The following is a 57,671-nucleotide window of genomic DNA, read 5'->3' as shown; positions in this document are numbered from 1 at the left end:
GCATCGAACACAGCGTCGGTGAACATCGGCGATGACGGCTGCGGCAGATTGCGCGGCACGTATAGAAGCCCTTGCGACGGATAGTCGAACGGGCTCGGCAAGCTCATCGAGCGCTTCGAGTTCAAGCCCATCTGCGCCGCGTAGTGCGTAAAGTCGCCCCGCACCGACAGCGTCGCCGATGTGAAGATCCACGCGCGCGGCACGCCGGCGCGCTGTTTCGCGAAAATCGGCGCGACCGACAACGGCGTTTCGTGCAACTGCACCGTGTGCGAGAACACCTCGATCCAGCGGACCTTTTCGTTCGGATTGGTGCGCTCGGCACCTGCGTCGCCTTCGCGTGTCGCACCCGCGTCGCGTTCCGCGCTCGTTGGCCGCGTGGTCCAGCCGCTCAGCACGTCCTGGAGCTCGCGCGCGCGACGCAGACACGCGCCCAGCGATTCGGCTCGCTCGGCCTGCCCCGCCAACGCCGAAGCTAAAGCGTCGAGCTCGGCTTCGAGCGTGTCGAGCGCGGGGAATAGCGGATGATCGTCGGGCAACTGGCCGATCGACAGACGCACCGTATCTTCCTTGAACGCAAGCCGCACGTCGCGCGCGGCGCGCTCGAGCGTCGCGCCGAGCTTGACCCAATCGACCGCATCGCGTGCGTGACCGAGACCCTCGGCCACCGAATCGCGCGCGAGCTCGAGAAACTGCGCGGTCGATAGCGTCTCGCCGAAAAACAGCGTGGCGGTTTCGGGCAGCTGATGCGCTTCGTCGAAGATGACGGTGTTCGCAGTCGGCAGCAACTCCGCCATGCCGGTATCGCGCAGCATGATGTCGGCGAAAAACAGATGGTGGTTGACTACCACGATATCGGCCTGCTGCGCTTCGCGGCGCGCCTGCATCACGAAGCAGTCCTTGTAGTGTGGACACTCCTGGCCGAGACAGTTGTCGCGCGTCGAGGTGACCATCGACCACACCTGCGCGGTCTCCGGCACACTCGCGAGTTCAGCCTTGTCGCCGGTGCGCGTGATCTTCGCGAAGCGCACGATGTCCTGCAGATACGAGGTCTCCTGGCGCGACGGCAAACGGCCGTTGTCCGCGGTGCGTTGCAGGTAGTAATGGCACAGATAGTTCGCGCGGCCCTTCAGCATCGCGACCGACACCGGCACCGCGAGCGCGTCGCGCACGGTCGGAATGTCGCGCTGGAACAGCTGGTCCTGCAGATGCTTGGTGCCGGTCGAGACGATCACCTTGCCGCCCCACAGCATGGCCGGCACGAGGTACGCATAGGTCTTGCCGGTGCCGGTCCCCGCTTCGACGATCAGCGTGTTCTCACCTGCTTCGACGCCTTCGGCTTCGGCGTTGCTGTCGGTCGCCTCAGTGGCGGCGTCAGCGCCAGTCTGCTGCAGGCGTCGCGCCGGGCGCTTCTGCGCCTCGAACATCACGGGCTCGGGCATTGCACGGCCCGACGCCTCCATCGCCGCGGCAACCGCGCGCGCCATCTCGATCTGCGACGCACGCGGCCGATAACCGTCGATCTGCCGCGCGAGCAGACCGTTGTCGGCGAAGATGTCGTCGAGCTCGCTCGCGCGGCGCCGACTCAACGACACGCCCGGCACCGGCGCTGCCGCGCGCGGCGCGGGCGTGCCCGAAGCAGATGCGTTGTCCGGCGCGGCCCGGGATGAAGTGTCATGCGATGAATTCAAGGCAAGCGTTCCTGCTAAGTCGGGCTCGCGCGCTGCGCGCCCGGCGCCTGCCAGGCCGCGAACTCAGGCGCGCGCGTCCGGTTCGAGCTGCAATTGCAGCAAGATGATGGTGTCCTTGACTTTGAGTTTGCGCTTTTTCAGGCGCTGCAACTCGAAGTCGTCGATGCCGGGTTCATCCGACATCCGGTCGATCAACCGGTCGAGTCCACTATGCTCCGATTCCAGTTGCAGAATGCGGTCGCGAAGTGTGTTTGCGTCGATGACGTGATGACGATCGCGCATGCTCGCCTCCTCGGGTCGGCGGCACCGACCGCGTGCGCGCGGTCCGATGCCTGAGGTTGCTGTCCGGCTCAAAACGCATTACGGCGACTACGGCGGCCGTGGCCACGACCGCCACGGCTCACTCTACGGCACTCCCACTACAGCACGCTTACTGTTGCTGTTGCTGCTGCTTTTGCTGCTCTTCGAGCTGTTGCTGCTTCAACTGGTCCTGACGCTTCTGCTCGGCCTTTTCGGCGGCCTGCTTTTGACGCGCTTCGACATCGAGCTTGTGCTGCGCGGCCTCGGCCTGCTTCCGCTCGAAATTCTCCTGTTTTTGCTGGCGCTCCGCAGCCTGTTGCGCGCCCTGCCTACGCGCCTCCTCGAGCTTGCGCTGGTAGTCGCTCTGCTTCTGGTCGTAGGCCTTCTGATTGGCCGCCGACTGCGCCGGCGTGACACCACGCTGCGCCTGGTCGAGCGCATGCTGGCGCTGCTTCTCCTCGTAGGCCTGCGCATTGGCCTGGTGCTGCGGTGCCGCGGCGTTGCGCTGCGCCTGCTCGAGCGCGTGCTGACGCTGCTTCTCCTCGTAGGCCTGTGCATTGGCTTCGCGCTGCGGCGCCTCGGCGTTGCGCTGCGCCTGATCGAGCGCGTGCTGACGCTGCTTTTCCTGATACGCCTGCTCGTTGCGCGCGTCTTCGGCGGCGCGTTGCGGCGCTTCCGCCTCGTTTTGCGCGCGCCGTAGCGCGGTGCGCTCGTCGCGCTCGCGGGCGCGCTGCGCACGCTGCTCGGCGTCGAGCGCGAGCTGCTCCTTGCGGATGTCCGCCTGCACGCTGCGCATCGCGTCGCGCGCACGATTCAAACAGTGATTGACGAAGAAGCGGCTGTAGCAGTTGTGTTGCGCGACAGCGAATTGATAGTTGTTGTCGTCGGTGCGCTGATTGAGCACCTGTTGCCGCTCGTCGAACGACTTGTCCAGCGGGGCTGCATCACTCGCGCTTTGAGGGCTGCCGCCCGTTGCGGCGGCTTGCAGGCCCGAGGCCGCGACCGGCGCCGTATCTTGCGCGGGCGTCGCGCTCTGTGCCGCGGCCGACACCGGCACGGCAAGCGCTGCGGCGATCACGCACGACGCGGCCGCCGTTACCACCGACGGACCGAACCAGCGCAACGAAACCAGCGGCAATTGAGACGAACCCCGAGACGAACCCGGCAGCGAACCTGACGCCAGCGAAGAGACCAGGCGGTTGAGGGACAAGGAGATTGGCAACGTCGTAGAGGGTCAACGGAACATGCCCGAAATTCTAACACCCCGCGGTTGAGGCCTTTGGCATTTATGGCAAAATGCCCCGCTCTAGCAACCTGGTCGCGGCGCACGCCCGGCCTGTCCCGAATTGCCGCCCGCGCGCGGCCCATCACTGAGTCCGCAGGAACACCAAGACCTTATGACGGAAACCGTAGCACTCAAGATCGTCCAGCGCATCGCCACCGAACTGTCCGTCCAGCCGCGCCAGGTCGCGGCCGCGGTGGAACTACTCGACGAAGGCGCGACCGTTCCGTTCATCGCCCGTTACCGCAAGGAAGTGACCGGCAATCTCGACGATACGCAACTGCGCAACCTCGAGGAACGCCTGCTCTATCTGCGCGAGCTGGAAGACCGGCGCGCGGCGATCATCGCGAGCATCGACGAACAGGGCAAGCTCACCGACGAGTTGCGCAGCGCGATCGAAGGCGCCGATAGCAAACAGGTGCTGGAAGACCTCTATCTACCGTACAAGCCGAAGCGCCGCACGCGCGCGCAGATCGCACGCGAAGCCGGTTTGCAGCCACTCGCCGACGCGCTGCTCGGCAATCCGCTGCTCGATCCGCAAACCGAAGCCGCCGCCTACGTGGACGCGGACAAAGGCGTCGCCGACGTGAAGGCCGCGCTCGACGGCGCGCGCGACATCCTCTCCGAACAGTTCGGCGAAACGGCCGAGCTGCTCGGCAAGCTGCGCGACTATCTGTTCAACCAGGGCGTGGTGTCGTCGAAGGTCGTCGAAGGCAAGGAAACTGCCGAAGAAGAGAAATTCCGCGACTATTACGACTACGCGGAAACGATCCGCACTGTGCCGTCGCATCGCGCGCTTGCCCTCTTCCGCGGCCGCAATGCCGGCGTGCTGATGATCAAGCTCGGTCTCGGCGAAGAGCTCGACGCGCAGGTGCCGCATCCGGGCGAAGCGCTGATCGCGCGGCACTTCGGCATTGCCAACCAGAACCGCCCCGCCGACAAGTGGCTCTCCGACGTCTGCCGCTGGTGCTGGCGCGTGAAGGTGCAGCCGCACCTCGAAAACGAGCTGCTGACCAATCTGCGCGACGAAGCCGAACACGAAGCGATCCGCGTGTTCGCACGCAACCTGAAAGACCTGCTGCTCGCGGCGCCCGCTGGTCCGAAGGCCGTGATCGGTCTCGATCCGGGCCTGCGCACCGGCGTGAAAGTGGCGGTGGTCGACCGCACCGGCAAGGTGCTCGCGACCGACACGATCTACCCGCACGAGCCGCGCCGCGACTGGGACGGCTCGCTCGCGAAGCTCGCGCGCCTTGCCGCGCAAACGCAGGCCGAGTTGATCAGCATCGGCAACGGCACCGCGTCGCGTGAGACCGACAAGCTCGCGAGCGAGCTGATCGCGCGTCACCCGGAGCTGAAGCTGCAGAAGATCGTCGTGTCGGAAGCGGGCGCATCGGTGTACTCGGCGTCCGAACTCGCCGCGAAGGAATTCCCCGACATGGACGTGTCGCTGCGCGGCGCTGTGTCGATCGCGCGGCGTCTGCAGGACCCGCTCGCCGAGCTCGTGAAGATCGAACCGAAGGCGATCGGCGTCGGACAGTATCAGCACGACGTGAACCAGCGCGAACTCGCGCGCTCGCTCGACGCGGTCGTCGAAGACTGCGTGAACGCGGTCGGCGTCGATGCGAATACCGCGTCGGTCGCGCTGCTCGCGCGGGTCTCGGGCTTGAACGCGACGCTCGCGCGCAACATCGTCGACTATCGCGATGCGAACGGGCCGTTCCCGTCGCGCGAGCATCTGCGTAAGGTGCCGCGTCTCGGCGAAAAGACCTTCGAGCAGGCTGCCGGCTTCCTGCGCATCAACAACGGCGAGAATCCGCTCGACCGCTCGTCGGTGCACCCGGAGGCGTATCCGGTCGTCCAGCGCATTCTCGCGAAGATCAGCAAGCAGGTCGGCGAAGTGCTCGGCAATCGCGACGCGTTGCGCGGACTGTCACCCACTGAATTCGTCGATGAACGCTTCGGTCTGCCAACCGTGCGCGACATCCTGGTCGAACTCGAAAAGCCGGGCCGCGATCCGCGTCCCGAATTCAAGACGGCGACGTTCCGCGAAGGTGTCGAGAAGGTCAGCGATCTGATCCCGGGCATGGTGCTCGAAGGCGTCGTGACGAACGTCGCGGCGTTCGGCGCATTCATCGACGTCGGCGTGCATCAGGACGGTCTCGTGCACGTGTCGGCGATGTCGACGAAGTTCGTGAAGGACCCGCATGAAGTCGTGAAAGCCGGACAGATCGTCAAGGTCAAGGTGCTGGAGGTCGACGTGAAACGCCAGCGTATCGCGCTGACGATGCGTCTCGATGACGAACCCGGCGCGGCGACCGCGCGCAGCGGCGGGGGTGCGCAGCAGGATCGCGCCGGCTCGGGCGGCTTCAACCGCGGCGGAGCGGGACGGGGCGCGCCGCAGCGCTCGCGCGAACCGGAGCCGGGCGGCGCGATGGCGGCCGCGTTTGCCAAGCTCAAGCAGAAGTGAGCGTATTGGACCGGTGTACGTCGTTGGACGTGCTCCGGTCCATTGCATGACTGCGTCGCGCGCACAACCGCTTACACGCACGCGCGCATAAAACAAAAAGCCCACGCATTGCGTGGGCTTTTTGTTTGCGCTCCCGCACGTCACACGCGGGCCGTCAAATCTCGATCTTGGTCCCCAACTCCACGACCCGGTTAGCCGGGATGCTGAAGAAGTCGGTCGGCTTCGCGGCGTTCTGATGCATCCACGCGAACACACGCTCACGCCACACCGACATCCCCGGCAGTTGCGTCGGCACCACCGTTTCGCGCGCGAGGAAGAACGACGTGTCCATCAATTCGAAGGTCATGTCGTGCGTGCGACCGACGTCGAGCAGCACCGCCTTCACGTCGGGCGTTTCGTTGAAGCCGTAGGCTGCCTTCACCAGCCACAGGCCACCGTTCATGTCCTTCACGGTCACGCGATCGGAGTCTTTCACATACGGAATGTCGCGCGTGACGAAGGTCAGGAAGATCGTGCGCTCGTGCAGCACCTTGTTGTGCTTCAAGTTGTGCAGCAGGCTCACTGGCACCAGCGAATCGCTGCCGGTCAGATAGATCGCAGTGCCCGACACGCGATGCGGCGGATGCGCGACCAGTCCTTGCAGGAACGGCATCAGCGGAATACCGTCCGCGGCCGTGCGCTCCTTCACGATCATCCTGCCCTTGAACCACGTCATCAACAGGAAGAACAGCAGGCCGCCGATGCACAGCGGCAACCAGCCGCCCTCTTCGACCTTCAACAGGTTCGCACCGAAAAAGCCGAGGTCGACCACCAGGAATACGCCGATGATGAGTCCGACGAGCAGTTTGTTCCAGTTCCACACCTTCACCATCACGACGCATGCGAGGATCGTCGTGATCACCATCGTTGCCGTCACCGCGATACCGTACGCGGCGGCCAGATTGTCGGAGCTCTTGAACGCGATCACGATGCAAAGGATGATGAACAGCAGCATCCAGTTCACGACCGGCACATAGATCTGCCCGATCGCGAGTTCGGACGTGTGCAGGACCTTCATGCGCGGCACGTAGCCGAGCTGGATCGCCTGGCTCGTCAGCGAGTACGCGCCCGAAATCACCGCCTGTGACGCGATCACCGTCGCGACCGTCGACAGCACGACGAGCGGCAACAGCGCCCAGTCCGGCGCGAGCAGGAAGAACGGATTTTCGATCGCCTTCGAGTCGTGCATCAGCAGCGCGCCCTGGCCGAAGTAGTTCAGCACCAGCGACGGCATCACGAGCACGTACCACGCCATGCGGATCGGCTTCGCGCCGAAGTGGCCCATGTCCGCATACAGCGCTTCGGCCCCGGTCAGCACCAGCACGACCGAGCCGAGCACCACGTAGGCCTGCAGCACGTGCGCGGCCATGAAGGTGTACGCGTAGTACGGATTGAGTGCGCGGATCACGTTCGGCGACTGCATGATGTGCCACAGGCCGAGCAAGGCAAGCACGAGGAACCACAGCATCATGATCGGGCCGAACAGACGGCCGACCGTGGCCGTGCCGTGCCGCTGGATCCAGAACAGCACGATCAGGATCACGATGGTCAGCGGAATCACCAGATGCGACAGATGCGGCGCGGCGATTTCCAGACCTTCGACCGCCGAAATCACCGAGATCGCAGGCGTGATCACCGCGTCGCCGTAAAACATGCAGGCGCCGAAGATGCCGAGCATCATCAGAAGGCCGGCCATTTTCGATTTCTGATCGACCGAGCGCAACGCCAGCGCCATCAGCGCGAGGACGCCGCCCTCGCCGTTGTTGTCGGCGCGCATCACGAACAGCACGTACTTCACGCCGACCACGATCATGATTGCCCAGAACAGCAGCGAGATCACGCCCAGGATCGACTGATCGGTCAACGGGATACCGTGCGACGGGCTGAAGGCTTCCTTCAGCGAGTACAACGGACTCGTACCGATGTCGCCGAACACCACTCCGATCGCGGCAATCGCAAGGGAAGGAAGCGGCTGTTTGTGTTCGTGGTTGTTATCTGTCATGGACGCGAGGAAATCCGTTCCCGGGCGGAAAAAACGACCGCTATTTTAAACTGCCCATCCGGTACCGCCCGGCTTGTTGTGGATACGCCACGTGGATGTCCGCGCAGTGTAGCACTGCGATATGGACCCGTCTGCCGCAGGGCGAGGGTTCCGCCGCGGCGCATGACGCATAAAAAAACGGAGCCTGACTGGGCTCCGTTTGTGACACCGCGATGACGCGCGCGGCCTCGCGTTAATTGCCCGACGCCTCCTCGGCCTGGGCAATGCCGCGCTTGATCCAGGCGCCGAGGTTATGCGGACGCACGGTGTCCCACTCCTCGAACGGCTGATGAATCCACGGGTTGGTCGGCAGGTACTGCACGTGATAATCGGGCTTCACCTTCGAGCAGCCCTTGTACCACAGCACCGCCGAGCGTACCGCGGTGATAGCCGGATAGCGTTCCTTCAGATGCTGCTGCACGCGCGCGAGCGTGACGCCCGAATCGACGAGGTCGTCGACGAGCAGCACGTTGCCGTGCAGTTCGCCGCGCGTCATCGTGATGTATTGCGCGATGTCGAGTTCGCCCTGCTGCGTGCCGGCCGCCTCGCGATACGAGCTCGTTGCGAGAATGGCCAGCGGCAGATCGTAGATGCGCGACAGCTGGTCGCCGACGCGCAGACCGCCGCGCGCGAGGCACAGGATCTTGTCGAACTTCCAGCCCGATTCGTGCACGGCAAGTGCGAGCACCTCGATCAGCCGGTGATATTCGTCCCAGCCGACCCACAGGTTCTTGTCGTCGTTACGCGGATCTTTCATCGCGATCATCGGTACACCTTGCATCACTTAAACCTTGAACGGATGACGCAACAGAATCGTTTCGTCGCGATCCGGACCGGTGGACACCATGTCGATCGGGATGCCCGCGACTTCCTGCACGCGCGTCAGGTACGCACGCGCATTGGCGGGCAGCTTGTCCCACTCCTTGATGCCGACCGTGCTTTCCTTCCAGCCCGCGAAAGTTTCGTAGACCGGTACGCAGCGTGCGACTTCGGTCGCGCCGCGCGGCAGCAGATCGACGTTCTGGCCGTCGACCGTGTAGCCGACGCACAGCTTCACTTCGTCGAGACCGTCGAGCACGTCGAGCTTGGTCATGCACAGACCCGTCACGCCGTTGATCTGGATCGAGCGGCGCAGCGCGGAGACGTCGAGCCAGCCGGTGCGGCGCGGACGGCCGGTGACCGAGCCGAATTCCTTGCCGACGGTGGCGAGTTCGAGACCGATCGGGTCCTGGCGCGAGGTATTGTCCGCATCGTACAGTTCGCTCGGGAACGGGCCCGAACCGACACGCGTGCAGTACGCCTTGGTGATACCGAGGATGTAGTTGAGCTTCTGCGGACCGACGCCCGCGCCCGCCGTCGCGGCACCCGCGACGCAGTTGCTCGACGTGACGAACGGATAGGTGCCGTGGTCGATGTCGAGCAGCGTGCCCTGCGCGCCTTCGAACAGTAGATTGCCGCCGTTCGCGTTGACGTCGTACAGGCGGCGCGACACGTCGGTGACCATCGGCTTCAGACGGTCGGCGTAGCTCAGCATCGTGTCGAGCGTTTGCTGGAAGTCGACCGCGGCGGCACCGAGGTACTGCGTGAGCACGAAGTTGTGATAGTCGAGATTTTCGCGCAGCCGCTCGGCGAAGGCCGGCGCGTCGAACAGGTCCTGCACGCGCAGGCCGCGGCGCGCGACCTTGTCTTCATAAGCCGGGCCGATGCCGCGGCCGGTCGTGCCGATCTTGCTCGCGCCGCGGCGCGCTTCGCGGCCCTGGTCGATCGCGATGTGATACGGCAGGATCAGCGTGGTAGCTTCGGAAATGAACAGGCGCTTCTGGACGTCGATGCCGGCGGCTTCGAGTTCGCCGATTTCCTTGAACAGCGCTTCCGGCGACAACACGACGCCATTGCCGATATAGCACGCGACGCCGGGATGCATGATGCCCGACGGAATCAGACGCAAGATGGTTTTCTTGCCGCCGATGATAAGCGTGTGACCGGCATTGTGACCGCCCTGGAAGCGAACGACGCCCTGAGCGTGGTCCGTCAGCCAGTCGACGATCTTGCCCTTGCCCTCATCACCCCATTGGGTACCCACGACGACGACGTTACGCCCGGGGTTCACATTCACTGCGCTGGCAGACATGTTGTTTCGTAAGCTGGTTAAAAACGTATTTTACCTAGGTTCGCGGAAGCTTCCGGAATTTTTCCGTTTCCGCTCAAAGGTATGCACGTTATGTTGAGTATTGCGAGGGATGCGCGGCCGCGAAAAGTCGCTCGACCGCGCCGGTTCGGGCGATGCTCGCACCGCCCTGTAGCGAGCGCCGCAAACGTGTTCCCGGCGGGGTTGACCGGAACGCGCGGCTCAAGCGCGCGGTTCGACCACCCATGCGCCATTGCGCTCGACCAGCACGCGGTCGAACGCGAATTCATCGAGATCGTGCTTGTGGCCGGGCAGCGCCTGGATCACCACTTCACCGCCATCGCGCAATGCCGCGACCGCCACGCGCAACGCTTCGTCGTGCCGCCACGGCGCGAGGATCGCGCTGCTGCGCGCTTCGATCGGCGAGATCCGCGCGACTTCACGCAGATCCAGCGAAAAGCCGGTTGCCGCGCGGGCTCGGCCATAGGCCTGGCCGACGTGGTCGTAACGGCCGCCGCGCGCCACCGCGTTCGGCACACCGTCCACGTATGCGGAGAACATCACGCCACTGTGGTACGCGTAGCCGCGCAGATCGGCGAGGTCGATCATCACTTCGGCGCCGTCGACCTGGCTCGCGAGGAACGCGAGGTCGTCGAGCGCGCGGGCGATCGCCGGCGAATTCGGCAGACGCGCGCGGGCCTCTTCGAGCACCGATGCGTCGCCGTACAAAGTGGGCAGAGCGCGTAGCGCGTCGCGAATCACCGGCGAGAATTGCGCGGTCATCTCGACGAGGCGCGGCACGTCCTTGCCGGCCAGTGCGTCGTAGAGCGCCTGGCCGAGTTCCTCGGCGGCCGGCTCGGCTTCGATCAGCGCCGCCAGCACGCCCGCGTGACACAGGTCCAGACGCACCTTCGCGAGGCCGGCGAGACGCAGTGCGTCGAGCATCAGCTGCTGGATTTCGAGGTCCGCTTCGAGGCCCGCGTGGCCGTAGATTTCCGCACCGATCTGGATCTGCTCACGCGTCGCATGCAGGCCGCGCGGCCGCGTATGCGCGACGTTGCCCGCGTAGCAAAGACGCGTGACACCCTGGCGGTTCAGCAGATGCGCGTCGATGCGCGCGACCTGCGGCGTGATGTCGGCGCGCAGACCGAGCGTGCGGCCCGACAACTGATCGACGAGCTTGAAGGTGCGCAGATTCAGATCGTGCCCGCCGCCCGTCAGCAACGACTCGAGGTATTCGAGCAGCGGCGGCATCACCATCTCGTAGCCGTACGAGCGGAAACGGTCCAGCAAGTGACGCCGCAATTCTTCGATCTTGCGGGCCTCCGACGGCAGCACGTCGGCGATATTCTCAGGAAGCAACCAGGTCGACATCGATACAGTCCTACGGCGTTGAACACGGCGTCTTGAAGCGCCGATGATGAATGTGAATGGCGTATAGCGGCTTGATTCTGGCGGCTGACACCGACGCGCGGGCGGCGTTAAGCGGCGTTAAGCGGCGTTAAGCGGCGCTCGCGCGCGCCGCGCGGCGGCCTGACCGGATAGTCGGTGTTTCGCTCGGCCGGTTGAAACACGCCACAGCACGCGGCGTTCGTCGGACAAGCAAGCCGGCTTCAGGTCGCGATGAACAGTAGAACCAGCCCGAGCAACATCACGATGAGCCCACCGACGCGAATCTGATGCGGCGGTCGTTCCGCTATTTTACGGAACGTGTCGCGCCAGGCGCTCGGAAAAACGAACGGAAACATCCCCTCGATAATCAGCATCAGCGCGATCGCGAGCAATAACGAGCCAGCTATGTCCATGCGAGTGAAGCGGCCGCGATGCGGATGCCGCGGCCTTCGGTAATCAGCGTTTGTGCGCAGCAGGCGCGGAAGCGTCCGGGGCGACGCCGCCGGTCGGGCTACGCATGAAGCGGAAGAACTCGCTACTGGAGTCGACCACGATCAGATCGCCCGGTTTGAAAGTCTTCCGGTACGCCTGCATGCTTAGATAAAACTGATAGAACTGCGGGTCCTTGCCGAACGCTTCGGCGGCGATCTCCGCGGCCTTCGCATCGCCTTCGCCACGAATGCCCTGCGCCTGCGCGAGGCCGTCGGCGAGCACCGCCTGCTGCTTCGCGAGCGCGTCCGCGCGGATCTGATTCGCTTCGGCGGCGCCCTTCGCGCGCTCGTCCGCTGCGACCTGCTGGCGCGCGGCGATCATGCGCTTGAACACCGAGTCGGCCACTGCCGCCGGGAAATCGACGCGCGTGAGTTGCACATCCACGACCGACACGCCGAGCGATGCCGCGCTCTTGTCCATCGCACCACGCGCCTCTTCGGCAACCGCCTGCTGTTTCGCGAGCGCGTCGGACAGTGTGAACTTGCCGAACGCGTCGCCGAGCGCGCCGCGCGACAGCAAGGCGAGCCGGTCTGGCAGGCTCTGCGGATCACCCTTCGTTTCGGCGATCAGCTTCAGCGGATCGGTCACACGGAACTTGACGACCGGGTTGACCAGCAGATCGGTTTTGTCGGACGTGACGTAATGATCTTCGTCGGGTGCGTCGAGCGACTGGATGCGATTGTCGACGAACGTCACCGTTTGCAACGGCGGCGGCAGCTTCACGTGCAGCCCCGGGCCGAGCAGCGTGGGCGCCGCGTCGCCGCGCGCGGACAGCACGGCCATATGCCGTTGATCGACGACGAACACCATCGACGATGCCGCGAACAGCACGATGACGACGGCGACGACGAGCGCAATGATTCGGTTCATATTCTCGTGCGCTCCTTATTGAACGTCTTCTTCGCGCATGCGATTGCGGAACGCTTCGCGCGAACGGAGCGACGCGGCGCTCGGCCGGCTCGCCGCCGCAGGCGCGGAAGCGGCGGGGCCAGATGCACCCTCGGGGGCGGAACCCGCCGCGGCACCGGTCTCAGCGGCCGACGCAGCCGACGGCGCAGCCGCGCTCGCCGCTTGCGGCGCGCCCGCGACAGCCGGACCGGAAGCAGCGGCGCCCGCCGCCGCGGCCTGACGTTCGCGGTTCTGTTCGACGAGCCTGTCGAGCGGCAGATACAGCACGTTGTTGCCGTTCTTCGCGTCTACGAACACCTTGGTCGCGTTCGCGTAAATCTGTTGCATGGTTTCCATGTACAGGCGGAAGCGCACGAGGGCCGGCGCCTTCGCGTATTGCGCGTAGACCTGCTTGAAGCGCTCGGCCTCGGCCTGCGCCTGCGCGACCGTGTTCTGGCTGTAGGTTTTGGCTTCCTGCACCTGACGATCGACGTCGGCCTGCGCGCGCGGCACAAGTTCGGCGGCATAAGCCTGCGCATCGCGTTTCGCGCGTTCATTTTCGTCGTGCACCTTCGCAGCATCGGCGAACGCGGGTTGCACCTGCTCGGGCACTTGCACGCTCTGAATCGTCACACCCGTGACCCCGAGACCGGACTGATACTGATCGAGCGATTGCTGGATCGACGCGATCAGCTGCTGGCGCAGTGTTTCGTGATCCTGATCGAGAATATCGCTGGTGCTGTGCGCTCCGACGATGCCGCGCACCGCCGCCTGTGCGGCATGCATCACGCTCTGATCGGGATCGACGCTGCGAAACAGAAAGTCGTTGGCTTTGCGCACCTGGTACTGCACGGCGAAGCGCACGTCGACGATGTCGCCGTCGTGCGTGAGCATCGATGCGTCCTTCACGTTCGCGAGACGCACCACATTGCTACGGCCGATCTCGACCTGGCGGATCTGGCCGACGTTGACGAACTCGTGGGACTCGAACGGATACGGCAGACGCCAATGGACGCCCTGCGCCGCGGTATAGCGATACTTGCCGAACTGCAGCACGACGGCCGCCTGGCCATCCTGTACGACGAACACACCGCTGCCGAGATAGATTGCGATCAGCACGCCGATTACGATGCCGACGCCGATGCGCGCGCCGCGGCCATTGTCCGGACGGCCGCCCCCGCCGACACCGCCGCCGCCCTTGCGTCCGAAAATCCGGGACATACGGCGATTGAAATCGCGCCACATTTCGTCGAGATCGGGCGGACCTTCACCGTCGCGCCCTGGCCGCTTCGGATCGTTCGGCCGTTGCCGGTCGCCGTTGCCGTCGCCCCGGCCCCAACGCGGATCGTTCAGTGAAAGCAAGGCGCGCATACGCAGCCAGATACTCCGCTCGTTGTAATCGTTCACCTGTGTTCGTTCACCAGAGTAGACAGCGGGTCAGTGCAATTGGAACGGGTCAGTGCCCGAGTTCTGGAATCTTGTGGTCTTCGCGCAGTTGCGCCGAGCGGTCGTCTTGCGACGCATCGAGCGGCATGTCGGCAAGCGGTTCGGCTGTAGCGATTTCAGCGATGGCAGCGCGCAACGCATCCAGCCCCTGCCCGGTGCGCGCGCTCAAAAAGACGCGCGAAATATTACCATACTCGTCCCGCTCGACCGCGTCCCCACGGGCTGCCAGTTCTGGCACCGCATCTATTTTGTTGAACACGAGCACCTGACGGATCGTGTCCGCGCCGATTGCGTGCAACACCTCGTTCACCTGATCGATCTGATCGAGCCGCACCGCGCTCGATGCGTCGACGACATGCAGCAGCAGATCCGCGTGAATCGTTTCCTCGAGCGTTGCGCGAAACGCCGCGACGAGCTGATGCGGCAGTTCGCGGATGAAACCGACGGTATCGGACACCACTACCTGCCCCGCTTCGTCGCCCAGGTACACGCGCCGCGAGGTGGTATCGAGCGTCGCGAACAACTGGTCGGCGGCGTACGCCTGCGCCTTGGTCAGCGCGTTGAAGAGTGTCGATTTCCCCGCGTTCGTATAGCCGACGAGCGACACCGACATCGTCTGGTTGCGATTACGCGCGCGACGCTGGGTGCCGTGCTGGCGGCGCAGCTTGTCGAGGCGGATCTTCAGCGCCTTGATGCGCTCGCCGATCAGCCGGCGGTCGGTTTCGAGCTGCGTTTCGCCCGGACCGCGCAAACCGATACCGCCCTTCTGACGTTCGAGGTGGGTCCACGCGCGAATCAGCCGAGTCGACAGATATTGCAGCTGGGCGAGCTCGACCTGCAGCTTGCCTTCGTGGCTGCGTGCGCGCTGCGCAAAAATGTCGAGGATCAAACTGGTGCGATCGACCACGCGCCGATTAAGCGCCCGCTCCAGATTGCGCTGCTGCGCAGGCGCCAGAGCATGGTTGAAGATCACGAGTTCGATGTCGTTCGCTTCACAGGCAAGGCGCAATTCTTCGGCCTTGCCGCTGCCGACGAACATCTTCGCGTCGGGACTGGAACGGCGTCCGGTGAGGGTGACTACGGGATTCGCGCCCGCGCTTTGCGCGAGCAGGCTGAGTTCTTCGAGACTGGCTTCGAAATCGATCTTGCCGAAGTCGATGCCAACGAGCGCTGCATTGATCAAATTGGAGGGTATCAAAATGACGCGGCCGGGAGTGATCGCCGACGGGCGACGCTGTGCCGGCCGCGGCGAGGGTTAGGACTGTTCGGAATCCGGGTGGAAATTCACCGGACGGGCCGGCACGACCGTGGAAATCGCGTGCTTGTAGACCATCTGGGTGACCGTATTCCGGAGCAACACGACGTACTGGTCGAACGATTCGATGTTCCCTTGAAGCTTGATGCCGTTGACCAGGTAGATCGACACCGGCACATGCTCTTTACGCAGTGCGTTCAAAAACGGGTCTTGTAACAATTGCCCTTTGTTGCTCATAGCAAACTCCGTATTTTTTTGCAGGTTGACTGAATTGACGGCGAAGAAAAAGAGATCCGCCGCCAACCGCTACACTATAGCTGATTTTCATTTCGACGCGCGGGCCCGGGACCCCCGGCCAAACCCAGCATACATGCGGGTTTCAGCCCAGGTTTAAGACCAGCTTCAGCCTGCTTCAGCCTTTGTCCGCGTAAGGGTTCGTCGACGATCTGAACTCTATTCGCAATGGAGTCCCCGTCAGCTTGAAAGTTTCCCGGAAGCGATTTTCGAGGTACCGCTTATACGTGTCGGTGATCGCGTCGAGCGCATTGCCGTGAATCACGATAATCGGCGGATTCTGCCCGCCCTGGTGTGCGTAACGCAGCTTCGGACGCACCGGACCGCGGCGCCGCGGCTGCTGGAATTCGACCGCCTCGATCAGCGCGCGCGTCAGCTTCGGCGTCGGCAGCTTCGACATCGCGGCCGTGTACGCGTCGTCGACCGAACGCATCAGCGGCCCAATTCCGGTTTTTTCCGCGGCGGAAATGAAATGGAATTTGGCGAAGTCCAGAAATTTTAGTTTGCGTTCGAGGTCGGCTTTGGTGCGCTCGCGCACATGCGGATCGAGACCGTCCCATTTGTTCACGCCAACCACCAGCGCGCGCCCCTGCTCGACGACGAAGCCGGCGATGTGCGCATCCTGATCCGAGATGTCCTGACGCGCGTCGAGCAGCAGAATCACGACATTCGCATCGGAAATCGACTGCAGCGTCTTCACGACCGAGAACTTTTCGATCGCCTCGAACACCTTGCCGCGGCGGCGCAGGCCGGCCGTGTCGATCAGCGTATACGGCTTGCCGTTACGCTCGAAATCGACGTAGATCGAGTCGCGCGTAGTGCCGGGCATGTCGAACGCGATCACGCGCTCTTCGCCGACCAGCGCATTGATCAGCGTCGACTTGCCGACGTTCGGCCGCCCGACGATCGCGATCTTCACGCCGCGCGCTTCCTTGTCTTCCTCGCTCTCTTCCGGCTGACCGGCATAAGCGACTTCGAGCGCCTCGTTGATCATGTCGGTGACACCGTCGCCGTGCGCGGCGGAGATCGCGCGCGGGTCGCCGAGGCCGAGTTCGTAAAAGTCGGCTGCGACGTTGGCGTACTTCATCCCCTCGGCCTTGTTGACGACGAGGAAGATCGGCCGGCCGACCTTGCGCAGATAGTCGGCGATCGACTTGTCCTGCGGCGCAAGCCCGTTGCGGCCATCGACGATGAACACGACGACGTCCGACTCCTCGACCGCCTGGCGGGTCTGGCGCGCCATCTCGTGCAGGATGCCGTCTTTCGCGACCGGCTCGAAGCCGCCAGTATCGACGACCAGATACGGCCGCTCGCCGGTGCGTCCTTCGCCGTAGTGGCGATCGCGCGTGAGACCGGGCAGGTCTGCAACCAGCGCGTCACGCGAACGCGTAAGGCGGTTGAAGAGCGTGGATTTCCCCACATTGGGGCGCCCAACGAGGGCAATAACGGGTTTCATCTGATGTTGTTCACGGTGAAACGCGGGATCGCGATCGATCGCGCGCTTAGCGACGCCAGGCAGCCGCCACGCGGCGGCGTTTTGACGAAATTATCACGAATTCAGCCTGCTCCGGATGCGCGATCGACACGCGCATCCAGGCGGACGGGAGTAGCTGCACAGACGCCACCGGGGGTCGCCTGCTTCAGACCGTGCTGGTCGGCGGCTGACGCTCGCGTGCGCAAGCGTTCCTGCGGTTCGCAAGGCCGCCGACCAAGCGCACGCACCGCCTCTGATACCGGCGGGCGCAGCTTCGATCCGACTTGCCGGACCAGCCCGTCCGGCGATTTTTCTATTGAGCCTGCCCGATCACGCCACGGACGGAGTGGCAACCCGAGGCAGGAGCTGTGCGCCAAGGCCCACGCAGACTTCAATTAAAAAGCGCGCGGCCGGCAAAGCCGGCCTGCGCGCCTGACATCACCTATAGCGATCAGCGCGGACGATAGCCGAACAGGCCGCCATCGCGCGTCTGGATCACCAGTGTGTCGCCGGCCAGCACCGGCGCTGCGGTAATCGCGCTGCCGTCGGTCTTGACCCGCGCGACGAGCGTGCCGTCGGCAGTCGACAGGAAATGCACGAAGCCCTGGTAGTCGCCGAACACGGCCGCGCGGCCGAGCAGCATCGGCACGCTCAGTTCGCGGTTCTTCAGCGCCTCGTTCTTCCACAGCACCGAACCGTTGTTCACGTCGAACGCGGACACGACCGACCAGTCGTCGGCGGCGACCACGCTGCGCTCATCCTGCGCGAGGCCGCTCGTGCTCGAGAACGGCTTGCCCCACAGCGCGCGGCCCGAGTTCGCGTCGAAACAGCCAATCTGGCCCTGAAACGTCACCGCGCAGGTCTCCGAGCCCACCAGCGTGGGCGGCCCGGTCACGTCGTTGATACGCTCGACCTCGGTCACGCCTTTCGGATACGACACCGGCGTCTGCCAGTAGGCGTCGCCAGTCTGCAGATTGATAGCGGCGAACGAACCGCCCGGGAAGCCGGCCAGCACGGCCGCGTCGCCCGCGAACGTCATGCCCGACGACACGCGCAGGTTCAACGGCACCGCGCGGTTGCGGAAGTTCCACTTCTGCTCGCCGGTTTGCGCGTTGAACGCGACGATCTGGCCGTCGATCGTGCGCACGACCACGAGACCATTGCCGACGAGCGGCGGGGAAATGATCTCGCCCGGCGCCTTAGCAGTCCACAGTTCCTTGCCGTCCGCGCCGAGCACGTATACGTCGCCCTTCAGGCCGCCGACCGCGGTGAGCGTGCCATCGCTGCCGACGCCCGCCGACAGATCGTCGTGCAGCTTGACGCGCCACACGTCCTTGCCGGTTTGCGCGTCGATCTTGGCAACCGTGCCGTTCGTGCCGGCAGCGTACACGGCATTGCCGACTGCAACCGGCGAGAACATATAGCGGCCCGCCTTGCCGACGCTCGCCGACCAGGACTGCTGCACGTCGAGCACGGGTTTGAACTCGGTGAGCGGCGTCGGCACACGGCGCTCGTCTTTCGTGGATGAGCAAGCCGCCAGCGTGAGAACGGTCATCGCACAGATAACGGGCACGGCGTAACGTTTCAGCAGATTCATCGGTGGACGAAGCATTCAGGAAATGGATTAAAGGAGACCGTCTTGCGGTCGTGGCTCGCGGCGCGCCGCGCGGGACGCTCAGCCGCCAAGCGCATCCAGCTTGAACTGGATCAGCTGGCGCGCCGAACTGTCGCTCTTCGACAGCGAGTCGAGCGCGAGCTTGTAGGCCGCGCGCGCGTCGTCGCGCTTGCCTTGGGCGGCGAGGAGGTCGCCGCGGCGGTCAGCCACGACGCCCTTGAAAGCATCGGATTGCGGCTCGGCCAGGAGCGCGAGGCCCTGGTCGTAAGCCTTGTCGTCGAGCAGCAGCGATGCCATGCGCAGCTTCGCGATCTGCTTGAACTCGTCGTCCTTAGCGTGATCGATCGCCCATTGCAGCTGCGCCTTAGCGCTGGCTTCGTCGCCAGCGGTGTAAAGCGCCTTGGCGGCGCCGAGCGCGGTCATCTGAGCGTAAGCGGTGTGGCCGAATTTGTCTTCCATGTCGGCGGCCACGCGCGCGATCTGCGCCTTGTCGCCCGATGCCGTGGCTTGTTGAACCTGGTCATACAGCACCGCCGCTTCCGCGGCCTGGCGACGCTGCCAGAAATTCCAGCCATTCCAGCTCGCGCCTGCCAGCAACACCACCAGCACGATCCACGTGGTCGCATTGCCCCACTGCTTCCACCATGCCTTCAGACTTTCGATCGATTCTTGTTCGTCGTGGTAACTCATTGCCCGGCGATTTCCTCATTCTTGCTATGTGTGCGTGTCGAGCCAGCCGGCTCGACGACATCGCGATCAGTCGTCGCCGTCTTCGGCGGATGCAACCATCGCATTGATTAGATATTCGGTCAAGTCTTCGGCGGGCACGTTCTGTTGCTCGTTCTTACCTCCATGAGCTTGGGAATCGCGCAGCGGTTTCACGCCGACCGTGCCATTGGCGATTTCGTCCTCGCCGAGCACGACCGCAAACGCGGCGCCGCTCGCATCGGCACGCTTCATCTGCGACTTGAAGCTTGCCGACTGACCGTCCGCGCTGCAATGCAGGACCACGTCGAGACCGGTATCGCGCAGACGCTCGGCGATGATGAACGCCTGCTCCCGCGCGGCGTCGCCCTGATGGACCACGTACACGTCGCAACCTTCGTCTTCCGGCACGAGCTGCTCTTCCTTCAGCAACTCGAGAATCCGCTCGATGCCCATCGCCCAGCCGCACGCAGCGGTGGGCTTGCCACCGAGCTGCTCGATCAGGGGATCGTAGCGGCCGCCCGCCGCGACCGTGCCTTGCGCGCCGAGCTTGTCGGTCACCCACTCGAACACGGTCAGATTGTAGTAATCGAGACCGCGCACGAGACGCGGATTGATCGTAAACGGAAGGTTGTTTGCCTTCAGAAGACGTTGCAGACCTTCGAAGTGCGCGCGCGATTCTTCGCCGAGAAAGTCGATCAGCTTGGGCGCGTTTTGCGCGACTTCCTGCAGCGCGGGATTCTTCGTATCGAGCACGCGCAGCGGGTTCGTATAGAGACGGCGCCTCGCGTCTTCGTCGAGCACGTCCATGTGCTTTTCGAGGTACGCGATCAACTCGACGCGATGCGCGGCTCGCTCTTCAGCGAGGCCCAACGAATTGATTTCGAGCTTGATGCCGGTCAGGCCGAGGTCGTCCCACAGACGCTGGCACATCATGATGATTTCCGCATCCGCATCCGGCCCCGCGAAACCGAGCGCCTCGACACCGACCTGGTGGAACTGGCGATAACGGCCGCGCTGCGGACGCTCGTGACGGAACATCGGCCCGATGTACCACAGGCGCTTCGGGCCGTCGTACAGCATGTTGTGCTCGATCGACGCGCGCACCACCGCCGCCGTGTTTTCCGGGCGCATCGTCAGGTTTTCGCCGTTCAATGCATCGGTGAAGCTGTACATCTCTTTTTCGACGATGTCGGTCACTTCGCCGATACCGCGCGTGAACAGCTGCGTATGCTCGACGATCGGCGTGCGGATATTCTGGTATCCGTATGAACGCAGCATCGACTTGACGGTGGTTTCGAAAAATTCCCAGAGCCCGGCTTCCTGCGGAAGGATGTCGTTCATGCCCTTCACGCCGGAAAGCTTCTCGAGCTTTTTCTTCTGTTCAGTCATCTGTGTTTCGATTGCCGGTATTTAGTTGAGCGCTTCGGCGCGGCCATAACGGCGCTCGACGTAGTCGCTCACGATTTGCTGGAATTCTTGCGCGATGTTCTCGCCGCGCAGCGTCTTCACCTTCTCGCCGTCGATGAACACCGGCGCGGCCGGGTTCTCGCCCGAGCCCGGGAGGCTGATGCCGATATTCGCCTGCTTCGACTCGCCCGGACCATTGACGATGCAGCCCATCACCGCGACGTGCATCTGCTCGACACCGGGGTACTGGTCACGCCACACCGGCATCTGCTGACGCAGATAGGTCTGGATCTGCGACGCGAGCTCCTGGAACAGCGTGCTCGTGGTGCGGCCGCAGCCCGGGCACGCGATCACCATCGGCGTGAACGAGCGCAGGCCCATGGTTTGCAGGATTTCCTGGCCGACGATCACTTCGCCGGTGCGCGACGCGCCCGGTTCCGGCGTCAGGGAGATACGGATCGTGTCGCCGATGCCCTGCTGCAGCAGAACCGACAGCGCCGCGGTCGACGCGACGATGCCCTTCGAGCCCATGCCTGCTTCAGTCAGGCCGAGATGCAGCGCGAAATCGCAACGGCGCGCGAGTTCGCGGTACACCGCGATCAGATCCTGCACGCCGCTGACCTTGCACGACAGAATGATCTGGTCGCGCCCGAGGCCAAGTTCGACCGCGCGTTCCGCCGAGCCGATCGCCGACTGGATCAGCGCTTCGTACATCACGCTTTGCGCTTCCCACGGAGTAGCGCGCGAGCCGTTTTCATCCATCATTTTGGCGAGCAGGTCCTGGTCGAGACTGCCCCAGTTCACGCCGATGCGCACCGGCTTGTCGTATTTGACCGCTGCCTCGATCATCTGCGCGAACTGTGTGTCGCGCTTCGCGCCGTGCCCGACGTTGCCAGGATTGATCCGGTACTTCGACAACGATTCCGCACAGCCCGGATAGTCGCGCAGCAGCAGATGGCCGTTGTAATGGAAATCGCCGACGAGCGGCACCATCACGCCCATGCGGTCGAGTTGCTCGCGGATCGCCGGCACGGCAGCCGCCGCTTCCGGCGTATTCACGGTGATACGCACCAGTTCGGAACCGGCTTGCGCCAGTTCCTTGATCTGGATAGCAGTGCCGATCGCGTCGGCAGTGTCGGTGTTGGTCATCGACTGCACGCGCACCGGCGCATCGCCGCCGATGGTCACGAGCTGGCCGCCCCAACGGACGTTGACCGCATGCGATTTGCGCCGCATCGCGGGGCCGCCGAACACCGGCTCTTCTGAAACGATCTTGCTACAGGATTGGGATTGAGCTTCGGTTTGCATCGAAAAACCCATTTACGCCGCACGCGCTATGCAAAAACGCAGCGCCTCAATTGAAAAAGCGCCGCGGGCCGGTTGGCCGCGGCGCGTACCGTATCTGTCAAGGCAGCGCAAAGCGCGCCACATTGCCCTTGGCTGCCGCATATTTCGACGGATCGACCGGCTGGCCGTCGAGCGTCACCGACTCGAGACCCGCCTTGTTGCCGACCGTCACCTTGAACGGACCGGCGCCCGTCACTTCCTTCGGATCGCCAGCATGCACGAGGCCGGAGAACAGTTCCTTGCCGTTCTTGTCACGCACGCTGAACCAGCTGTCCTGCGTCACGCGCAGCGCGACGACCGACTTACCGGGCGCTGGCGTAACCGCCGGTGCCGACGCGTTCGCCACGACCACCGGTGCACTTGCGCTCTCCATGGCGGCCTGTGCCTGAGCCTGCGAGCCGGCTTTCGCTGCCGTTGCCGCGGTATTCGCGGTCGGGGCCGAGCCCGGCGCGGTGCCGGTGGCAAGCGGTGCGGGCATCGGCGTTGCCGACGCAGACGCAGACGCAGACGCAGACGCCGCATTATCCGCGCTCCCGGCGTTGTCCGCCGTGACCGCCGCATCCGGCGCCGATGCGCCCTCCGCCGTCGCCGGACCCTGCGCGACCGCGCCCGACGCCGCCGTGTCGCTGCTCGTCGAACTATTCGCGCTGGACTTCAGGCGCGCGAGCCACGCGGATGAATCGCCGCCGTTGGTGCGCCACATGCCGAGCGCAATGACCGCGACGACGATCGCCGCAATACCCCATAGCCACGAACGACTCTTGTGTCCGCTGTCACCGAGCGACAGCGAAACCTTGCCGCGCGGCAGGTCCTTACCGGATGACGCGGGCATCGACAGATTCGGCGCCGGCACTCCTCTCTCGCGACGCAGCGCCGCCGTAAAAGGCGCCGGATCGGCGCCGAGCATTTTCGCGTAGCTGCGCACGACGCCGAGTGCGAACGTCGTGTCCGGCAGATGGCTGATGTCGCCCGCCTCGAGCGCGCTCAGCTTGACGACCGATACCTTCAGCCGCGCCGACACGTCCTCGATCGCCCAGCCCTTCGACTCGCGCAACTGGCTCAAGCGCGCGCCAACCGCTGCCAACGAATCGAGGGCCGGCTGCACGACCGGCTGGACCACCGCCCTTGCAACGGGTGCCGGATGGCCATCGTTCGTGTCTGTCTCATGCGGCTGCGGGTGCTGCGGCTCACTCATCCCAAATCCTTTCGCGTCGATTCTTTTAATCGTGCGACCGGACGGGCTCGAGCCTCACGTCCAAATCGCAGACCGTTTATAACAAAATGCGCGGCTTTGTGTGCCGCTCCCGATCGATTCTGCAAACTTTCTTTTCAACCGCCAGGTGGTATCGGAGCATTTTTGCGCTCGCACTGCTTTGCGCCGAACGCCGACGCCCTGCTGCACCTGGCGATTACACGGCGCGAACCTCGATCACCTTCGCCGCCTTCCCGGTGCGCTCAGCAAGTCGCGTGCGGTCTTTCACCGCGCCGGCCAGCTGACCGCAGGCAGCATCGATATCGTCGCCGCGGGTTTTGCGCACGGTGGTGACGACGCCAGCGTCCATCAACACCTGTGCAAACCGCTTGATCTGTTCCGTCTTCGAGCGGACGAGGCCCGATTCGGGGAACGGATTGAACGGAATCAGATTGAACTTGCACGGCACGTTGCGCGTAACGGCAAGCAGCTCGCGTGCGTGCGCCTCGCTGTCGTTCACGCCATCGAGCATGCAATATTCGAACGTAATGAAATCGCGCGGCGCCACTTTCAGGTAGCGCTCGCACGCCGCCATCAGCTCGCGCAGCGGATACTTTTTGTTGAGCGGCACCAGCACGTCGCGCAGCGCGTCGTTCGACGCATGCAGCGACACCGCGAGCGCCACGGGCAAGTCCGCGCCGAGCCGGTCCATCATCGGCACGACGCCCGAAGTGGACAACGTGACTCGCCGGCGCGACAGACCGTACGCATTGTCGTCGAGCATCAGACGCATGGCCGGCACGACCGCGTCGTAATTGAGCAGCGGCTCGCCCATCCCCATCATCACGACGTTCGTAACGACGCGCTCGCCCTTGCCGTCGCCGCCCATCGCGCGGCCGCCGGCATCGCCACGCGACGCGCGCAGCGCAAACTCGGCCATGCGCAACTGGCCGATGATTTCGCCGGTGGTGAGATTGCGGGAGAACCCCTGCTTGCCGGTCGAGCAGAATCGGCAGTTGACCGCGCACCCCGCCTGCGACGACACACATAGCGTGCCGCGCGTTTCTTCAGGGATGTACACGGTTTCAACGGCGTTGCCATTACCGACGTCGATCAGCCACTTACGCGTGCCGTCCGACGAAATATGATCGCTGACAACGCCCGGCATTGTGATCGTGGCGCGCCCTTTGAGCTTTTCGCGCAAGGACTTCGCGAGATCGGTCATGCCGTCGAAGTCGGCGGCGTTGTATTGGTGAATCCAGCGCTGCAATTGCTTGGCGCGAAACGGTTTCTCGCCCAGGCTATCGCAATAGGCGACGAGCCCTTGGGCGTCGAGGTCGAGAAGGTTGACGGAGGGACTGCTCGTCATATCGAATCCTGCCATTTCAGTGCGAGACTACGTTCATGCAACAAGCTGCATGAACGCCATGCCGTTCGCGCCCATTCCTGCTGCTTTTACCTTACTACTTTTGCCGTGCACCGCGCGCGATTCATGCGATAAAACGATTCGACCGCACGAAACGCGCCACGCGAGAGACGGCTCGCGATACGCGGCTGAGGTCACTGCCCGACCTCAGCGCGAGGCGCTCAACGCGAGTAGACGTTGACTTGGGGGAAGAAGAATGCGATTTCAACCGCAGCCGTTTCCGGACCGTCCGAACCGTGCACGGCGTTGGCGTCGATGCTGTCGGCGAAGTCAGCACGGATCGTGCCCTTTTCGGCCTTCTTCGGGTCCGTCGCACCCATCAGGTCACGGTGCTTCAAGATCGCGTTTTCGCCTTCCAGCGCCTGCACAACCACCGGACCCGAGATCATGAATTCGACGAGGTCCTTGAAGAACGGACGTGCTGCGTGCACAGCGTAGAACTTCTCGGCGTCAGCACGCGACAGATGAACCATGCGCGATGCCACGATCTTCAGACCAGCGTTTTCGAAACGGGTGTAGATCTGGCCGATCACGTTCTTGGCCACTGCGTCCGGCTTGATAATCGACAGGGTGCGCTCGATCGCCATAAAAACTCCAAAAAATTAAGAGGTTACAGATTTAAATGAATCCGCTATTGTAGCATGTTCTCGTGTATCATTGCGATTGAACCCTTACAGCATTGAAAGGATCAAGGCAAGGGGTGCAAAATACTGGTAGCGTAGGCCATGGGGGCGACTGGAGGGTATTGAAACTCCGTGCCGCCGCGCTAATCTTACGGATGAACGTTGCGCCCGCCGGCGCTTCGCAAATTCCGTATCACCATCACGAAACACGCTTCCGAGGTAAGGAGAGACCATGAACGAACATCCGTATATGTTTGGCCGCAACGGCGCGGTCAGCACGGTCGAAACACGCAACCGCGTGCTACGGAATACCTACTGGCTGCTCGCGCTGTCCATGATTCCGACCGTGCTCGGCGCGTGGGTCGGCCTTGCCACCGGATTCTCGCTGTTCGCCGCCACCAGCCCCGCCATGAGCATGCTGGCGTTCTTCGCGATCGCCTTCGGCTTCATGTTCGCGATCCAGCGCACCAAAGACAGTGCCGTCGGCGTATTCGTACTGCTTGGCTTCACGTTCTTCATGGGGCTGATGCTGTCGCGCATCCTCGCTTTCGTGCTCGGCTTCTCGAACGGCCCGTCGCTGATCATGCTCGCGTTTGGTGGCACTGGTGTGATCTTCGCGGCCATGGCGACCATTGCCACGGTCAGCAAACGCGACTTCTCGGGCCTCGGCAAGTGGCTCTTCATGGGCGTGATCGTGATCCTGCTGGCTTCGGTCGCGAACGTGTTCCTGCAACTGCCGGCACTGATGCTGACGGTCTCGGTCATGGCAATCGTGATCTTTTCCGCCTACATCATGTTCGACGTGCAGCGCGTCGTGAACGGCGGTGAGACGAACTACATCACCGCGACGCTAGCGATCTACCTGGATCTGTATAACGTGTTCGTCAACCTGCTTGCGCTGCTCGGCATTTTCGGCGGCAACCGCAATTAAGCTTGGCCGGTCGCGCGGCGTGCCCTGCGCCGCCTCGACGCTCAAGGCAAAAGCCCATAACGATTGCTCGTTATGGGCTTTTTTCATTACCTGACTACGTGACGCATACTGCGCGGCACGACCGGAAGCCAACTCCGCACCGCAGTCACAGAGTCAACCACGCGAAACCTTCACTCTGCGACGCAACCACCACCTCGGTGGGAGCCGCGCCAAGCACGCCCGCGAGCGCCGCCTGCGCGAGTTCCGGCAGATTGTTCTGTTGGCTCAGATGCGCGGCGACCAGATGCCGCAATCGCGAGCGGTCGAGCGACGCGAGGATTTCAGCCGCCGCATCATTGTTCAGATGCCCGTGATTGCCGCCGATACGCGCCTTAAGCGACGGCGGATAACGACTGCCCGCGAGCATCTGCACGTCGTGATTGCATTCGAGCACGAGTGCGTCACAACCACTCAGCACCGCGCTGATATGCGGGGTGGACGTGCCCACGTCGGTGAGCACGCCGAGCCGGCTTGCGCCGTTCGAGAACACGTATTGCAGCGGTTCGCGGGCGTCGTGCGGAACGGTATAAGGGAGAACGCTGAGCTCGCCGATTGCTACCGCCTCGTCGCCCCACAGCACCTGCAGGTCGACATCGGCTTCGTCGGCGCCGGCCGCGCGCGCGGTGCCCCAGCTCATGTACAGCGGAATCGACCACTTGCGCGCCAGCGTCAATGCGCTGCCGATGTGATCGCTATGTTCATGCGTAATCAGAATCGCGTCGAGATGCTCGGCGCTCGCGCCGAGCCGCGCGAGACGCCGCTCGACTTCGCGCGCGGAAAACCCGCAGTCGAGCAGCACGCGCGTCGTGCTCGCGCCGCTGTGCGCTTCCACCAGCAGCGCGTTGCCTTCACTGCCGCTGCCGAGACTTGCGAAGCGCACAACCCACCTAGTTCAGTTGCGCGTGCAGCAGCGACACGATGCGCTGCGCGTCCGACGACGTATCGATCTGTCCGTTCGCGTCGACGACCGCAACCTGCGTCACCGCGTCGCCCTTCGCGCGCACGTTGACGAGGAATTCCTGGCCCGGCTTGCGCGTCGAATTGCCGCTGTAGAAGAGTTTGCCGAACAGGCCTTCCTTCTTCAGTTCCTGCATCGAATCCGCATAGCGGACGTAGTAGATGCCCTTCTCGCGATCGCGGTTGTCGACCGTGAAGTTGGTGCGATCGAGCGCGAGGCCCACACGCAGCCAGGCGCGGTCGAACGACTCCTGCAGATCGAGCGTCGACGCGCCCGCGTTCTGCTCGATGGTGGTCGGCGCGCTGGCCGGGCGCGCGTCGGTCAGCAGCTGCTTCGACTGCGCTTCGGTCAGGCCGAACTTCTGCATCAGCTTGGCGAGGAACAGCGCCTCGAGCGCCGGGTCACGCGGACGCTCTTCCCAGCGCGAAGACGTCTTGTCCTGCCCGGTCATCACCTCTTCCATCGCGCTATGCGTGATCGAGATATCCGTCGCGCTGTCCGAACCGCGCGATACCAGCGTGCGGAAACTGTCGCGGGTGCCCGACGAATAGGCGAAGTCGATCACCTTGCCGATCGTGCGGCGGAACCAGTCGTCCGGAATGTTCGCGCGATTTTCGGCCCAGTCGGTTGTCATGATGCCGGTGGCCGGCGCGTCGGTCTTCAGCACGAAGCCGTTCTCCTGCCAGAACTCCTGCAGCTGCGGCCACAGCTGTTCCGGTGAACGGCCGTCTACCACCAGCCAGCGACGGTCGCCGTCGCGCTCGATATGCATGCCGAGCGGATCCTGCGCGTTCGGCTGACCTTCGGTCGCGTTGCCAGCGGCCGTGACAGCGCGCGTCGGCGAGCCACCGAGCGCCAGATTCGCGGGCGGCGCCACATAACGCTGGTCGTTCGGCGACGTGCTCAGGTCGCTCGGCACGGCGAGCGGCGGCGCGCTCGAGGTCGCCTTGTAGTTGACGCGGTCGGAAGCGAACCAGTCGTTCAGCGTGTCACAGCCGGCGAGCGTCGACAGGGCAAGCGCCAGCGCCGCCATGCGGGTTGCGTGGAGGGAAAGTGCGGAACGTTTCATGAGGGCCTTCGTGATGCTGGAACGCGATGCCTCGTTCGATCTGCCGGGAACGTGGGCTGAAGCGACGTCGGTTAATGAAATGCCGGTGGCGGTCTGGCGTGGGCGGCTGGACGGGCGGGCCGTTCAGCCGAGCAGGCCCGCTTCGCGCAGCGCGCCGCGCACCACTTCGTGGTATTGCGCGTCGAGCGGCGTGAGCGGCAGGCGGATGCCGCCCTGCACACGCCCCAGTTGCTGCAGCGCCCACTTCGCCGGAATCGGATTCGCTTCGGCAAACAGGTACTTGTGCAGCGACAGGAGTTTCAGATGAATCTCGCGCGCGGTCTTCGCGTCCGCGGCGAGCGCGGCCTTGCACAGCTCGCTCATGGCGCGCGGCGCGACGTTCGCGGTCACCGAAATATTGCCGTGACCGCCGAGCAGCATCAGCGCGATCGCAGTGGGATCGTCGCCGCTATAGATGCTGAAGTTTGCCGGCGCCGACTTGATCAGATGCGCGGCGCGGTCGATGTTGCCCGTGGCCTCCTTCACGCCGATGATCCCCGGCACCTGCGCGCAGCGCAGGATGGTCTCGTTGCTCATGTCGGCGACGGTGCGGCCCGGCACGTTGTACAGGATCACCGGCAGATCGACGCTTTCGGCGATCTTCGCGAAATGGCGGTAGATGCCTTCCTGGGTCGGCTTGTTGTAGTACGGCACGACCTGCAGCGTGGCATCCGCGCCGACGTCTTTCGCGTGCTGCGTGAGTTCGATCGCCTCAGCGGTGGAGTTGGCGCCCGCGCCCGCGATGACAGGAATGCGTCCAGCGGTGTGGTCGACCGCGGTCTTGACCATCAGCACGTGTTCTTCGACCGACAGCGTGGCCGACTCGCCGCTCGTGCCGACCACGACTAGCGCATTCGTGCCTTCCTCGATGTGCCAGTCGATCAGTTTGCGAAACGCCGGCAGATCGAGGCTGCCGTCTTCGAGCATCGGAGTGATGATGGCAGGAATGCTGCCGCGGATCTGAACGCCGTCCTGGTGACCGCTGTGGTTGCCGTTAGTCATGAAACGCCATGAATATGATCAGGTAAACCGCGATTGTAGCGGATTAGCCAGCCAACTCGTAACAAGGTGGAACTGTTGCTCGTGCGGGATCATTCGCACGTGCCGCTTCCCGAACCGCGCAGATGCGCTGAACGTAGGCCGGACGCGGCTCGGCGAGAAATCCGTCCTGAAACGCGATCACCCGCAGTTGGCCCCGCACGATCTCGAGCAGCTCGCCGGGCGCGAGTAAAAACGCCGGATTGGAGGGTTTGCCGACGCTTTCGTTTCCTTGCGCAAAGGTCTCGTAAACCAGTACGCCGCCGGGCGAGAGCGCGCGCAGCAACTGCGGAAAAAGCGGCCGGTGCAGGTAATTGGTGACCACGACGGCGGCGAACGCCGCATCGCCCGGCAATGGCCACGGCGCGCCTTCGAGATCGGCCACGACAGGCGTGACGAGCGGCGCGTCACGCAGCAGGTCGAGGGCGACGGCATCGCGATCGATTGCGGTGACCGGATGGCCGAGCGACGCGAAAAAGCGCGCGTGCCGCCCAGCCCCCGATGCCACGTCGAGCACCGCCCCGCCCGCCGCGATCAGGTGCGCCCAGTGACGCACCCAGCGCGACGGTTCACCGAGGCCATGCAAGCCAGCGGAAACGGGCGTGCTCATCGCTGCGGCGCGGCGCCTCGAGTGCGCATCAGTTGTACGACAGCCCCATCGCCTCGCGAACGTCGCGCATCGTTTCGGTCGCGAAGCGGCGCGCCTTGTCGCAGCCGTCAGCGACGATCGCGCGCAACAGCGACGGGTCGTCCATGTACTTCTGCGCGCGCTCGAGCATCGGCTGCTGCTCGCGCAGAATCCCTTCGACGACCGGCTGCTTGCAATCGAGGCAACCGATGCCCGCCGAGCGGCAGCCCTTCTGCACCCACTCGTGGGTCGCTTCGTCGGTATAGACCTGATGCAGCTGCCACACCGGGCACTTGTCCGGATCGCCCGGATCGGTGCGGCGCACGCGCGCGGGGTCGGTCGGCATCGTGCGAACCTTCTTAGTGATCGTTTCCGCGTCTTCGCGCAGACCGATGGTGTTGCCGTACGACTTCGACATCTTCTGGCCGTCGAGGCCCGGCATGCGCGACGCCTCGGTCAGCATCGCCTGCGGCTCGACGAGGATGATTTTGCGCGAACCTTCGAGATAGCCGAACAGGCGCTCGCGATCGCTCATCGACAGGCTTTGCGATTCCTGCAGCATCGCCCGCGCGCGTTCGAGCGCTTCGTCGTCGCCTTCCTGCTGATACGCGTTGCGCAACTCGTGGTAAAGCTTCGAGCGCTTGCCCCCGAGCTTCTTCGCGGCTTCGTTCGCTTTTTCTTCGAAGCCCGGCTCGCGGCCGTACAGGTAGTTGAAACGACGAGCGATTTCGCGCGTCATCTCGACGTGCGGCACCTGGTCTTCACCGACCGGTACGAGCGAGCCGCGATACAGCAGAATGTCCGCCGCCATCAGCACCGGATAGCCGAGGAAGCCGTAAGTGGACAAATCCTTGTCCTTCAGCTTTTCCATCTGCTCCTTGTAGGTCGGCACGCGCTCGAGCCAGCCGAGCGGCGTGCTCATGCCGAGCAGCAGCGCGAGCTCGGCATGCTCGGGCACCCTGCTCTGGATGAACAGCGTCGCCTGCGCCGGATCGATGCCGGAAGCGAGCCAGTCGATCAGCACGTCCCACACGTTATTTTCGATCACTTCGGGCGTTTCGTAGTGCGTCGTCAGCGCGTGCCAGTCGACCACGCAGAAAAAGCACGGGTACTCGGACTGCAGCCGCACCCAGTTTTTCAGCACGCCGTGATAGTGGCCGAGGTGCAGCGACCCGGTGGGCCGCATGCCGGAGAAGATACGGTCTGGGAACATGGTTATTTAGAAAAGCGAGACAAGAGGAGTCAGAATTGCGGCGATCGCGCTATAGCCGAGCGTAACGAGTGGCCTCAACCAGAAACGCGTGAGCGTGCCCGTCATCACGAGCGCCATCACGATGAAAAAGCCGTACGGCTCGAGCCGCGACAACGCGATCGATTGCTTCGGCGGCAACAGGGCCATCACCACACGACCGCCATCGAGCGGCGGCAGCGGAAACAGGTTCAGCACGCCGAGCACGAGATTGACGCCGACGCCCGCGCCCGCCATACGTGTAAAAAACGGTTCGTTGACATTGAGCACCGCCAGCACGATGCCGAATACGCCCCAGAGCAGAGCCTGGACAAAGTTGCATACCGGCCCGGCCGCCGCCACCCACAGGCTGCCCCAGCGCGGGTTGCGCAGATTGCCGAACGCGACCGGCACCGGCTTCGCATAACCGAACATGAACGCGCCGCTCGTCGCGAAGTACAGCAGCAACGGAATCGCGATCGTGCCGAGCGGATCGATATGCCGCATCGGGTTGAGCGACACGCGGCCGAGCACGTACGCGGTGTTGTCGCCGAGCCAGCGCGCGACGTAGCCGTGCGCGGCCTCGTGCAGCGTGATCGCGAAGATCACCGGCAGCGCGTACACCGCAATTGTCTGTATCAGGGAAGAATCCATAACTCGCTATTGTAACAATGCGCTCGCGCGTGTCTGTCCGCTTTCACTCGGGCCGCTCGGGCCGCTCACGCCGTTTCCTCGAGGCCGAACGGCTCGAGCGGGCCGCGCCCTGCCCGCACCAGGACCGGCTCGGAGCCGGTCAGATCGATCACGGTGGACGGCTCGCACACGCACGCGCCGCCGTCGATCACCAGATCGAGCTGCTTTTCGAGCCGCGCGCGAATTTCCTCGGGGTCGTTCAGCGGCTCCGTTTCGCCGGGCATGATCAGCGTCGTGCCGAGCAGTGGCTGGCCGAGCTCCTCGAGAATCGCGAGCGTAATCGCGTGATCCGGCACGCGCAGACCGATCGTCTTGCGCGACGGGTGCGACACGCGTCGCGGCACTTCCTTGGTGGCCTGCAGCACGAACACGTACGGACCCGGCGTCACCGATTTCAGCAGCCGATACTGCCAGTTGTCCACCATCGCAAAATTGGCGAGCTCCGACAGATCGCGCACGAGCAGCGACAGCAGCTGCTTTTCGTCCAGTCCACGAATACGCCTCAGGCGTTCGACCGCATCCTTGTCGTCGAGACGGCAGGCGAGCGCGTAGGTCGAATCGGTCGGCAAGGCGACCAGGCCGCCGTCGTTGATGATCTGCGCGGCCTGCTTGACGAGGCGCGGCTGCGGATTGTCGGGATGAAGCCGAAAGTATTGCGACATGGAGACTCACGATGGCGGCAGACGAACTGCGGCGGATGGGCTGCGGCGAGCAGAGCGCGTGCCGCATCCAGCCGGCCCGCGCGCGAGACGTGCCGTTCCGGCACAGCGCGCGGTCACAGCCAGCGTTCCCAGACGGGCTTCAGATCGGCGGGTAGCGGCGGCAGTGTGCCGAGTTCGATGCGGCCTTCGCCTGGCGCATGGAAGTCGGAACCGCGCGAGGCCTCGAAACCATAGCGACGCGCGACGTCCGCATATTCGCGGTATTGGTCGGGCGTGTGGCTGCCGGTCACGACCTCGATCGCCTTGCCGCCGAGGTCGATGAATTCGCCAAAGAATGCGTCGAATTCGAGTTGCGAATAGGCATAGCGACCCGGATGCGCGACGATCGCGACGCCGCCGGCGGCCTCGATCCAGCTGAGCGCGTCGGCGAGCTTGGCCCAGCGGTGCGCAACGTAGCCCGGCTTGCCGTCGCCGAGATAGCGGTCGAACACTTCCTGGGTGTTTGTGCAGTGGCCGTGCTCGACCATGAAGCGCGCGAAATGCGTGCGCGACATCATGTCGGGATTCGACACGTAATGGAGCGCGCCTTCGTACGCGTCTGGAATGCCGAGCGTGGCCAGTTGCTCGCCGATTGCCTCGGCGCGCGCGGCGCGGCCGTCGCGGGTGCGGGCCAGACCGTCGATCAGGACCTGGTTGGTCGGATCGATGCCGAGTCCGACGATGTGCACAGTGCGCCCCGCCCACGTTACCGAAATCTCGACGCCGCTCAGGTAGTTCATGCCGAGCGCCTCGGCCGCGGTGCGCGCCTCTTGCTGGCCGCCCACTTCGTCGTGATCGGTGAGCGCCCACAGCGTCACGCCGTTCGCGTGCGCGCGGCGCGCGACGTCGGTCGGCGCGAACTGGCCGTCGGAAACGGTGGAATGGCAGTGAAGATCGGCGTTCATCGTGGTCCTGGAAGGGTTCTGCGGTCATTTTACTGCAATGCAGTAAGGGTCCGCAGGGGTATCTAGCGACGCCGGCTGCGCTTGTCCGTGTGCCGCAAGGTCAGGACCGGGCGGTGCCGAGACCAACGTCCGGGCGACCCGCTAGCGCCCTTTCAACCGTAGCCTCAGGCACGACGTCAGGCACAGAAACCCTCGATCAACGCGGCGACCTGCTCCGGCTGGTCGTGATGCACCATGTGCCCCGCACCATCGATGATCTTCTCGCGCCAATCGGCAAACGCGTGGAAACGCGTCTTGAATTCGTCGAGCGGCACGTCGCCGGCGATTCGCGCGAGCGTCGGCGAGCCGGCGGCCTCGACGTGCAGCACCTTCGCGCTGACCTTGCGCCATACCGCCATCACCTCGTCGAGACGATACAAGGTCGGGCCGCGGACCTTGTGGGCCGGGTCGGCGAGCAGCATGAAGCGCCCCTCGCCATCCGGCTTCGACCAGTGTTGCGCGAGAAACTGCGCGCGCCGCGGATCGAGGCGCGGATTGGTTTTGATCAGGCGCGCGGCGACCTCGTCGAGCGACGCGTAGCGCTTCAGCTGCGGTGGATCGCGCAATTCGTCGAGCCAGTTCAGCAGGCGCTTCGGTGCCTGCGCCGGATGCGAATGCGCGAGCCCGAAGCCTTCCAGATCGACCACGCGCCGCACCCGCTGCGGCCGCACGCCCGCGTACAGGCACACGACGTTCGCACCCAGACTGTGACCGACGAGGTTCACCTCGCCGTCGGGCGCGTAGTGGTCGATCAACGCGTCGAGATCGCCGAGATAGTCCTGCACCCAGTAGCTGCCGCCGCCACGCTCGGCCACCGGCCAGTCGGACAGACCGAAGCCGCGCTGGTCCGGCGCGATCACCTGCCAGTCGCCGCCGAGCGCATCGACGACGAACTGGAACGACGCGCCGACGTCCATCCAGCCGTGCAGCATGAACAGTATCGGCGCGTCGGGACGGCCCCAGCGCCGCACGTGCAGCCGGACGCCATGCGCGGTAACGAACTCAGAGCGGGATGTATTCATCGGCGGCGCACTCGAAAAAAAGAATGGTCGTTCGATTATAGGGCGGGCGCCGCAACAGGTGGTAACGGATTATTAGGGTGACGCCCGGTCGTCCGTAGCCTGTGGGCCTTGCCGCGCATCCTGGCGTGCGAGCGCGGCGAGCTCGGCGTCGTCGAAACCAGCGTCGCGGCGTGCTTCGAAATTGAACGGGCCACGCAGTTTCGGCGCGTGATACCGGTCGGCCAGACGCAGATACGTTTGGTGCGGATCGAGGCCGTCCGCGCAGCACAGGTGCCGGAACCAGCGGTTGCCGATCAGCACGTGGCCGATTTCATCGCGCAGGATCACGTCGAGAATCGCCGCCGACGCGTGATCGCCGGCCTGCTGCAGACGCGCGCGGATCGGCGGCGACGCGTCGAGGCCACGCGCTTCGAGCGTCCGCGGCACGAGCGCCATGCGCGCGAGCACGTCGCCCCGAGTGCGCTCGCACATGTCCCACAGGCCGGCGTGCGCCGGGAAATCGCCGTATGCGTGGCCGTATTCGGCGAGACGCGCGGCGAGCAGCGAGTAGTGGTATGCCTCTTCGGCGGCGACCTTGAGCCAGTCGATATAGAACTCACCGGGCATGCCGGAGAAGCGCCAGACGGCGTCGAGCGCCAGATTGATCGCGTTGAACTCGATGTGCGCGAGCGCGTGGAGCAGCACCGCGCGCCCCTGCGGCGACTGCATGCTGCGTCGGCCGAGCTGGCGCGGCTCGACCAGTTCCGGCCGTTCGGGGCGGCCCGGCAGGCCGGCGGGCTCGGCGAGATCGAGGCCGGCGTCACAGAGCGCGCGGCCATCGAGTACAGCAGCGTGCAGTTCGCGGGCCGCCGCGGCCTTTGCGGCCGGTTCCCGCTCGCACAACGCAGCGAGCGCGGCGCGGCGCGCGCACAGCGGCTCGTCGTGAGAAATCGATGCGGAAGAAGCGACGGAAATGGGCGAAGGGACGGACGTCATGACAAACGGATAGGCGATGGAAGCGGTGAAGCCCACGGAGAGACGGCGCCCGGCCCGCACGCGAGCGGCTCAAGCACACAACCGTTTACAATACCCGATTCGACCACCCGGCGCGCTTTAGGGCACGCCCGTCAGTTGGCGACGCAGAACCGCCAAACTCCTCGCACCGCGCCGGGCGCACGCCGCCCCGCCCATGCGAGGCAATCGATCAGACACCCATCGTGCACGGCATCGGAGCCGCCCCAAGGCCCGGCTCCGACCGACAAGGAGACATTGTGACGATTTACAAGCTGGGCGAAGCCGCCCCGATCATTCATGAAAGCGTGTTCGTCGCGGATTCGGCGAACATCATCGGCAACGTGACGCTCGAGGAGAACGCGAGCGTGTGGTTCGGTGCGACGCTGCGCGGCGACAATGAGCCGATCACGATCGGCGCCGGCAGCAACGTGCAGGAAAACGCGGTGCTGCACACCGACCCCGGCTATCCGCTGACGGTCGAGTCGAACGTGACGATCGGCCATCAGGCGATGCTGCACGGCTGCACGATCAAGGAAGGCGCGTTGATCGGAATTCAGGCGGTGGTCTTGAATGGCGCGGTGATCGGCCGCAACTGTCTGGTCGGAGCGGGTGCCATCGTCACCGAGGGCAAGGTGTTTCCCGACAATACGCTGATCCTCGGCGCGCCCGCGAAGGCGGTGCGCGAACTGACGGAAGCGGATATCGCCAACCTGCAGCGCGCCGCGGCAAGCTATGCCGGCCGGCGCGAGTATTTCAAGGCGCAGCTCGTACGCATCGGCTAGACGGCCGGCGCGCGGCGCGCAAAGGCGCGGCATCACGCCGCGTCATTCCAGCGAGGAAAAGTTGTGAGCGACCAGTTGCAAAAATTCATGTTCAGCGCGGCGCCGGTGCGCGGCGAGATCGTTTCCCTGCGCAATACCTGGCAGGACGTGCTGACGCGCCGCGATTATCCGGCGCCCGTGCGAACGATTCTCGGCGAAATGATGGCCGCGTGCGCGCTGCTGTCGGCGAACCTGAAGTTCGACGGCACCCTCGTCATGCAGATTTTCGGCGACGGCCCGATCAAGATGCTGGTCGTGCAGTGCAGCTCGAACCTGACGATGCGCGCCACCGCGAAGCTGTCCGGCGAAGCCGCCCATACGATCGACGACTCGACCTCGCTGATCGACCTGGTGAACGCGAGCGGCCACGGCCGCTGCGTGATCACGCTCGACCCGACCGACAAGCAGCCCGGCCAGCAGCCGTACCAGAGTATCGTGCCGCTTTCGGGCGCGAATGGACCGCTGAAGTCGATCGCCGAAGTGCTCGAGCACTACATGCACCACTCCGAACAGCTCGACACGCGCATGTGGCTCGCGGCAAACACCGAGCGCGCGGTCGGCATGCTGCTTCAAAAGCTGCCGGGCGATGGCGGCATCGTCCCGCATCCGGGCGAGCTCGACGCGGATACGTGGGAGCGCGTGTGCACGCTCGGCGGCACACTGTCACAGGACGAATTGCTGAAGGAAGAACCGGAGACGGTGTTCCGGCGCCTGTTCTGGCAGGAAAACGTCCAGCATTTCGAGCCGGTCACCGCGCGATTCGAATGCACGTGCTCGCGCGAAAAAGTCGCCGCGATGCTGAAGATGCTCGGCCGCGATGAAGTCGACGGCGTGATCGAAGAACGCGGCCACGTCGAGATTCACTGCGAGTTTTGCAATCAGCGCTACGAGTTCGACCCAGTCGACGTCGCGCAACTTTTCGTCGCCGGCGGACTCTCACAAGGCGTGACGCCGGCGGCCGCGCAGCGGCACTAAACCCGCGCTTTCGGTGAAGCGGAGTGCGTGCCCACGAAGTGATCGCGCATTACGACGGAAGTCCTGACCGCGCCGCCCCATGCCTCGTCACGGCTCGGGCGGCGCGTTGCATTTGAGCGCCGCGTTGATACATTGGAAGGATGCGTCACCGCGTGTTGGAAGACGCCTGCTCGAGCCTCGGACCTCGGACCGATGGAGATTCGACCATGAAGCACACGCTTTCGTTGATCCTGGCCGTCCTCACGGGCTGCGCGGCGCTGACCGCCTGCTCGATCGATCCGCCGGGCCCTGCGCCGATTCTGAGCCGACTGCCGCCCGACCAGGCGGAGGCCATCAGCCACACACAGACGCTGACACCGGAGGAACGCGCGCGCTACGACGCGATCGAGCAACAGGTCATGTTCGAACAGAATCAGGCGATCGCCACGGACGCCGCCGCGCAAGCCTGGTCCCGCTATTACTCGCGCTCGCCGCCCGTAAGGTTTTCCTTGGGCTTCTCGAGCGGCGGCTGGGGACGTGGCTGGGGGACTGGGGTCGGGGTCGGGTTCGGGCCGTATTGGGGCTGGTAGCAGCGAATCCTGCAGCCCAATAAACAAAAAGCGCGGTTCATGATGAACCGCGCTTTTTTTGCGCCTTCGTGCAAGGTGGATTCGAGATATCGAACCTCAGTGCGCCGGCTTCTTCTCCTTTGCAGCCGCCGCCTTCCCGCCATGCTTGCGATCCGGCTTCGCACGCGACTCCGGATTCGGCACCACGTGTAGCGGCGCGGCCGACACCTCGCCGCGGGTCGACGTATCCACCGACGGCGTGTTCGCCAACGGCAGCGGCTGGTTCGGCGACACGAACTGCACGAACACTTCGCCGTCCTTGACCATGCCCATTTCGTAGCGCGCGCGCTCTTCGACCGCGGCGGTGCCGTTCTGCAGATCCTGCACTTCGCCCTGGATGCGCTCGTTGCGCAGCTTCGCGTCGGCATTCTTCTGCAATTGCTGCGCGAGTTGGCCCTGCAACTCATGCACGCGCAGCCAGCCGCCGTGCCCCCACCAGAGCGGGTACTGGATTAACGCCAGCAGAACGATCAGGACAGCAGTGACAAGCCGCATGAAGTAAGCACAATAAATACGCGCCGCCCTGCGCTATACGCAGGGCGGCGAGGTCAATCAGAAACGAAGGATAACCGGCTCATCGATCGGCGGGAACAATCTGGCGAAAACGCTTAGCGCAGATTGTAGAACGCCGACTTGCCCGGGTAGCTCGCGATATCGCCGAGATCTTCCTCGATACGCAGCAGCTGGTTGTACTTCGAGATGCGATCCGAACGCGACAGCGAGCCGGTCTTGATCTGGCCGGCGTTCAGACCGACGGCGATGTCCGCGATCGTCGAGTCTTCGGTTTCGCCCGAGCGGTGCGAAATCACGGCCGTGTAGCCGGCGCGCTTGGCCATTTCGATCGCTGCGAAGGTTTCCGTCAGCGTGCCGATCTGGTTGATCTTGATCAGGATCGAGTTAGCGATGCCCTTCTCGATGCCTTCCTTCAGGATGCGCGTGTTCGTGACGAACAGGTCGTCGCCGACCAGCTGGACCTTGTCGCCGAGCTTGTCGGTCAGGATTTTCCAGCCTTCCCAGTCGCCTTCGTGCATGCCGTCTTCGATCGACACGATCGGGAACTTGTCGGCGAGGTTCGCGAGGTAATCCGCGAATTCCGTCGACGACAGCTGCAGGCCTTCGCCCGCGAGCTGGTACTTGCCGTCGTGGTAGAACTCGCTGGCCGCGCAGTCGAGTGCGAGCAGCACGTCTTCACCGGCGCGATAGCCTGCTTTCTCGATGGCTTGCAAAATGGTGGACAGGCATTCCTCGTTGCTGCCGAAGTTCGGCGCGAAGCCGCCTTCGTCGCCGACTGCCGTGCTCATGCCGCGATCCGACAGGATCTTCTTCAGCGCGTGGAACACTTCGGCGCCGCAGCGCAGCGCCTCGCGGAAGCTCGGTTGGCTGACCGGAACGATCATGAATTCCTGGATGTCCAGGCTGTTGTTCGCGTGCGCGCCGCCGTTGACGATGTTCATCATCGGCACCGGCAGTTGCATCGCGCCCGAACCGCCGAAGTAGCGATACAGCGGCAGGCCGGCTTCTTCAGCGGCGGCTTTCGCGACGGCCATCGACACGGCCAGCATCGCGTTCGCGCCGAGGCGCGACTTGTTGTCGGTGCCGTCGAGCTCGAGCAGAGTCTTGTCGAGGAACGCCTGCTCGGAAGCGTCGAGACCCATGATCGCTTCGGAGATTTCCGTGTTGATGTGCTCGACGGCCTTCAGCACGCCCTTGCCGCCGTAGCGGCCGGCTTCGCCGTCGCGCAGTTCGATCGCTTCGCGCGAGCCGGTCGACGCGCCCGACGGCACGGCTGCGCGGCCCATCGTGCCCGACTCGAGCAGCACGTCGCATTCGACGGTGGGGTTGCCTCGCGAATCGAGAATCTCTCGACCGATGATGTCTACGATAGCACTCATGGTTTCCTCAAAGGATGACGTTGAATTCTTTACTCTGACACTGTATCGCGCTGCCGATCCGGAGTTGGTGCTTTAGCGCCTACTCCGGTCCCATGCAAGGCAACTGCCGGCCTCCCCGACAGACAACTCGCGCGCCGATACGTTCGACGACCATTATGCGAAAACGCCGCGGGTCATTATCGAGAGCAATCGTGACACGCGGCGCACACCTGAATCAGTTGAAGTCGCTTTCGAGGAACGGGCCGCGCTTGACGGCCTGGTCGAGTGTGACGAGCGTCTCGAGCAGGTCGGCCATGCGATTGAGCGGCACCGCATTGGGCCCGTCCGACTTCGCTTGCGCCGGATTCGGGTGCGTTTCCATGAACAGGCCCGCGACGCCGACCGCCACCGCGGCACGCGCGAGCACCGGCACGAATTCGCGCTGACCGCCCGAGCTCGTGCCCTGACCGCCCGGCAACTGCACCGAGTGCGTCGCGTCGAACACGACCGGCGCGTTGGTCTCGCGCATGATCGCGAGCGAACGCATGTCCGACACGAGGTTGTTATAGCCGAACGATACGCCGCGCTCGCACGCCATGAAGCGGTCTTCCGACAGACCCGCTTCACGCGCGGCGTCGCGCGCCTTGTCGATCACGTTCTTCATGTCGTGCGGCGCGAGAAACTGCCCCTTCTTGATGTTGACCGGCTTGCCCGAGCGCGCGCACGCGTGGATGAAGTCGGTCTGACGGCACAGGAACGCGGGCGTTTGCAGCACGTCGACGACCGACGCGACCTGCTCGATCTCGTGCTCGGCGTGCACGTCGGTCAGCACCGGCAGGCCGAGCTGGCGCTTCACTTCCGACAGGATGCGCAGACCTTCGTCCATGCCCAGACCGCGAAACGACTTGCCGCTGCTGCGATTGGCCTTGTCGTACGACGATTTGTAGATGAACGGAATGTTCAGCTTCGCGCAGATTTCCTTCAGGCGGCCGGCCGTGTCGATCGTCATCTGTTCGGATTCGACGACACAGGTACCGGCGATCAGGAAAAACGGCTTGTCGAGCCCGATTTCGAAATCGCCCAGTTTCATGCTTTCTCCTCGACCCTCGACTGCTGATGCGCGAGCGCCGCTTCGACGAACGACTTGAACAGCGGATGACCGTCACGCGGCGTGGACGTGAATTCCGGGTGGAATTGCACGCCGACGAACCACGGGTGCATGCTGCGCGGCAGCTCCATCATTTCCGGCAGATCCTCGCTCGGGGTACGGGCGCTAATGATGAGGCCACCGCCTTCGAGCTGGGGCACGAAACGGTTATTCACCTCATAACGGTGACGATGACGCTCGTTCACATCCGTGCCGTAGATCTCTTCGGCGAGCGTGCCGGGCTTGATCGGGCAACGCTGCGAACCCAGACGCATCGTGCCGCCGAGGTCCGACTCTTCGGTGCGCTTCTCGACGCGGCCTTCGCGGTCGTACCACTCGGTGATCAGCGCGACCACGCGGTTCTTCGTTTCCTGATCGAACTCGGTGCTGTTCGCGTCCTTCAGGCCGACCACGTCACGCGCGAATTCGATCACCGCGAGCTGCATGCCGAGGCAGATGCCGAGATACGGCACCTTCGCTTCGCGTGCGTAGCGGATCGCAGCGATCTTGCCTTCGGTGCCGCGACGGCCGAAGCCGCCCGGCACGAGCACCGCGTCGAGATGCTTGAGGCTTTCGACGCCTTGCGTTTCTATCTCTTCGGAGTCGATGTACTCGATATTCACACGCGTCGACGTATGCATCGACGCATGGCGCAGCGCTTCGATCAGCGACTTGTACGACTCGGTCAGATCGACGTACTTGCCGACCATGCCGATCGTCACTTCGTGCTTCGGGTTCTGCAGCTTGTCGACGAGGTCCGACCACATGGAGAGATCGGCCGCCTTCGGCGTGAGCTTCAGCTCTTCGCAGATGATCGCGTCGAGACCCTGGTCGTGCAGCATCTGCGGAATCTTGTAGATGCTGTCCGCGTCCCACACGGAAATCACCGCGTCTTCGGGCACGTTCGAGAACAGCGAGATTTTCGCGCGCTCGTCGTCCGGAATGCGGCGGTCGGCGCGGCACAGCAGCACGTGCGGCGAGATGCCGATTTCGCGCAGCTTCTGCACGCTGTGCTGGGTAGGCTTGGTTTTGAGCTCGCCGGCCGTGGCCACCCAGGGCACCAGCGTGAGGTGCACGAAGCACGCGCTGTTGCGGCCGAGGCGCAGGCTCATCTGACGCGCCGCTTCGAGGAACGGCAGCGATTCGATGTCACCCACCGTGCCACCCACTTCGACGATCGCGACATCCGGCTCGCCGCACGTCGCAGAAGCTGCGCCGCGTTCGACGAATGCCTGGATTTCGTTGGTGATGTGCGGAATGACCTGCACGGTCTTGCCGAGATAATCGCCGCGGCGTTCCTTGCGGATAACCGATTCGTAAATCTGGCCCGTGGTGAAGTTGTTGGCCTTGCGCATCTTCGTGCTGATGAAGCGCTCGTAGTGGCCGAGGTCGAGGTCGGTTTCCGCTCCGTCTTCCGTCACGAACACTTCGCCGTGCTGAAACGGGCTCATCGTGCCGGGGTCGACGTTGATGTAGGGATCGAGTTTGAGGAGGGTGACTTTAAGACCGCGCGATTCGAGGATCGCGGCGAGGGAAGCGGCGGCAATACCCTTGCCGAGGGAAGATACTACGCCGCCGGTGACGAAAACATATTTGGTCATCGCTGGATGCTCGCGGGAAAAACGGATTATACCGTAAAGGATGGTCCCGACCCAGCAAAAAACGACCGCCCCGCCGCGTGCCGATGCCGCGTCGGGCGGCAGCCGGCGCAGCAGTTTGGGGCCCGCTTCGTGAGCGCAGTGCGTCAGGCGGTTCGCTCCAGCTCGCGCAACATGCGTTGCACCGCGCGCGCGGTTTCGATCGGCTTTTCCATCGGATACAGATGGCTGCCCTCGATCCACTCGACGTGGCCGCCGGTCGCGCGCCGCGTCGCGTCGAGACCGACCTGGCGGATTTCCTTCGAGTGCGTTCCGGCAATGAGCCCGACCGGCACCGCCGCGCCGCGCGCGAGCCGCGCGCCGAGCGTATGCGGCAAAGTTCGGTAGATCTGGTATTCGGTGCGCCGATCGAACGCGAGCACGCGGGTGCCGTCGGGCGAACTCTGCGGAATGCCGAAGTCGATGTAGTCGGACAGCATGCGCTCGTCCCAGCGCGCGAACGCGGGTTTCGAATGGAAGTGCCGCCAGGCTTCGTCGCGGCTCGCCCATTGCGTGCGGCGCTTGCGCGTCGCGGCGGCGGGCGACAGCCGCTCGTCGAGCCCGGTCCATTGCGACACGCGCAGCATGCTGCTGCGCCAGCCGGCGATCACCGGCGAGTCGAGCATCACGACGCCCCTCACCCACTGCGGCTTTTTCAGCGCCGCCATCACCGACAGATAACCGCCGAGCGAATGCCCGACGAGCCACACCGGCTGCTCGTACCTGCGCGCGATATCGTCGAGCAGTTGCTCGACCAGATGGGGCCAGTCCTGCGTGACCGGAAAGCGCGGATCATGACCGATCCGCTCGATCGAGCGCACCTCGTAGTCGTCGGAGAGTTCGGCGAAGATGGTCCGGTAAGTCGAGGCCGGAAAGCCGTTCGCGTGCGAGAAATGGATGATGTTTTTCAACTGCGGCAATCTCCGTGGTGTTTTTTACGCGTGGGCGGGTGCTTCGCCTGTGCCGCTGCTTATACCGCTGCTTGCGCCGGTTGTCTGCGCCGTTGCGCTCATTGAGCGGCGACGCGCTCAGGGCTCCATCCAGTAGCGCCGCTGCGTGTCGCGATAGCGCTCGAGCGTGAGCGCGGCGCCCTCCTCGCCGCGCGCGCGCGGATCGACGTCGACCCTGACGGCGCCATCGCGATCGCTGCGCGCGAGCTCGATATGACGCGCTACATAGCGCGCGAACACGCCCGCGTTCGGATGATGAAAACGATTCTCGTAGCCTACCTGAAATAACGCGATGGACGGATCGATAGAGTCGAGGAACGGTTCGGTCGACGAGGTTTTGCTGCCATGATGCGGCACTACCAATACTTGCGCGCGTAACATCTCGCGATCGCGTGCGAGCAGCGCGCGCTCGGTTGGCGCTTCGATGTCGGCGGTCAGGAGGGTCGCGAAACGCGGCGCGTTCGCACTGGCCGACGCCGCCTGACCTGCGTTGGTGGCGGGCAACGTGCTGACCCTCAACACGCAGCAATGCTCGTTCGCCTTGCCGGTGAGCGCCCCGGCGTCCGGCCACAATACCGCGAATTCGACACCGTCCCACTGCCAGCGCTGCCCCGCCACACACGGCAGCGTCTGCGTGCCATGCTGTTTTGCCTTCGGCCACAGCGGATTGTCCGGCCTCAGTCCGGCCACCAGCTGACGCACCTCGATCGCGTCGAGCACTGCCGGCGCGCCACCCGAATGATCCGAATCGTCGTGGCTGATCATCAGCGTATCGAGCATCGTCACACCTTGCGCCTGCAGGAACGGCACCACCACTCGCTCGCCAGCATGCGTCGATTCCGGGCCGGGGCCGGCATCGAACAGCAACGCGTGATGCGCGGTCTGCACGAGCACCGACGTGCCCTGCCCGACATCGAGCGCAGTCAGACGGAACGCACCCGATGGCTCGGCGAGCGCGCCGTTTGCGCCAGGCATCAGCAGCGGCAGCCACGTCAGCGGCGCCGCCCAGCGCAGCGGCCAGCCACGCGGCGCGAGACACCACAGCACACCGAGCGCCGCCGCGGCGAGCGCCCACGCATGCGGCTGCGGCAACCACCACAGCGTCCAGCGCGGTCCCGACACCAGTTGCAGGCCGGCCGCGAGGCCATCGAGCAGCGCGTGCGCGGCGCGCCACGCGAACGCGTCGAGCGGCGCGGGCAATGCGACGCCCGCGAGCACCGCCGGCGTGACGAGCGCGCTCACCCACGGAATCGCGAACGCGTTCGCGAGCGGACCGACGAGCGGAATCTGCGCGAACCAGTAGGCGGTCAGCGGCGCAAGCGCGACCGTCACCGCGAATTGCACGTGCGCGGCGCTGCGCAAGCGTTCGGCGAGAGCGCGCAGATGCCGGATCAATTCCGGACGCAGCGCCAGCCACCTGGCTTGCGCCGCGCCGCCCTCCCCGTCTTCATGCTGACGTGACGCCTGCGGACCCCGCACGCGCGGCCGCCCCGACAACGCGAACAGGATCGCGCCGACCGCGCCGAACGACAGCCAGAATCCCGCCGACACGACCGCCCACGGATCGATCAGCAACACGAGCCCGAGCGCCCACGCGAGCACCGTTGAGCGCGCCAGCTGCCGGCCGCCGACGAACGCCAGCGCGACGAGCGCGGCCATCCACAGCGCGCGTTGCGCCGGCACGTTGAAGCCCGCGAGCGCGGCATGCAGCGCAGCGAAGAGCGCCCCGGCCGTCACGCCGACGAGCTGCGCGGGCAAGCGCAGCGGCCAGTTGCGGCCGAGCCAGCCCGAGCGTCGCCAGATTGCTGCCGCGAGCCAGCCGGTCAGCCCCGCGACCAAGCCGATATGCAAGCCCGAAATCGCAACCAGATGACTCGTGCCGGTTTCGCGTATCAATTGCCAGTCGGCGCGGCTCAGCTGGTCCTGCGCGCCGATCGCGAGCGCGACGACGATGCCGCGATGCGGCGCATCGGCGAGCACCGTGTCGATACGCGCGCGCAACGCGGCGCGCCAGCGGTCGACCAGCACGGCGAGCCCGCGCGCGCGACCGGCGAGGCGCCGCGCATGATCCGGCACGCTCACGTAACCAGTCGCGCGGACGTTGCGCGCGAGCAGATTCGCCTCGGCATCGCGCACGCCAAAATTCGCGTTGCCGTGCGGGCGCTTCAGGCGCACGGTCAGACGCCAGCGCTCGCCCGGTTCAAGCTGCGGCGCCGGGGCGTCGCGCGCGATCCAGGCGAGTTGAATCACGCGCGGGAAGGCGGCGAGCCGTGCATCGTTGGTCTCGACGTCGAACAGGAAGCGCGCGCCCTTGTCGTCGCGCGTCGGCAATCCCTTGATAGTGCCGACGACCTCGATATCGCGCCCTTGCCACTCATGCGGCAGGCTCACCGCGAGCCGCGTTTGAGCGCGCAGAGCCGCATAGCCGAAGCCGACGCAGATCGCCGCGCACCAGACTGCGCCCCAACCGGCCACCCGCCGCATGCGGGCATCGCGCCATACACGGCTAGCGAACTGGTGCGACAAGCGCCGCTCGTTTTCGAGCCGGTACGCCGCGCCCGCTCCAGCGCCACGCAAACCCCACCCGGCAACGCCGGCGGCCGCACAGCCGGCCAGTATCAACGCCCACCATCCGCCCGCATCCGGCAACGTCGCCTGCCGCTGCAGCCAGATCACACCCAACGCAAATCCACACCAGACTGCCCGCATCCGCCCTCCGCGCCACTGGCGTCGGGCGTCGTCACGCGCCGGCGAGCAGGCAGCGGCGAGCCCGCCGGGCGTGGGCGTCGCCCGGCGCGAACCCTTTCGATCAACCGAATCGATTATGCAGAGGAAAGCGCGAGTCGCGGCAGCGCGGCGAGCGCGTTAGCCGTTGTGCCAAGGGCGGCTGCGTCGGAAGTGACACCGCGCAGTTGCGCGAGGCTCGCCCCGATCGCCGGAATCTGCTCTGGCGAATTGCGCTGCTTGTACATCCACGATGGCGCGATATCGGGCGCGTCGGTCTCGACGACCAGCGCGTCGAGCGGCAGCTGTTCGGCGAGTCGGCGGATCTGCCGCGCGCGCTCGAACGTCAGGTTGCCGCCGAACCCGAGATGCAGGCCCTGATCGATATATGCCTGAGCCTGCTGGAAACTGCCATTGAACGCGTGCGCGATGCCGTGATGGATCTGGTGCCGGCGCAGTCCCGCGATCACCTGATCCTGCGATTTGCGTACATGGCAGATGACCGGCAGATCGAATTCGCGCGCGAGCTCCAACTGGCCGTTGTAGAAAAATTGCTGGCGCGCATCGTCGAGACCGTCGACGAAAAAGTCGAGCCCGATCTCGCCGATGCCGACGAAGCGCGGATCGTCGAGGCTCGCCTCGATCTCCATGCGCAGCAGGTCGAGGTCGGCGTCGACGGCGCCTGGCGTGTACATCGGATGAATGCCGAGCGCGTACGCGCCGCCATCGACGCGGTGCGCGAGCTCGCGCACCGCCGCGAAGTTCTGTCGCCCGATCGCCGGAATCACGATGCGCGACACGCCCGCATCGCGCGCGGACGCCGCAACCGCGTCACGGTCGGCGTCGAACTCCGAAGCGTCGAGATGGCAGTGAGTATCGATCCACATGGGTTGTCTCGCTGGCAATGGGACCCGACCGAAGGTGTTCCGGCGGTTCGCGGGCGGCGGTCGGTCATCCGCGGATCGCCCGCAACGACCGTGCCGGGGTTTGACTCAACCCTGGCTCAAGCCGGGCTCAGACCGGCACCGGCGGCTCTTCGTGCAGCACGCCGTCACGCAGCCGCATGATGCGATCGCAGCGCCCCGCCAGCTCCGGGTCGTGCGTGACGATCACGAAGCTCGTCTCGAGCGTGCGCGATAGTTCGAGCATCAGGTTGAACACGGTGTCGGCGGTGCCGCCGTCGAGGTTACCGGTCGGCTCGTCAGCGAGCACGCAGGCGGGCTTCGTGACGAGCGCGCGCGCGATCGCAACACGCTGACGCTCGCCGCCCGACAGCTCGCCCGGCCGATGCTTCGCGCGATGCCCCATGCCGACGCGCTCGAGCACCGCCATCGCCTCACGGCGCGCGACTTCGGTCGTCTCGCGACGAATTCGTAGCGGCATCGCGACGTTATCGAGCGCGGAAAACTCCGGCAGCAGATGGTGAAACTGATAAACGAAACCGAGCGCGCGATTGCGCAGGTCGTTGCGCTCGCGCTCGGAGAGCTTCGTGAACGGCTTGCCGAGCACCGACACCTCGCCCGCGCTCGGATCGTCGAGACCGCCGAGCACGTGCAGCAGCGTGCTCTTGCCGGAGCCCGACGCGCCGACGATCGCGAGCTTCTCGCCGCGCCGCACGGCGAGTTCGGCATTGTTAAGCACCTGCACGTTCAGGCCACCCTGCACGAACGATTTGGAAATGCCGGTGGCTTCGAGCACGTACGGATACGACGCGGGGTCCTGAGCGGTCATGGATGAATCGGTTGAGGGATGGACGAGGCGGTCATTCATAGCGCAGCGCCTCCGCCGGACGGACCTTCGCGCCGCGCCAGCTCGGATACAGAGTCGCGAGCGCGGACAGCACGAACGCGATGATGCCGATGCGAGCGACGTCGGCCGGAACCAGCTCGGACGGCAACTCGCTGATGAAGTACACCGACGGCGGCAGGAACTGCACGCCGAGCAGATGCTCGATCATCGGCACCAGCCACGGGATGCTCCACGCGATCAGACAGCCGAGCGCGACGCCGGTCGCAGTGCCGATGAAACCGATCGTCACGCCCTGCACGACGAAGATCTTCATGATCGAGCCGGGCTGCGCGCCGAGCGTGCGCAGGATCGCGATATCGGCCTGCTTGTTGGTCACCGTCATCACCAGCGACGACACCAGATTGAACGCGGCCACCGCAATGATCAGCGTCAGGATGATGAACATCATGCGCTTCTCGATCTGCACCGCCGAGAACCAGGTCTTGTTCTGCTGGGTCCAGTCGCGAATGTACAGATCGCCCGACAGCGTGCGCGCGAGCTGACGCGCGACTTCCGGCGCGCGCTGCATATCGGTGAGCCTCAGCCGCACGCCGGTCGGCGCAGGCAGCCGGAACAGCGCCTGCGCGTCCTTGATGTTGATCAGCGCGAGCGTGCTGTCGTATTCGTAGTGGCCCGACTCGAAGATGCCGACCACCGTGAACTGCTTCAGGCGCGGCAGCATGCCGGCCGGCGTGATCGTTCCTTCGGGCGCGACGAGCGTGATCTTGTCGTTCAGCTGCACGCCGAGATTGGCCGCCAGATCGGCGCCGAGCACGATGCCGAAGTCGCCGGGCAGGAGGTCGGTCAGCTTGCCGCCCTTCATTTCCTTGCCGATATCGGACACTTCCGGCTCGAGCGTCGGCTCGATGCCGCGCAATGCGACGCCGCTCACCGCATCCTGGCGCGTGAGCAGCGCCTGCGCCTCGACGTAGGGCGCCGCGCCGATCACCTGCTGGTTCTGCCGCGCTTCCTTCGCAGTCAGTTGCCAGTCGGGCATCGAACCGGTCGGCGAAAAGATCTCGACGTGCGCGAGCACCGACAGCATGCGGTCGCGCACCTCTTTCTGAAAGCCGTTCATCACCGACAGCACCACGATCAGCGCCGCGACGCCAAGCGCGATGCCCGACATCGACACCAGCGCGATGAACGATATGAAGCCGTTACCGGTCGTGCGTTTACCGGCGCGTGTGTAGCGCCAGCCAATCTGCCATTCGTAGGGAAATTTCAAGCGAATCCTTTTGTGCGTTCTTCGACTGTGTGTCGGGAGCGGCAAACATCGAGCGTGTGCCGGGCGGCCCGAGCGTCGTGATCGTTGGGCTCGCGGCGGCGCCGATCGTTCCTCGCCCGGCCGGCCGCTGTGCGGCTGCGCCGGCGCATGGAGGCGTGGCGGCACGGTGCGCCACCGCTGCCACGTCCAGCGATCAAGCGCGAAGTTTGCCACACAATGCCGCCCGCTCGCGCAAAGCTCATGCCTCGGTACGCGATCGATAAACCAGCCGTGCTTGGTCGAAATACTCGCACCGTTTGCCCTACAATGCGCAGCATCATGCCTGCCGACCGCCTCCATCTTCTGCTGCCTTTCGCGCTGCCCGCCGCGGCCGACGCCTCCACCGCGCTTCACGACATCCATAGTCCCGCCCTCGACACGCTGATCGCGCGCGCGACGCTGATCGAACGCGTGATCGGCGAGGATTTTCAGCGCACGCTGCCGCACGAGCGCTGGGTCGCGCGACAATTCGGCGCGCTGCCTGATGGCGCAGCGGGCGCCTCGGCCGCCGCCGACGAAGCCCCGCTCGCGCCCTACATGCTGCGCGCCGACGGCGGCGAACCCGGCAGCGCGACGTGGGCGTGCGTGCAGCCGGTGCACGTGCACATCGCGCACGACCACCTGGTGCTGATCGATCCCGCCTCGCTCGATCTATCGGATGAAGAAGCGGCCACGCTGCTCGCGCTCGCGCGTCCGCTGATCGAGGAACTCGGCGTGCGCGTCGAAGCGCCGAAGCCGACCCGCTGGTATCTGTCGAGCGACGCGTTCGGCACGCTCGCGGGCGCGTCGCCGTTGCGCGCGAGCGGCCGCAACATCGAGATCTGGCTGCCGCACGAAGCGCATTCCGGCGAGCGTTCGCGCGCATGGATGAAGCTGCAGAACGAAGTGCAGATGGCATGGTTCGAGCATCCGGTCAACGAAGCGCGCGAGGCACGCGGGCTGCCGGCCGTCAACTCGATCTGGTTTCACGCGCAAGGCGCCGCGCGGCCGGTGCGCAGTCCGTTCGCGCGGGTGCTGTCCGACGCCGCCGCGACGCGCGGCCTCGCGCTCAGCGCGGGGATCGCGCCAGGCGCGCCGCCGGCGTCGTACCGCGAACTGCCGGCGGCGCTGCGCGGTGCAACCGACGGCAGCGGCAGCGGCGCGACACTCGTCGAACTCGATCCCTTCTCCGCGCCCTACATCGAACAGGACTGGGCGCGCTGGAACCAGGCATTCGCCGCGCTGGAGAGCGACTGGTTCGAGCCGGCTCTCGCGGCGCTACAGGCGGGCGAACTCGCCGAGCTCGGCCTCACGCTGTGCGGCGACACCGGCTCGGTGACGTTGAGCGTCACGCGCGGCGACCTGCGCAAATTCTGGCGGCGGCGCGTGCTGGCCTCGCTTTTCATCGAATGATCCACGGCCCTTCCGCATGACCCGAATCGTTACGCGCCCCTGCTCCCCTGTCGACGCCGACGTGCTGACCCGCTGCGGCGTGCATCCGGTGCTCGCGCGCCTGTACGCATCGCGCGGCGTGTGCCTGCCCGAAGAGGTCGAGACCGGCCTCGCGCGGCTCGTGCCGCCCGCCGACCTGAAGGGCTGCGACGCGGCCGCCGCGCTGCTCGCCGACGCGCTCCAGCAGCAGCGCCGCATGCTGGTCGTCGCCGACTACGACTGCGACGGCGCAACCGCCTGCGCGGTCGCGGTGCGCGGACTGCGCATGTTCGGCGCGCGCATCGACTATCTGGTGCCGAACCGCATGGAGCACGGCTACGGACTCACGCCGGACATCGTCGAGCTGGCGGCGTGCAGCGCGGCGGGCAAGCCCGATCTGCTGATCACCGTCGACAACGGCATCGCGAGCGTCGACGGCGTTGCCGCCGCGAACGCGCTCGGCATCGACGTGCTGGTCACCGACCACCATTTGCCCGGCGACGAATTGCCCGCCGCGCGCGCGATCGTCAATCCGAACCAGCCGGGCTGCACGTTCCCGAGCAAGTGCCTGGCCGGCGTCGGCGTGATGTTCTACGTGCTGCTCGCGCTGCGTGCCGAACTGCGCCGCCGCGGCGCGTTCGGCGACGCGCTGCCCGAGCCGCGCCTCGACGGTCTGCTCGATCTGGTCGCGCTCGGCACCGTCGCCGACGTCGTCAAGCTCGACGGCAACAACCGCGTGCTGGTCGCGCAAGGTCTGCAGCGCATCCGCAAGGGTCGCATGCAGCCGGGCATCGCCGCCCTCTTTCGCGCCGCCGCGCGCGATGCGCGCAACGCGTCCGGCTTCGATCTCGGCTTCGCGCTCGGACCGCGCCTGAACGCTGCGGGACGGCTGTCGGACATGTCGCTCGGTATCGAATGCCTGACCACCGACGACGTCGGCCGCGCGTGGGAGCTCGCGCAGCAGCTCGACACGATGAACCGCGAGCGCCGCGAAATCGAGGCCGGCATGCAGCAGCAGGCGCTCGACGACCTGTCGACGGTCGACCCAGACGGCGCGACCACCATCACGCTGTTCAATCCGGGCTGGCATCAAGGCGTGATCGGCATCGTCGCGGGACGGCTGAAGGAAAAATTCCACCGCCCGTCGTTCACGTTCGCGCCCGCCGACGATACCGGCGTGCTCGTCAAGGGCTCGGGCCGCTCGATCCCGGGCTTCCATCTGCGCGACGCGCTCGATCTGATCTCGAAGCGCGAACCGAACCTGATCGTTAAATTCGGCGGCCATGCGATGGCCGCGGGCCTGACGATCGCCGCCGCCGACGTGCCGCGCTTCACGGCCGCGTTCGAGGCGGTCGGCCGCGAATGGCTGTCCGCGGAGGCGCTCGCGCGCACCGTCGAAACCGACGGCGAGCTCGAAGATGCGTACTTCACGCCGCAATTCGTCGAGATGCTCGACGCGGCCGTGTGGGGCCAAGGCTTTCCGGCGCCGGTGTTCTCCGGCGAATTCGAGGTCGCCTCGCAGGCGCTCGTGAAAGACAAGCACCTGAAGCTGCAACTGCTGCGCGGCCGCCAGCGCTTCAACGCGATCTGGTTCAATCACACCGATACGCTGCCCGCGCGCACCACCGTCGCCTACCGGCTATCGAGCGACACGTGGAACGGCGTGTCGCGCGTGCAACTGATCGTCGAGCACGCGGTGAGCTGAAATCTTCCGCAAAATCAATCGCGAACACGCGCCGGATCGCCCGCGGGGCTCCGGCGCGGCGTGCCGATCGGCTATAATTTCTCCTTTTTACGAAGCTATAAAAGATCGACATGGAAGCGGAACGTCTCAACGCGATCGAAGCCTCTCTGGCCGACCTGCGCAAGCGCGCGGACGACCTACGGGGGTATCTTTGACTACGACGACAAAGCACTGCGTCTAATCGAAGTCAACCGGGAACTCGAAGACCCGGACGTCTGGAACGATGCGAAGCACGCCCAGGCACTCGGTAAAGAAAAAAAGCTGCTCGACGACACGGTCGGCAAGCTCACGTCGATCACCAACGACGTGAACGACGCGCAAGACCTGTTCGACATGGCGCGCGAAGAAGCCGACGACGAAACGCTGCTCGCCTGTGAAGCCGATGCACAGGCCATCGAAGCGCGCGTCGCCGACATGGAATTCCGCCGGATGTTCGCGAACCCGGCCGACCCCAACAACGCCTTTCTCGACATCCAGGCCGGCGCCGGCGGCACCGAAGCATGCGACTGGGCGTCGATGCTGCTGCGCCAGTATCTGCGCTACTGCGAACGCAAGGGCTTCAAGACCGAAGTGCTCGAGCAGACCGAAGGCGACGTCGCCGGCATCAAGAACGCGACGATCAAAATCGAAGGCGAATACGCATACGGCTTCCTGCGTACCGAAACCGGCGTGCACCGCCTCGTGCGCAAGTCGCCGTTCGACTCGTCGGGCGGTCGGCATACGTCGTTCTCGTCAGTATTCGTGTACCCGGAAATCGACGACTCGATCGAAGTCGAAATCAACCCGGCCGATCTGCGCATCGACACTTACCGCGCTTCGGGCGCGGGCGGTCAGCACATCAACAAGACCGACTCGGCGGTGCGTATCACGCACATGCCGTCGGGCATCGTCGTGCAGTGCCAGAACGACCGCTCGCAGCACCGCAACCGCGCCGAAGCGATGGCGATGCTGAAATCGCGCCTGTACGAAGCGGAAATCCGCAAGCGTCAGGCCGAGCAGGACAAGCTCGAAGCGGGCAAGACCGATGTGGGTTGGGGCCATCAGATCCGCTCGTACGTGCTCGACAACAGCCGCATCAAGGATCTGCGCACCAACGTCGAAATCAGCAACACGAAGAGCGTGCTCGACGGCGATCTCGATCCGTTCATCAGCGCGAGCCTGAAACAAGGCGTCTAAGCGCGCACGGCGGCGCGGCCACGTCCAACGATCGGGACCGCGCTTGCCTCGTTTTCCAGTACCGCCTGAGGTTTTTACACTGACTGGCTTCCCGCTTTGCGGCGCACGCCGCGGCGGGCCACCGAATACCAAATCATCATGACTGAACCGACCCAGCCGACTGTCGTGCCCGAAGTGGACGACAACAAGATCATCGCCGAGCGCCGCGAAAAGCTGCGCGAGCTGCGCGAGCAAGGCGTCGCCTATCCGAACGATTTCCGTCCCACGCACCACGCCGAAGATCTGCAGTCGCAGTACGAGCACGCCGACAAGGAAGCACTCGAAGCGAATCCGCTCGAAGTCGCGATCGCCGGCCGCATGATGCTCAAACGCGTGATGGGCAAAGCAAGCTTCGCGACCGTGCGCGACGGCTCGGGTCAGATCCAGTTCTTCATCACGCCGGCCGACGTCGGTCAGGAAACCTACGACGCGTTCAAGAAGTGGGACATGGGCGACATCGTCGCAGCGCGCGGCGTGCTGTTCCGCACCAACAAGGGCGAGCTGTCGGTGCGCTGCACGGAGTTGCGTCTGCTGTCGAAGTCGCTGCGTCCGCTGCCGGATAAATTCCACGGTCTCGCCGACCAGGAAATGAAGTACCGCCAGCGCTACGTCGATCTGATCGTCACGCCGGAAACGCGCCGCACGTTCGTCGCGCGTACGAAGGCAATTTCGTCGATCCGCAAGTACATGGCCGACGCGAACTTCATGGAAGTCGAAACGCCGATGCTGCACCCGATTCCGGGCGGCGCGGCGGCCAAGCCGTTCTCGACGCACCACAACGCGCTCGACATGCAGATGTTCCTGCGCATCGCGCCGGAGCTGTATCTGAAGCGTCTGGTGGTGGGCGGCTTCGAGCGCGTGTTCGAGATCAATCGTAATTTCCGCAACGAGGGCGTGTCCGTGCGCCACAACCCGGAATTCACGATGATCGAGTTCTACGCGGCCTACACCGATTACAAGTGGCTGATGGACTTCACCGAGCAGCTGATTCGCCAGGCCGCGATCGATGCGCTCGGCACGGCCACCATCACCTATCAGGGCCGTGAACTCGATCTGTCGAAGCCGTTCCATCGCCTCACGATCACGCAGGCGATCCAGAAATACGCGCCGCAATACACGAACGAGCAGCTCACCGACAGCACGTTCCTGCGCGCCGAACTGAAGAAGTTCGGCGTCGATGCCTCGCAGCCGCAGTTCCTGAACGCGGGCATTGGCTCGCTGCAACTGGCGCTGTTCGAGGAGACCGCCGAGTCGCAACTGTGGGAGCCGACCTACATCATCGACTATCCGATCGAGGTGTCGCCGCTCGCGCGTGCGTCGGACAAGGTGGAAGGCATCACCGAGCGCTTCGAGCTATTCATCACCGGCCGCGAAATCGCCAACGGCTTCTCCGAGCTGAACGATCCGGAAGATCAGGCCGCGCGCTTCAAGAAGCAGGTCGACCAGAAGGACGCCGGCGACGAGGAAGCGATGTTCTACGACGCGGACTACATCCGTGCGCTCGAATACGGCATGCCGCCGGCGGGCGGCTGCGGTATCGGCATCGACCGTCTGGTGATGATGCTGACCGATAGCCCGAGCATCCGCGACGTGATTCTGTTCCCGCATCTGCGTCGCGAAGATTGAGCGACGCTGAGCGCGAGTAGTCGCTGCGTTTCGCGTGCAATGTGATGGTTTTGACGAACGCCCGGTCGATACCGGGCGTTTTCTTTGTGCGCGCGTTTTCGCTTGGCGGGACCGATTTCTGCTAATGGACGTTTTGTAACCGGCGGTAAAAGCTGCTCCAGCGCGCGCAAGTCGCCGTGGTCGCAAGGGCCTGAAAAGCTTGCTGACACAAAGGCGCGCCGCGTAGAGGCCACCGTCCTCCGGCCAAGGCTGCCATCGAGCCGGTTACAAATAGAAACGCTGCCCGGATCGAATTGCCCGACACTGAATCTGACAAGGAGTCGGCTCTGTCAGAAACGGAGGCCCCACATGGACACCCCTACTCATCAACCCACGCAGCCACGTCGTCTTCATCCGTTGATCGCGGTCGCCGCCGGCGCGGTGCTCGTCGCGAGTCTCGTCGCCACCGCGGCAATCACCGGCGTGTTCCCGAAGGCGTCGGGCAACGGCGCACAAAACGATCAGACACAGGCCGCGCAGGTCAGCACGCAAGTGCCGGGCGTCGTCGATTCGGCCGCACCGGTCAACCCAACCGCGCAACAGCAGCAGGGTCAGGCTCAGCAAGCGGCGCAGCCCGCTCCAGCCGCGCTCCCCGCTCCGGCGCAGCAACAGCAATACGCGCAGCAGCAACAGGCGCAGGCCGCACCGCAGTCGCAGTACGCGCAACAACCCGGGCCGCAAGCAGCGCCCCAGTACGCGCAGCAGCCGGCGCCGCAAGCCGCTCATTGCTCGACTTGCGGTACCGTCGTCGCGATCTCGGCGGTTCGGCATGAAGGACATGGCACCGGTATTGGCGCGGTCGGCGGCGCGGTGGCCGGTGGCGTCGTCGGCAACCAGTTCGGGGCCGGCGGCGGACGTACCGCGATGACGCTGCTCGGCGCGCTCGGCGGCGGGCTCGCCGGCAACTCGGTCGAAAAGCATCTGCGCAGCACGACGTCGTATTCGGTGCGCGTGCACATGGAAGACGGCAAGACGCGCTACTTCACCTATCACGAGGCGCCGCCGTTTCACGACGGCGAGCGCGTGCGCGTGCAGAACGGCGGCCTCGTCGCCGACTGATATCGGCTGCCTCACTCACGCGCTCCACTCTCGTCAACGCAGCCAAGAAAAAAGGCGATTCCATCGGAATCGCCTTTTCTTTGTAGTTCGATGAATCGGTTCGAACGCGCGTTCAATAATCCGCGTCTTCGATCCACGCCGCCTGAATCGCTTCGAGAATCTTTTCGCTGGAGCGGTTCGGATCGTCGTCGAAGCCTTCGAGCTCCATCACCCAGCGATGCAGGTCGGTGAAACGCACCTGCTGCGGATCGACATCCTGATGCTTGTCGGTCAGAGCCATCGCGATTTCTTGCGTATCGGTCCACTTCATGGCGGCGCCCTCCTGTTAGTGGTTTTCCTTCGCGTGATTGATCGAGTAACGCGGAATTTCGACGACCAGATCCTGCTCGTCCGGCATGATCGCCTGGCACGACAGGCGCGAAGCCGGTTCGAGCCCCCATGCCTTGTCCAACAGATCGTCCTCGTCTTCCTCGGACGGCGTCAAGGCGGCGAAACCCTCACGCACGATCACGTGACAGGTCGTGCATGCGCACGACTTCTCGCACGCATGCTCGATTTCGATACCGTTATCGAGCAGGTTGTCGCAGATGCTCTTGCCGGGAACGGCGTCGATCACCGCGCCTTCCGGGCACAGTTCGACGTGAGGCAGCACAACGATTTGAGGCATACAGTTTCCGTTTGGGTCTGAGGCACAGCGGCTGCCAGCAATGCCGCGTGCAGGCTCCGTACCATTTTACTGGCGCCGCGCGGACTTTTTAAGTCCACGCGGCGCGCTCCGGTGATTGGTGCGACGTTCGCAGTTCGTTCGCCCGTTCAGATCTCGTCGAGCTTGCGGCCCGACAGCGCGCGGCGAATCCCCTTGTTCATGCGGCGCGCGGCGAACTCGTCGGTGCCTTCGGCGAGCGCCTTCGTCGCGGCTTCGATCGCGCCGACGTCTTCGCCCGACGCGACATTGCGCAGCGCGGCGAGCAGCGTGTCGCGTTCGGCGCGTTCGCCGTCGTCG

The 57,671-nt window shown here is 64.8% G+C and carries 52 protein-coding genes (1 of these 52 running past the window's edge); 10 read left to right on the top strand and 42 right to left on the bottom strand.

Annotated features, from left to right (window positions below; all coding sequences use genetic code 11):
* From AB3X89_RS27400 to AB3X89_RS27390, 3 genes are all read right to left on the bottom strand, one after another.
* Nucleotides 1-1,688: the 5' portion of an ATP-dependent DNA helicase gene (locus AB3X89_RS27400; RefSeq protein ID WP_368586080.1), read on the bottom strand. It extends 565 nt beyond the left edge of the window; the window shows 1,688 of its 2,253 coding nt (coding positions 1-1,688); it begins with the start codon at nt 1,686-1,688; its stop codon lies beyond the left edge, outside the window.
* Nucleotides 1,689-1,751: 63 nt separating this feature from the next.
* On the bottom strand, nt 1,752-1,970 hold the full coding sequence (locus AB3X89_RS27395) for a DUF465 domain-containing protein (protein ID WP_013089766.1): 219 nt from the start codon (nt 1,968-1,970) through the stop codon (nt 1,752-1,754).
* A 148-nt stretch (nt 1,971-2,118) separates the two neighbouring features.
* A complete protein-coding gene (locus AB3X89_RS27390; RefSeq protein ID WP_368586097.1) occupies nt 2,119-3,126 on the bottom strand; it encodes a hypothetical protein in 1,008 nt (335 codons plus the stop codon).
* Nucleotides 3,127-3,385: 259 nt separating this feature from the next.
* On the opposite strand from AB3X89_RS27390, the gene AB3X89_RS27385 reads away from it, so the two are divergent.
* Nucleotides 3,386-5,737: a Tex family protein gene (locus AB3X89_RS27385; protein WP_368586079.1), complete on the top strand. Its 2,352-nt coding sequence runs from the start codon at nt 3,386-3,388 to the stop codon at nt 5,735-5,737.
* A gap of 154 nt (nt 5,738-5,891) precedes the next feature.
* Here AB3X89_RS27385 and AB3X89_RS27380 read toward each other — a convergent pair whose 3' ends face one another.
* From AB3X89_RS27380 to ndk, 17 genes are all read right to left on the bottom strand, one after another.
* Entirely contained in the window at nt 5,892-7,778 is a 1,887-nt protein-coding gene (locus AB3X89_RS27380; protein WP_368586078.1) for a potassium transporter Kup, read from the bottom strand.
* A 232-nt stretch (nt 7,779-8,010) separates the two neighbouring features.
* Nucleotides 8,011-8,583, bottom strand: coding sequence for a phosphoribosyltransferase (locus AB3X89_RS27375; protein WP_013089770.1), 573 nt, complete (start codon nt 8,581-8,583; stop codon nt 8,011-8,013).
* A gap of 18 nt (nt 8,584-8,601) precedes the next feature.
* Complete coding sequence (locus tag AB3X89_RS27370) at nt 8,602-9,948, bottom strand: adenylosuccinate synthase (RefSeq protein WP_368586077.1); 1,347 nt, start codon at nt 9,946-9,948, stop codon at nt 8,602-8,604.
* 219 nt (nt 9,949-10,167) lie between these two features.
* Entirely contained in the window at nt 10,168-11,319 is a 1,152-nt protein-coding gene (locus tag AB3X89_RS27365) for an ATP phosphoribosyltransferase regulatory subunit (protein WP_176136218.1), read from the bottom strand.
* A 239-nt stretch (nt 11,320-11,558) separates the two neighbouring features.
* Nucleotides 11,559-11,750, bottom strand: coding sequence for a DUF2065 domain-containing protein (locus AB3X89_RS27360; protein WP_013089773.1), 192 nt, complete (start codon nt 11,748-11,750; stop codon nt 11,559-11,561).
* 43 nt (nt 11,751-11,793) lie between these two features.
* Entirely contained in the window at nt 11,794-12,699 is a 906-nt protein-coding gene (gene hflC, locus AB3X89_RS27355; protein ID WP_368586076.1) for a protease modulator HflC, read from the bottom strand.
* Nucleotides 12,700-12,714: 15 nt separating this feature from the next.
* On the bottom strand, nt 12,715-14,124 hold the full coding sequence (gene hflK / locus AB3X89_RS27350) for an FtsH protease activity modulator HflK (protein ID WP_368586075.1): 1,410 nt from the start codon (nt 14,122-14,124) through the stop codon (nt 12,715-12,717).
* A gap of 49 nt (nt 14,125-14,173) precedes the next feature.
* Nucleotides 14,174-15,361 (bottom strand): GTPase HflX, encoded by a 1,188-nt coding sequence (gene hflX, locus AB3X89_RS27345; protein WP_026228684.1) that lies wholly within the window; start codon nt 15,359-15,361, stop codon nt 14,174-14,176.
* A 57-nt stretch (nt 15,362-15,418) separates the two neighbouring features.
* On the bottom strand, nt 15,419-15,655 hold the full coding sequence (gene hfq / locus AB3X89_RS27340) for an RNA chaperone Hfq (protein ID WP_006051315.1): 237 nt from the start codon (nt 15,653-15,655) through the stop codon (nt 15,419-15,421).
* 175 nt (nt 15,656-15,830) lie between these two features.
* Nucleotides 15,831-17,168, bottom strand: coding sequence for a ribosome biogenesis GTPase Der (der, locus tag AB3X89_RS27335; protein WP_368586074.1), 1,338 nt, complete (start codon nt 17,166-17,168; stop codon nt 15,831-15,833).
* 469 nt (nt 17,169-17,637) lie between these two features.
* Nucleotides 17,638-18,783, bottom strand: a complete 1,146-nt coding sequence (gene bamB, locus AB3X89_RS27330) for an outer membrane protein assembly factor BamB (protein WP_368586073.1) — start codon at nt 18,781-18,783, stop codon at nt 17,638-17,640.
* A 78-nt stretch (nt 18,784-18,861) separates the two neighbouring features.
* Entirely contained in the window at nt 18,862-19,491 is a 630-nt protein-coding gene (locus tag AB3X89_RS27325) for a YfgM family protein (protein WP_368586072.1), read from the bottom strand.
* Between the two features lie 66 nt (nt 19,492-19,557).
* Nucleotides 19,558-20,898, bottom strand: coding sequence for a histidine--tRNA ligase (gene hisS / locus AB3X89_RS27320; RefSeq protein ID WP_368586071.1), 1,341 nt, complete (start codon nt 20,896-20,898; stop codon nt 19,558-19,560).
* A gap of 21 nt (nt 20,899-20,919) precedes the next feature.
* Nucleotides 20,920-22,236 carry a flavodoxin-dependent (E)-4-hydroxy-3-methylbut-2-enyl-diphosphate synthase gene (gene ispG, locus AB3X89_RS27315; protein ID WP_368586070.1) on the bottom strand — a complete coding sequence of 439 codons (1,317 nt, stop codon included), beginning with the start codon at nt 22,234-22,236 and terminating at the stop codon, nt 20,920-20,922.
* An 85-nt stretch (nt 22,237-22,321) separates the two neighbouring features.
* A complete protein-coding gene (locus AB3X89_RS27310; RefSeq protein ID WP_368586069.1) occupies nt 22,322-23,458 on the bottom strand; it encodes a helix-turn-helix domain-containing protein in 1,137 nt (378 codons plus the stop codon).
* Between the two features lie 214 nt (nt 23,459-23,672).
* On the bottom strand, nt 23,673-24,824 hold the full coding sequence (gene rlmN / locus AB3X89_RS27305) for a 23S rRNA (adenine(2503)-C(2))-methyltransferase RlmN (protein WP_368586068.1): 1,152 nt from the start codon (nt 24,822-24,824) through the stop codon (nt 23,673-23,675).
* Between the two features lie 218 nt (nt 24,825-25,042).
* A complete protein-coding gene (gene ndk / locus AB3X89_RS27300) occupies nt 25,043-25,468 on the bottom strand; it encodes a nucleoside-diphosphate kinase (protein ID WP_008923116.1) in 426 nt (141 codons plus the stop codon).
* A gap of 268 nt (nt 25,469-25,736) precedes the next feature.
* Here ndk and AB3X89_RS27295 point away from each other — a divergent pair, with 268 nt between their 5' ends.
* Entirely contained in the window at nt 25,737-26,435 is a 699-nt protein-coding gene (locus tag AB3X89_RS27295) for a Bax inhibitor-1/YccA family protein (protein WP_018417558.1), read from the top strand.
* A gap of 145 nt (nt 26,436-26,580) precedes the next feature.
* Here the strand turns inward: AB3X89_RS27295 and AB3X89_RS27290 are convergent, their stop codons facing one another.
* The 10 genes from AB3X89_RS27290 to AB3X89_RS27245 all read right to left on the bottom strand — a co-directional run bounded on the left by AB3X89_RS27290 (nt 26,581) and on the right by AB3X89_RS27245 (nt 35,769).
* The gene (locus AB3X89_RS27290) at nt 26,581-27,354 is read right to left on the bottom strand and encodes an MBL fold metallo-hydrolase (protein WP_368586067.1); all 774 of its coding nucleotides are present in this window, start codon (nt 27,352-27,354) and stop codon (nt 26,581-26,583) included.
* Nucleotides 27,355-27,361: 7 nt separating this feature from the next.
* Nucleotides 27,362-28,501 carry an outer membrane protein assembly factor BamC gene (bamC, locus tag AB3X89_RS27285; RefSeq protein WP_368586066.1) on the bottom strand — a complete coding sequence of 380 codons (1,140 nt, stop codon included), beginning with the start codon at nt 28,499-28,501 and terminating at the stop codon, nt 27,362-27,364.
* A gap of 123 nt (nt 28,502-28,624) precedes the next feature.
* Nucleotides 28,625-29,542: a 4-hydroxy-tetrahydrodipicolinate synthase gene (dapA, locus tag AB3X89_RS27280; RefSeq protein WP_368586065.1), complete on the bottom strand. Its 918-nt coding sequence runs from the start codon at nt 29,540-29,542 to the stop codon at nt 28,625-28,627.
* 43 nt (nt 29,543-29,585) lie between these two features.
* Nucleotides 29,586-30,188: a class I SAM-dependent methyltransferase gene (locus tag AB3X89_RS27275; protein WP_368586064.1), complete on the bottom strand. Its 603-nt coding sequence runs from the start codon at nt 30,186-30,188 to the stop codon at nt 29,586-29,588.
* A 28-nt stretch (nt 30,189-30,216) separates the two neighbouring features.
* Nucleotides 30,217-31,419 (bottom strand): tryptophan--tRNA ligase, encoded by a 1,203-nt coding sequence (locus tag AB3X89_RS27270; RefSeq protein WP_368586063.1) that lies wholly within the window; start codon nt 31,417-31,419, stop codon nt 30,217-30,219.
* 6 nt (nt 31,420-31,425) lie between these two features.
* Nucleotides 31,426-32,088: a site-2 protease family protein gene (locus AB3X89_RS27265; protein WP_368586062.1), complete on the bottom strand. Its 663-nt coding sequence runs from the start codon at nt 32,086-32,088 to the stop codon at nt 31,426-31,428.
* A 65-nt stretch (nt 32,089-32,153) separates the two neighbouring features.
* The gene (locus AB3X89_RS27260; protein WP_368586061.1) at nt 32,154-32,789 is read right to left on the bottom strand and encodes an L-threonylcarbamoyladenylate synthase; all 636 of its coding nucleotides are present in this window, start codon (nt 32,787-32,789) and stop codon (nt 32,154-32,156) included.
* Between the two features lie 113 nt (nt 32,790-32,902).
* The gene (locus AB3X89_RS27255; RefSeq protein WP_368586060.1) at nt 32,903-33,733 is read right to left on the bottom strand and encodes a 3',5'-nucleoside bisphosphate phosphatase; all 831 of its coding nucleotides are present in this window, start codon (nt 33,731-33,733) and stop codon (nt 32,903-32,905) included.
* Between the two features lie 176 nt (nt 33,734-33,909).
* On the bottom strand, nt 33,910-34,794 hold the full coding sequence (locus tag AB3X89_RS27250) for an alpha/beta fold hydrolase (RefSeq protein WP_368586059.1): 885 nt from the start codon (nt 34,792-34,794) through the stop codon (nt 33,910-33,912).
* Between the two features lie 72 nt (nt 34,795-34,866).
* Complete coding sequence (locus tag AB3X89_RS27245) at nt 34,867-35,769, bottom strand: ferritin-like domain-containing protein (RefSeq protein WP_368586058.1); 903 nt, start codon at nt 35,767-35,769, stop codon at nt 34,867-34,869.
* Nucleotides 35,770-36,044: 275 nt separating this feature from the next.
* On the opposite strand from AB3X89_RS27245, the gene AB3X89_RS27240 reads away from it, so the two are divergent.
* The 3 genes from AB3X89_RS27240 (at nt 36,045) to AB3X89_RS27230 (ending at nt 38,152) form a co-directional block, all read left to right on the top strand.
* Nucleotides 36,045-36,569, top strand: a complete 525-nt coding sequence (locus AB3X89_RS27240) for a gamma carbonic anhydrase family protein (protein WP_368586057.1) — start codon at nt 36,045-36,047, stop codon at nt 36,567-36,569.
* Between the two features lie 63 nt (nt 36,570-36,632).
* Nucleotides 36,633-37,583, top strand: a complete 951-nt coding sequence (gene hslO / locus AB3X89_RS27235; protein ID WP_368586056.1) for an Hsp33 family molecular chaperone HslO — start codon at nt 36,633-36,635, stop codon at nt 37,581-37,583.
* 206 nt (nt 37,584-37,789) lie between these two features.
* Nucleotides 37,790-38,152: a hypothetical protein gene (locus AB3X89_RS27230; protein ID WP_368586055.1), complete on the top strand. Its 363-nt coding sequence runs from the start codon at nt 37,790-37,792 to the stop codon at nt 38,150-38,152.
* Between the two features lie 96 nt (nt 38,153-38,248).
* Here the strand turns inward: AB3X89_RS27230 and ftsB are convergent, their stop codons facing one another.
* The 9 genes from ftsB to AB3X89_RS27185 all read right to left on the bottom strand — a co-directional run bounded on the left by ftsB (nt 38,249) and on the right by AB3X89_RS27185 (nt 49,536).
* Nucleotides 38,249-38,686, bottom strand: a complete 438-nt coding sequence (gene ftsB / locus AB3X89_RS27225) for a cell division protein FtsB (RefSeq protein WP_368586054.1) — start codon at nt 38,684-38,686, stop codon at nt 38,249-38,251.
* A 113-nt stretch (nt 38,687-38,799) separates the two neighbouring features.
* A complete protein-coding gene (gene eno, locus AB3X89_RS27220; protein WP_013089800.1) occupies nt 38,800-40,083 on the bottom strand; it encodes a phosphopyruvate hydratase in 1,284 nt (427 codons plus the stop codon).
* A 214-nt stretch (nt 40,084-40,297) separates the two neighbouring features.
* Nucleotides 40,298-41,152: a 3-deoxy-8-phosphooctulonate synthase gene (gene kdsA / locus AB3X89_RS27215; protein ID WP_013089801.1), complete on the bottom strand. Its 855-nt coding sequence runs from the start codon at nt 41,150-41,152 to the stop codon at nt 40,298-40,300.
* Nucleotides 41,149-42,810, bottom strand: coding sequence for a CTP synthase (locus tag AB3X89_RS27210; protein WP_368586053.1), 1,662 nt, complete (start codon nt 42,808-42,810; stop codon nt 41,149-41,151). Before AB3X89_RS27210 ends, kdsA begins: the two co-directional genes overlap by 4 nt.
* Nucleotides 42,811-42,953: 143 nt before the next feature.
* Nucleotides 42,954-43,757, bottom strand: a complete 804-nt coding sequence (locus AB3X89_RS27205; protein ID WP_368586052.1) for an alpha/beta fold hydrolase — start codon at nt 43,755-43,757, stop codon at nt 42,954-42,956.
* 117 nt (nt 43,758-43,874) lie between these two features.
* Nucleotides 43,875-46,505 (bottom strand): DNA internalization-related competence protein ComEC/Rec2, encoded by a 2,631-nt coding sequence (locus AB3X89_RS27200; protein ID WP_368586051.1) that lies wholly within the window; start codon nt 46,503-46,505, stop codon nt 43,875-43,877.
* A gap of 113 nt (nt 46,506-46,618) precedes the next feature.
* On the bottom strand, nt 46,619-47,407 hold the full coding sequence (locus tag AB3X89_RS27195; protein WP_368586050.1) for a TatD family hydrolase: 789 nt from the start codon (nt 47,405-47,407) through the stop codon (nt 46,619-46,621).
* 127 nt (nt 47,408-47,534) lie between these two features.
* Entirely contained in the window at nt 47,535-48,290 is a 756-nt protein-coding gene (gene lolD / locus AB3X89_RS27190) for a lipoprotein-releasing ABC transporter ATP-binding protein LolD (protein ID WP_013089806.1), read from the bottom strand.
* Nucleotides 48,283-49,536: a lipoprotein-releasing ABC transporter permease subunit gene (locus AB3X89_RS27185; protein WP_368586049.1), complete on the bottom strand. Its 1,254-nt coding sequence runs from the start codon at nt 49,534-49,536 to the stop codon at nt 48,283-48,285. The genes lolD and AB3X89_RS27185 overlap by 8 nt, the downstream gene beginning before the upstream one ends.
* Nucleotides 49,537-49,842: 306 nt before the next feature.
* On the opposite strand from AB3X89_RS27185, the gene AB3X89_RS27180 reads away from it, so the two are divergent.
* From AB3X89_RS27180 to AB3X89_RS27160, 5 genes are all read left to right on the top strand, one after another.
* Complete coding sequence (locus AB3X89_RS27180) at nt 49,843-50,967, top strand: regulator (protein WP_368586048.1); 1,125 nt, start codon at nt 49,843-49,845, stop codon at nt 50,965-50,967.
* A 16-nt stretch (nt 50,968-50,983) separates the two neighbouring features.
* Nucleotides 50,984-52,690, top strand: coding sequence for a single-stranded-DNA-specific exonuclease RecJ (recJ, locus tag AB3X89_RS27175; RefSeq protein ID WP_368586047.1), 1,707 nt, complete (start codon nt 50,984-50,986; stop codon nt 52,688-52,690).
* Between the two features lie 110 nt (nt 52,691-52,800).
* A protein-coding gene (gene prfB, locus AB3X89_RS27170) for a peptide chain release factor 2 (RefSeq protein WP_013089810.1) occupies nt 52,801-53,905 on the top strand; the annotation gives its coding sequence in 2 pieces (ribosomal slippage) (nt 52,801-52,881 and nt 52,883-53,905; 1,104 coding nt in all).
* Nucleotides 53,906-54,043: 138 nt separating this feature from the next.
* Nucleotides 54,044-55,570, top strand: a complete 1,527-nt coding sequence (lysS, locus tag AB3X89_RS27165) for a lysine--tRNA ligase (protein ID WP_368586046.1) — start codon at nt 54,044-54,046, stop codon at nt 55,568-55,570.
* Nucleotides 55,571-55,918: 348 nt separating this feature from the next.
* Nucleotides 55,919-56,668, top strand: a complete 750-nt coding sequence (locus AB3X89_RS27160) for a glycine zipper 2TM domain-containing protein (protein ID WP_368586045.1) — start codon at nt 55,919-55,921, stop codon at nt 56,666-56,668.
* Between the two features lie 112 nt (nt 56,669-56,780).
* Here the strand turns inward: AB3X89_RS27160 and iscX are convergent, their stop codons facing one another.
* From iscX to AB3X89_RS27145, 3 genes are all read right to left on the bottom strand, one after another.
* The gene (iscX, locus tag AB3X89_RS27155) at nt 56,781-56,978 is read right to left on the bottom strand and encodes a Fe-S cluster assembly protein IscX (protein ID WP_008922031.1); all 198 of its coding nucleotides are present in this window, start codon (nt 56,976-56,978) and stop codon (nt 56,781-56,783) included.
* 15 nt (nt 56,979-56,993) lie between these two features.
* Entirely contained in the window at nt 56,994-57,335 is a 342-nt protein-coding gene (gene fdx / locus AB3X89_RS27150) for an ISC system 2Fe-2S type ferredoxin (protein WP_013089813.1), read from the bottom strand.
* Between the two features lie 146 nt (nt 57,336-57,481).
* A partial coding sequence (locus tag AB3X89_RS27145) for a hypothetical protein (RefSeq protein ID WP_368586044.1) occupies nt 57,482-57,671 on the bottom strand: 190 nt, incomplete at its 5' end.

The organism is Paraburkholderia sp. BR14320 (assembly GCF_040948665.1).
GTDB classification, from domain to species: Bacteria; Pseudomonadota; Gammaproteobacteria; order Burkholderiales; family Burkholderiaceae; genus Paraburkholderia; species Paraburkholderia youngii.
The sequence above is the reverse complement of the archived record's forward strand: the minus strand, read 5'-3'. Positions and strand labels throughout refer to the sequence as shown.

Excerpts from the sequence above, each read along its gene's own strand:
- AB3X89_RS27270 (WP_368586063.1), bottom strand. The coding sequence starts at position 31,419 with ATGTTCCCAGACCGTATCTTCTCCGGCATGCGGCCCACCGGGTCGCTG.
- ndk (WP_008923116.1), bottom strand. The coding sequence starts at position 25,468 with ATGGCGATCGAGCGCACCCTGTCGATTATCAAGCCGGACGCAGTGGCC.
- rlmN (WP_368586068.1), bottom strand. The coding sequence starts at position 24,824 with ATGACGAGCAGTCCCTCCGTCAACCTTCTCGACCTCGACGCCCAAGGG.
- AB3X89_RS27385 (WP_368586079.1), top strand. The coding sequence starts at position 3,386 with ATGACGGAAACCGTAGCACTCAAGATCGTCCAGCGCATCGCCACCGAA.
- ispG (WP_368586070.1), bottom strand. The coding sequence starts at position 22,236 with ATGGGTTTTTCGATGCAAACCGAAGCTCAATCCCAATCCTGTAGCAAG.
- dapA (WP_368586065.1), bottom strand. The coding sequence starts at position 29,542 with ATGACTAACGGCAACCACAGCGGTCACCAGGACGGCGTTCAGATCCGC.
- AB3X89_RS27395 (WP_013089766.1), bottom strand. The coding sequence starts at position 1,970 with ATGCGCGATCGTCATCACGTCATCGACGCAAACACACTTCGCGACCGC.
- AB3X89_RS27255 (WP_368586060.1), bottom strand. The coding sequence starts at position 33,733 with ATGAACGCCGATCTTCACTGCCATTCCACCGTTTCCGACGGCCAGTTC.
- der (WP_368586074.1), bottom strand. The coding sequence starts at position 17,168 with ATGAAACCCGTTATTGCCCTCGTTGGGCGCCCCAATGTGGGGAAATCC.
- AB3X89_RS27265 (WP_368586062.1), bottom strand. The coding sequence starts at position 32,088 with ATGGATTCTTCCCTGATACAGACAATTGCGGTGTACGCGCTGCCGGTG.
- AB3X89_RS27365 (WP_176136218.1), bottom strand. The coding sequence starts at position 11,319 with ATGTCGACCTGGTTGCTTCCTGAGAATATCGCCGACGTGCTGCCGTCG.
- AB3X89_RS27260 (WP_368586061.1), bottom strand. The coding sequence starts at position 32,789 with ATGTCGCAATACTTTCGGCTTCATCCCGACAATCCGCAGCCGCGCCTC.
- AB3X89_RS27250 (WP_368586059.1), bottom strand. The coding sequence starts at position 34,794 with ATGAATACATCCCGCTCTGAGTTCGTTACCGCGCATGGCGTCCGGCTG.
- AB3X89_RS27295 (WP_018417558.1), top strand. The coding sequence starts at position 25,737 with ATGAACGAACATCCGTATATGTTTGGCCGCAACGGCGCGGTCAGCACG.
- lysS (WP_368586046.1), top strand. The coding sequence starts at position 54,044 with ATGACTGAACCGACCCAGCCGACTGTCGTGCCCGAAGTGGACGACAAC.
- AB3X89_RS27160 (WP_368586045.1), top strand. The coding sequence starts at position 55,919 with ATGGACACCCCTACTCATCAACCCACGCAGCCACGTCGTCTTCATCCG.
- AB3X89_RS27360 (WP_013089773.1), bottom strand. The coding sequence starts at position 11,750 with ATGGACATAGCTGGCTCGTTATTGCTCGCGATCGCGCTGATGCTGATT.
- hisS (WP_368586071.1), bottom strand. The coding sequence starts at position 20,898 with ATGACTGAACAGAAGAAAAAGCTCGAGAAGCTTTCCGGCGTGAAGGGC.
- ftsB (WP_368586054.1), bottom strand. The coding sequence starts at position 38,686 with ATGCGGCTTGTCACTGCTGTCCTGATCGTTCTGCTGGCGTTAATCCAG.
- AB3X89_RS27310 (WP_368586069.1), bottom strand. The coding sequence starts at position 23,458 with ATGAGTGAGCCGCAGCACCCGCAGCCGCATGAGACAGACACGAACGAT.
- AB3X89_RS27180 (WP_368586048.1), top strand. The coding sequence starts at position 49,843 with ATGCGCAGCATCATGCCTGCCGACCGCCTCCATCTTCTGCTGCCTTTC.
- AB3X89_RS27375 (WP_013089770.1), bottom strand. The coding sequence starts at position 8,583 with ATGATCGCGATGAAAGATCCGCGTAACGACGACAAGAACCTGTGGGTC.
- AB3X89_RS27200 (WP_368586051.1), bottom strand. The coding sequence starts at position 46,505 with ATGCGGGCAGTCTGGTGTGGATTTGCGTTGGGTGTGATCTGGCTGCAG.
- AB3X89_RS27380 (WP_368586078.1), bottom strand. The coding sequence starts at position 7,778 with ATGACAGATAACAACCACGAACACAAACAGCCGCTTCCTTCCCTTGCG.
- AB3X89_RS27210 (WP_368586053.1), bottom strand. The coding sequence starts at position 42,810 with ATGACCAAATATGTTTTCGTCACCGGCGGCGTAGTATCTTCCCTCGGC.
- AB3X89_RS27275 (WP_368586064.1), bottom strand. The coding sequence starts at position 30,188 with ATGAGCACGCCCGTTTCCGCTGGCTTGCATGGCCTCGGTGAACCGTCG.
- fdx (WP_013089813.1), bottom strand. The coding sequence starts at position 57,335 with ATGCCTCAAATCGTTGTGCTGCCTCACGTCGAACTGTGCCCGGAAGGC.
- iscX (WP_008922031.1), bottom strand. The coding sequence starts at position 56,978 with ATGAAGTGGACCGATACGCAAGAAATCGCGATGGCTCTGACCGACAAG.
- AB3X89_RS27245 (WP_368586058.1), bottom strand. The coding sequence starts at position 35,769 with ATGACGTCCGTCCCTTCGCCCATTTCCGTCGCTTCTTCCGCATCGATT.
- kdsA (WP_013089801.1), bottom strand. The coding sequence starts at position 41,152 with ATGAAACTGGGCGATTTCGAAATCGGGCTCGACAAGCCGTTTTTCCTG.
- lolD (WP_013089806.1), bottom strand. The coding sequence starts at position 48,290 with ATGAATGACCGCCTCGTCCATCCCTCAACCGATTCATCCATGACCGCT.
- bamB (WP_368586073.1), bottom strand. The coding sequence starts at position 18,783 with ATGAATCTGCTGAAACGTTACGCCGTGCCCGTTATCTGTGCGATGACC.
- hfq (WP_006051315.1), bottom strand. The coding sequence starts at position 15,655 with ATGAGCAACAAAGGGCAATTGTTACAAGACCCGTTTTTGAACGCACTG.
- AB3X89_RS27230 (WP_368586055.1), top strand. The coding sequence starts at position 37,790 with ATGAAGCACACGCTTTCGTTGATCCTGGCCGTCCTCACGGGCTGCGCG.
- hflC (WP_368586076.1), bottom strand. The coding sequence starts at position 12,699 with ATGAACCGAATCATTGCGCTCGTCGTCGCCGTCGTCATCGTGCTGTTC.
- AB3X89_RS27195 (WP_368586050.1), bottom strand. The coding sequence starts at position 47,407 with ATGTGGATCGATACTCACTGCCATCTCGACGCTTCGGAGTTCGACGCC.
- eno (WP_013089800.1), bottom strand. The coding sequence starts at position 40,083 with ATGAGTGCTATCGTAGACATCATCGGTCGAGAGATTCTCGATTCGCGA.
- AB3X89_RS27370 (WP_368586077.1), bottom strand. The coding sequence starts at position 9,948 with ATGTCTGCCAGCGCAGTGAATGTGAACCCCGGGCGTAACGTCGTCGTC.
- recJ (WP_368586047.1), top strand. The coding sequence starts at position 50,984 with ATGACCCGAATCGTTACGCGCCCCTGCTCCCCTGTCGACGCCGACGTG.
- AB3X89_RS27325 (WP_368586072.1), bottom strand. The coding sequence starts at position 19,491 with ATGAGTTACCACGACGAACAAGAATCGATCGAAAGTCTGAAGGCATGG.
- bamC (WP_368586066.1), bottom strand. The coding sequence starts at position 28,501 with ATGAAACGTTCCGCACTTTCCCTCCACGCAACCCGCATGGCGGCGCTG.